Origin of the sequence: Streptosporangium sp. NPDC001681 (assembly GCF_040298085.1) — a bacterium.
Taxonomy (GTDB): Bacteria; Actinomycetota; Actinomycetes; order Streptosporangiales; family Streptosporangiaceae; genus Streptosporangium.
On sequence record NZ_JBEOZN010000029.1, the window covers coordinates 1 to 55,860 of the forward strand.

Here is a 55,860-nt window from a genome sequence, read left to right on the forward strand (position 1 = left end):
GGGCGGTCCGCCCGGGGCGGCACCGAGTGCCTGGCCCCCAGCTCGACGGCGGCGAGCGCCGCCTCGGCGCCGCGCCGCTCGCGGACGAGCTGGAGGCAGACCCGCTCGGCCCTGCTCAGCCGCCCGATCGCCGCGGGTTCGAGCGTGTCCACGTACGGGATGACGAGGTCGGCGAACTCGGCGATCCACGCCGGGTCACGCTGGGGCAGGTCGCCCAGGTAGAGGCGGAGGTCGTGGGAGAGGAAGCGGAAGTCCTTGTCCTCCTTGAGATCGAGGGAGTGGGTGGCGGCCAGCACGCGATCGCTCAGCACGGCGGCCGTGACGCGCTGGCGCACGTTCTCCAGCTCGTGCCGCCGCGACGAGATCGACCTGGTCGCGGGCGTGGCGGCGAGCAGCCAGCGGTAGACGGGCCACGGTACGACGGCGAACAGCTTGCTGCGGCAGAACAGCTCCGTCGACCAGACGATGTCCTCGTGGTGGATGTCCTCGTGGAACCGGATGCCGGTGCCGTCCAGGAAGGTCCGCCGGTACAGCTTGTTGGTGGCCAGGCAGTTGAAGAGGAGTTCGGGTTCGGCGCGGATGTCGTCCACGATCCGGCGCTCCGCGAACAGCCGGGGGTACCAGAGGGTGACGGCGCCACTCGCCTCGTCGACGCGTTCCACGGTGCCCATGACGAAGTCGGCGCCGGTCGCCTCCGCCTCCAGCAGCAGGCTCTTGCAGGCGTGCCTGGGCAGCTCGTCGTCACTGTCGAGGAACATCAGGAAGGGTGCGCGGGCGGCGTCCATGCCCGCGTTGCGGGGGGCGCCGCAGCCGCCGCTGTTGGCGGGCAGCCGCAGGTAGCGGACCCGGTCGTCCTCCTCGGCGAGCGCCTTGGCCACCGCGGGGGTGTCGTCGCCCGAGCAGTCGTCCACGACGATCACTTCGAGGTTCTTGAGCGTCTGGTCGAGTACGGAGCGCACGGCCCGGGGTAACCGGGGTGCGTCGTTGTAGGTGATGACGATCACGCTGACGTCCGGGACCGTGTAACGCTGTGTCATGATGCGCAACTCCAGGGCGGCTGGGAGGAGAGCCTTGACCCGCAACGGCCGGCAGCGGCCGGGCAAGGCGTCATGGGATTGCCGGTTTCGGTGTTCCGCCGGTGTCTGTCGGCGTCCGTCGGTGACGGGTGGTGGATGAGCGGCCGTCAGGTCAGGGAGCCGTCGGGCCGAGGAGGACGGGGGCGTCGCGGCCGGTGCCCCTCGCGGTCCGGTGGCCCGCGCGCTCCTCGTGGTACTCCGCGTCGACGTTGACCTCCCAGACGTCGTGCCTGGCGCCGTCGACGAGGTTCTCCACGGTCAGCATCGCGGTGAGCATGGAGTGGTCCTGGTTGTTGTACCGGTGCATGCCGTTGCGGCCGACCGGGTGGATCCGCGGCCACTCCACGTCGAGATACTTCCTGAGCACCTCCACGTTGTGGACGTAGCCGGCGTCGTAGACCGGGTAGGCCTTCGGCATCCGCACCACGTAGCCCCGCTGGACCTCACCGGGGGTGACCAGGCCCAGGTGCTCCAGCTCCCGGGTGCCGAACGCGACGAGGTCGTCGTCGGGCATCCGCCACAGGTCGTCGCCCTCGTTGACGAAGTACTCCAGGCCGAGGCAGGTCCGTCCGGCCCGGACCAGGTACGGCGACCAGGAACCGTAGTTCTGCACCCGGCCGAGCCGCACCTCGGGGGAGTGGATGTAGATCCAGTTGTCGGGGAAGGAGAACCGCTCGGGGACGACCAGCGCGACGGTGAGGAAGTCGCGGTACCTCAGCCCCGCGGCCGCCTCGGCGACGATGTCCGGCACGTCGGGCCCGAACGCGTGGATCAGGGTGCTGAGCGGCATCGAGGAGATGAGGTTGTCGCAGTACACCTCGCGGGTGGTGCCCTCGCCCTCGCCCGTGCGGACGGTGAGGGCCAGCCGGCCCCGGTGGCGGCGGACGCGCTCGACCCGGGTGCCGAGGCGCACCGTGGAACCCAGCTCGCGGACCCGGTCGGCGCAGGCCTCCCACATCATGCCCGGCCCCAGCTTGGGGTAGCGGAACTCCTCGATGAGGCTGGTGACCTCCTTGCTGTTCCTTCCGGGCAGCAGCGCGCCGGCGATCGCCCTGCCCAGGGAGAGGTTCCTGATCCGCTGCGCGGCCCAGTCGGCCTGGATGCTCTCCGCGGGGACGCCCCACACCTTCTCGGTGTAGGTCTTGAAGAAGATCCCGTAGAGCCGGCTGCCGAACCTGGCCGTGACCCAGCCCTCGAAGGTGGACTGGTCCGCGGGCGGCCTGATCCGGGCCCAGGCGTAGGAGCCGACACATCGTGCGGATTCCAGGACACCGAGATTGCGCAGGGCGTTGGAGGCCCTGAGCGGGTAGTCGTAGAAACGGCCCCCGTAGTGGATGCGGCTCATCCTCGGGCGGAGCAGGAAGTCCTCCTCGTCGAGGATCTCGTTCCAGAAGTCCGTCACCCGCGACACCTTCGTGAAGAAGCGGTGTCCGCCGATGTCGAAGCGCCAGCCGTCGCGTTCCTCGGTCCGGCTGATCCCGCCGACCACCCGGTCGGCTTCGAAGACCTCGCACGGGTGTCCTCGCCGGGCCAGCTCGTAGGCCGCGGTGAGCCCGGCGGGCCCCGCTCCCACGACGACTGTTGAGTCCATGCGCTTCCCCCCGCGAATGCCGTTTCCTGCGATCTCGCCCGTCTCGGTCACCCGATCGTGTCGGACGGTCAGGGGGGACTGAAGGGTCATTACGACTTACTAGGACGTGTGCATTCCCAGCCTTGACCAGGACATGGCGTAGGCGTTGCCGCACCGCGGGCCGGAGGCGGGGGGCGGCCGGGTGCGAGAGATGGTCAAGTCTCGGTCTGCTCAGTCCATCGCGGTCATATTTTGGGCGCGCCCCATCGGCCGCGAAGCCATGCTGCTGACGTGACGTCCACCTCGCGCGCATGGCCGCCGGGTCGTGCCGGCGGGCACCCGGGTCTTCCGCCGAGCCCCGCCACGCGCCCGGGACGTCCTCCACGATGAGTGGATCTTCACCTGCGTGGCGTGTCCGGTGTTCGCGCGGACGGACCGGACTGTGAGCTTTCGACTACCGGAGGACCGATCGTGGCCCCAGTGAGCATCATCGTGCCCATCTACGACGTGGAACCGTACCTTGAGGCGTGTCTGGAGTCGTTGGTCGCGCAGACCTGGAGTGACATCGAGGTCGTCATGGTGGACGACGGTTCTCCCGACTCCAGCGCGGAGATCGCCGAGGCGTTCGCCGCGCGCGACGCGCGGTTCCGGCTGATCCGGCAGGAGAACGCGGGCCTGGGCACCGCGCGCAACACCGGCATAAGACACGCCACCGGCGAGTTCCTCGCCTTTGTCGACAGCGACGACATGCTCCCGTTGACGGCGATCGAGACGATGGCGTGCAGCCTTCAGGAGAGCGGTTCCGATTTCGCCACCGGCAACGTGCTGCGTTTCAGCGGGCAGGGGGTGCGCCAGTCGGCGATGCACAAGACGATCTTCGCCAACTCCGCCCGGCGAACCCACGTGACCCGTGACGAGATCCTGCTCAAGGACCGGCTGGTCACGAACAAGCTCTGGCGCCGCTCCTTCTGGGACGAGCACGGGCTGAACTTCCCCGAGGGGGTGCTCTGGGAGGACATCGCGGTCTCCCTGCCCGCCCACTTCCTGGCCGGGGCGGTGGACGTGCTCTCCACCCCGGTCTACCTGTGGCGGGAGCGGGAGGGGGAGAGCGTCTCGATCACCCAGAACCGGGGGCACGTCAAGGGGATCGAGGACCGGTTCGCCGCCGTCAACTCCGTGCGCCGCTTCCTGACCGACACCGGCAGGGCCGAGCACCTGCCCGCGTGGGACCGGATGGTCCTCGACAGCGACCTGCCGAACTTCCTGCAGGTGCTCGACCAGGCGGGCGAGGAGTTCCAGCAGCGCTTCCTCGACCTGGCCTGTGCCTACCTCGACCAGGCGGGGCCGAAGGTCCTCTCGCGCATCCCCGCGCAGCGCCGGGCGAAGTGGGCGCTGGTACGACAGCGCCGGATGGACGACCTGGTCCAGCTGCTGGAGTGGGACAGGACGGTCAAGCCGACGGTCCGGGTCGGCGGCGGCGGCATCCGCGGGTACCACCTCAACAGTCCGGTACCCGTCGAGCGGTCCGCAATCCGGATGCGCGAGGAGCTTGACCTGCGGCAGCGGGTGGACGGCCTGGCCTGGAAGGACGACAGGCTGATCGTCGAGGGCAGGGTCTCGCTGCGCTACCTGCGTCCCCGCCGGCGGATCCAGCAGCACATCTTCGCCTGGCTGGTCCCCGAGGGGGCCGGGCGCAGGATCCGGCTCCCGGTCACGGTCAAACGTGGTCTGTCGCTGGTGGACACGGGTCCGCGCAGGCGCAAGGACTGGTGCGGGTTCCGGCTGGCCGTCGACCCGGCAGGGCTTCCCGCCGGCTCGTCCTGGCATGTCGACCTGTGCGTACTGTCCCGGGGCCTGCTGCGGAGAGGCAGGCTGGCCCAGCCGAGTCCGGCCGCGCGGCGGCTGGAGCTCACCGATGACGAGTCGGGGAGCGTGGCGTGGACGGAGTGGACGCCGGCCGAGGAGTTCAGGCTCAGGGTGGAGCGGCCCGGCGGCCGGGTCACCGGTCACCGGGTGGCCGAGGGCAGGCTGCGGGTCACCGGCCGGTGCGGCGACGACCTCGGCGCCGCACCGGTGCTGCGGCTGACCCGGCCGCAGGGCGGCCGCGACCGGCGCTACCCGATGGCCATCTCGGACGGCACCTTCGAAGCGGTGATCGACCTCGACGAGGTGCTGTCCGAGCGCTGGCCCGACCTGGACCCGGCGAGCCTGGAGATGAGCGCGCTCAACCCCGGGGCCGAATGGCACTTCGAGGTCGTCCCGGAGCAGGGCGACGCCCGGCCGCTGATCGTCGAGCGTGACGTGGAGCGCGGCCTGCACCGGCTCCGCGGCCGGGACGTGGTGCTCGACAGGTCGCGGACGGGCGGGCTGGTGCTGCGCGAGCAGCGGCCGACGTTCTACGTGGAGCGGGTGGAGTGGACCGAGCGGGGGCACCTGGCGCTGACCGGGGCCGCGATGCGCCCCATCGACGGCCAGGCGTGGCTGGTCCTCACCTCGCGCAACCGGTTCAACGAGCGGCTCTTCCCGATCGTCGGCGGCAGCGCCACGGTGACGCCCGAGGGGACCGCCACGCTCGGCGGGTGGCTACCGCTGCCGGCGGGCACGCACGGTTTCGCGATCCGTACCGACGCGGGCGACATGCGGGTGGAGTTCCGGCTGTCCGCGCCGCTGGAGCACGTCTCCGCCACCCGTACGTTCACCTTCGACACCGACCTGACCTCCGAGGCCGTCTTCACGGTGAGTGACGACCTGCGCGCCTCGGGCAGGCCGAAGCAGCAGCGACTGCTGCGCGAGGACTTCTATCCGGCCAAGCGTCAGGAGGCGCTGCGGCCCGCCGTCCTCTTCGACAGCTACGCCGGCAGGCAGTTCTCCGACAGCCCGAAGGCGATCTACGAGGAGCTGGTGCGGCGGGGCGCCGACCTGGAGTTCATGTGGGTGGTCAGGGACGGGCAGGTGGAGCTGCCCGAGGGGGTGGCGCCGATCCGGCGGTACGGGCGGGAGTTCTACGACGCGCTGGCCCGCTGCCGGTACATCGTCACCAACAGCCACCTGCCCTCCTGGTTCGAGCGCAGGCCGGACCAGACGGTGCTGCAGACCTGGCGCGGCACCCCGCTGAAGCGCGTCGGCTTCGACATCGAGAAGGTGCTGTTCGCCAGGCCCGACCATCACGAGCGGCTGGCCAGGACCGTCGCCAGGTGGAGCCATCTGATCTCGCCGAGCCCCTGGTGCACCTCGGTCCTGGACAGCGCCCTGCGGTTCGAGGGGGAGATCCTGGAGATCGGCTCTCCCCGAGCCGACCTGCTCCGCCGCGACGGAGCCGCGGAGATCCGGGAGCGGCTCGGCCTGCCCGAGGGCAGGAAGGTGATTCTGTACGCCCCGACGTGGCGCGACGACAAGTTCTACAGCAGAGGGCGCTACCGGCTCGACCTGCGTCTGGACCTGCAGCGGATGTCCGAGGAACTCGGTGACGACCATGTGCTCATGATCCGCAAGCACCCGAGCGTCACCGACAGGGTGCCCCGGATCGGCAGGGACTTCGTCCTCGATGTCTCGATATATCCGGATATCCAGGAGCTTTACCTGGTCGCGGACATGCTGATCACGGACTACTCGTCGGCGATGTTCGACTTCGCGGTGACCGGCAAGCCGATGCTGTTCTACACCTATGACCTGGAGCGCTACCGCGACGAGGTGCGCGGCTTCAACTTCGACTTCGAGGCCGAGGCCCCGGGCCCGCTGCTGCGCACGACCGAGGAGGTGGTGGAAGCCGTACGGGACGTCGACGAGGTGCGCACCAAGTACCTGAGGCTGTACGACGCCTTCACCGCCAGGTTCTGCCCGCTGGAGGACGGCGGCGCGGCGGCGCGGGCGGTGGATCGGATCTTCCGGTAGCCGCGCCCGCCTCGCGAGAACGGCGGGCCCGGAGCGAAGGCGACTGACGGTTCCGGAGAAAGGCCGGGGAACCCCTCCCCGGCCTTTCATGTCTCCAAAGCAGCCGATCACTGTGGCGCGGGTCGGTCAAGAAGTGGCATGGAGATCTTCCAGTAGTTACAGAGCGTAGATGACAGGAGGCGTGGCGTGGCCATGCTGGGACGCATGAGGGCCTATTCGTTGGACGACGTCCACGCGACCCGGAAACGAAAAGACTCCTGGTGGACCGTTTTCCTGGTTGACCCGGTGGCGTGCAGGCTCACCCTGCTCGTCGCCAACCACACGTCCATCACCCCCAACGGGCTCACTCGCTTCTCCCTGATTCTCGGGATGTGCTCGGCGATCTGCTTCGCGGCCGGACGGCTGGTGCCGGGGGCACTGCTGTTCTACCTGAGCTTCATGGTCGACTGCATGGACGGGAAGATCGCCCGGCTCAAGGGGACGGGCACCGCGTTCGGACTCTGGCTCGACTACGTGGGCGACCGGATCAGGGTGGTCTGCTGCGCCGCGGGGCTGGCGTCCGGGCAGTACGCGGTGACGGGGGACATCGCCTACATCCTGCTCGGCGCGGGGGTGGCGGTGCTCGACCTGTTCCGTTACGTGAACGCGCCGCAGATGAAGCGCGTGCGCGAGGTGGTCAAGGAGAACCGGCTCGGCCGCCTGGCGGCCGTCGAGTCCGTGGTGGCCCCGGGACACGTCAGGCCCGCGGAGGCCGTGGTGGCCGCCGGACACGCCGGGCACGTCAGGTCCGTCGAGGTCGTCATGCCCCGCGAGGCCATCACGCCCCGCGAGCCGATGCGGGTCGTCCCCTTCGAGGGCCGGCGGCCGGGGCCGCGGGGCGGCAAGCGAAAGAAGCTGCCCCGCAGGTTCGGCCGCCTGCTGGCCCGCCACCGGGTGCGGAGCCATCTGATCAGCGGCATCGAGTTCCACGCCGCGGTGTTCGTGGTCGCCCCGCTGGTCGGGAGGGTCGCCCTGGTGCCCCTCGCGGTCGCCTCCGGGACGCTGCTTCTGCTGAACGAGGTCTTCCTGATCTATCGAATGTGGCTCTTCTCCCGGGTGGTGCCCGCCGCGCCGCTGGTGGAGAAGGTGCCGCGCGTATCTGTTTGACCAAGCTTTACGGGGGTTCGTTGTCATGCAGTCCGACCGCCCGATCTTCGTGATCGGTTGTCCACGTTCAGGCACCACCATGTTGCAGCTGATGCTGCACTCGCATCCACGTATCGCGGTGCCTCCGGAGACACGGTTCGTGGTGCCCGGCTACTACCGCAGGTTCTCCTTCGGGGACCTGCGCGAGGAACGGAACCGGCGCAGGGTCGGCCGGTGGATCGTGAGCGACAAGGACACCAAGTTCAAGGAGCTCAAGCTCGACGGGGACAGGCTGATCGACGACATCGTCGCGGGGCCGCCGACGCTGGGCTCGGCGATGGGCATCACCTTCCGCTCGTACGCCGAGCAGTACGGCAAGAGCCGCTGGGGTGACAAGCGGCCCAGCTACTACCACCACGTGGACCTGTTGACCAGGCTCTTCCCCGACGCCCAGTTCGTGCACCTGATCAGGGACGGCCGCGACTGCGTGGCGTCGCTGAAGGAGATGCCCTGGTACACCAAGGACGTCTTCCACGCGGTGGTCAACTGGAGTGAGGCGATCGACTACGGCCGCCACCATGCCAAGAAGCTCCCCGCGGACAGCTACTACGAGCTGCGCTACGAGGACCTGACCGCCTATCCGGAGACCGAGCTGAGCAAGCTCTGCGAGTTCCTCGGCGAGGACTACGACCCGGCGATGTCCGAGCCGTACCACGTCGCCAGGGTGGCGATCCCGCAGCACAAGGTCTGGCACAGCAACACCCACGGCGATGTCACGACCGCCAGGGCGGGGTCGTGGAAGGCCAGGCTGGAGCCCTGGGAGATCTCGGTCTGCGAGACGGTCCTGGCCGAGCGGCTGACCGCCAACGGCTACGAGCTGAGCGGCGCGCCCAAGGCGGGCAAGGCCCACATCCAGGCGTGCGAGAAGGCCGCTTCCAAACGACGCTGGGCGCGCAGGCGCAAGGAGTTCCGCGACCGCGTCAATCGGTTCCGCGAGCCGAGCCCGGTGGCCGCGAGGCTCACCAGCCGGCAGCTCGGCGAGCTGGCGAAGGTCTGACGTGAAGCCCGACCGCCCGATCTTCATCCTGGGCTGTCCCCGTTCGGGGACGACGATGCTGCAGCTGATGCTGCACGCCCACCCACGCGTCGCCATCCCGCCGGAGACCCGGTTCATGGTCTCCACCTACCAGCGGCGGCTCCAGTTCGGCGACCTCAACGACGCGGAGCACCGGCGCGAGCTGGCCGAGTGGGTGGTCGACCGGCGCCAGACCCGCTTCCACGAGCTGAACCTGGACCGCGACGAGGTGCTCGGACAGATCGTCGACGGGCCGCCGACGCTCGGCTCCGCGCTGGGCATCGTGCTGCGCGCCTACGCGACCAGGCACGGCAAGGCGCGCTGGGGTGACAAGCGGCCCTCGTACTTCCAGTACACCGACGTGCTGCTCCGGCTCTTTCCCGACGCCCAGTTCGTGCACCTGGTCAGGGACGGCCGGGACTGCGTGGCGTCGCTGAAGGAGATGCCCTGGTACAACGGGAGCGTCTACAGCGCGGTCTCCGCCTGGGCCGAGGCGATCGACTTCGCCAGGCACGGCGCGCCGAGGCTTCCCGAGGGCAGCTACCACGAGCTGCGCTACGAGGATCTGACCGCCGAGCCGGAGGCTCACCTGCGCAGGCTGTGCGAGTTCCTCGGCGAGGACTTCCACCCGTCCATGTGCGACCCGGCCGCGGTGGCCGGCATCGCCGTACCCGTCAGAAAGACCTGGCACGCGCGCACCTACGGCGAGGTGACCACCGCGCGGACCGGTTCCTGGCGCGAGCGGCTCGACCCCGGCGAGGTCTCGCTCTGCGAGAGCGTGCTCGGCGACCGCCTGGAGACCTACGGGTACGAGCTCAGCGGGGCGCCGAGGATCGAGACCTCTCGGCTGGTCTCCTACGAGCGGACCGCGGCCAAGCGGAAGCTGGCCCGGGTCAAGCGGGTCACCTTCGACCGGCTGATGCGGCTCCGCGAGCCGAACCCGCTGGGGGCGCGGCTCACCTCCGCCCAGATCGTGCTGGCGGGAGTGCCGATGCCACGCAACGAGCCGGTGGCGGTCACCGGGTGACCTGCTCGAACAGGGCCTCCCACCGATCCAGCACGCGATCGGGCCGGAACGTCTCGACGTGAGTGCGGGCGGCGGCTCCCAACCGCCGCCGCTCCTCGGCCGAGGCCATCAGCTCGGCCAGCGCGGCGGCGAGCGCGGTCACGTCGGCCGGGGGCACCAGCACTCCGGTCTCCCCGTCCAGTACGAGTGACCTGAGCCCCCCCGACACGTCGAACGCCACCGAGGGCACCCCGTAGGACGCCGCCTCGCCGATCACCAGCGGCAGCCCCTCGTGCTCGCTGGCCAGCGCCAGCACCGACCCGCCCAGATACTCCTCGCCCATCAGGGGCGCGGGCACCGTGCCACGGAAGATCACCCGGTCGCTCACCTCGCATTCCGCGGCGTGCGAGGTGAGCCGCTGCCGCTCGGTCCCCTCACCGATCAGGTGCAGCTCCCAGCCCTCGCCCGCCTCGCGGCGGGCCTCGGCGAGGTCCGCCCGCAACTCGGGCTCGCCGGGGGCGGAACGGCCACAGGCCTGGGCGAAGGCCGAGATCAGCCGGTCGAACCGCTTCACGCCCTCCAGCCTGCCGATCCCGAGTACCCGGCGGGCGGTCAGCTCGGCGGTCCTCGACGGCCAGGCGAACAGCGGGTTCGGGATGGACCAGGTGTTGGGCAGCAGCGCGTGCTCGGCGAAGAGCCACGCGTCCCGCTCGCTGAGGAAGACCGCCTTCTCCAGGGTGCCGTAGTGGTCGCGGACCGAGTCGAGGTGCCAGGAGCCCCGGGCATGCTCGTACGACCCGTGGTACTGCCCGATCGGCAGCAGCCGCTCGGGCAGCAGGGCCCTGATCCGGGCGACCACGCTGGGCGAGGAGAGCACGGCGAACCCCGGCCCCACCTCGCGCAGCAGCCTGCCGAGCTCCCGGTGCTCACGGCGCCGGCCCAGCGGTGACAGCCTGCTCACCGGAGTGCGGTGGATCACGTGGCTGGTGTAACGCGGCCGCTCCACGTAGCGGAAGGGGCTCCTGGCGCGGTGCAGTCCGATCACGTGCACCTCGCGGCCCCGTTCGGCGAGCCCCTGAGCCACGGTGTGGGTGACCCGCTGGACGCCGCCCAGGGTGTCGGCGTCCACGCAGGCGAACACGACCGCCCCCGCGCGCCCGCCGCTCACCCTGACCACCTGGGCAGTTGGATCGGCCGCCGCACCCCCGGCAGATGCCCCAGCCCGCCAGGGGGGCGCCGCTCCCGTCCGCCGGGCGCCCGGGGAGCCTGCACGGGTACCTGGACCGAGGGGAGGTCGAAGAAGGCGTCCACCACCTTCGCCGAGGCGTGGCCCTTCTCCTCCGCGCACCACATCCTGCGGAACGCGATGTACCTGGCGGCGAAGGAGACGGTCACGCCGTCGAGGTCGCGCAGCGCCTCGATCAGCTCCTCGGTGGTGGTCAGGCAGGGGCCGGGGGCGATCGCGGGCAGGTCGTGGTAGACCCCGCGTTCCACCCTGCGGTACTCGTCCCAGTCGTCGATCAGGAACAGCATCGGCCGCCCGGTGATCGCGTAGTCGCACATCAGCGACGAGTAGTCGGTCAGCAGCGCGTCCGAGAGCAGTATCAGGTCGTTGACCTCGGGGTACGACCCGGCCTCGCGGACGAAGTGGCGCAGCTGCTCGGGCACCTCGAACCGCTCGACCGGGTGGGTGCGCAGGACCACCGTCCAGTCGCCGGCCAGGGCCTCGGCCATCGCGGACAGGTCGGCCCTGACCGACTCGCCGGACCCCTTGGCCCGGTCGCGGTAGGTGGGGGCGTACAGCAGCACCCTGGACCAGTGCGGGATCTCCAGCCGCTCCCTCGCCCGCCTGGCCGCCTCCCGGTCACCGTGCACGAGCACGTCGCAGCGGGGCGAGCCGTGGCGCAGCAGCCGCCCCCGGTAGCCGTTGGAGGGCACGAACACCCGCTCGAACTCGGCGCTGGGCGAGACCAGCGCGTCCCAGCGCTCCACCGCGGCCCGCCAGGTCGCCCTCGGCCCGTCGAAGTCGGCGCGCAGGTCGGGCGCGTCGAAGCCGACCGACTTGATGCCCTGGCCGTGCCAGGTCTGCAGGTAGCGCGTGCGCGGCGGCTTGGGATAGGCCAGCGGCATGCCGTGGCTGTCGACCCAGTAGCCCGCCCTGGCCATGGTCCAGATGTGCCGCCAGCTCATCCGCCGTACCAGCCTGGCGTCGGGAGGAAAGCCGTGCGCGGTCCCGGCCGCCGACCAGACCACCCGCAACGGCGTGCCCCGCCGCCTGAGCTCCTCGTAGATGTAGCGCGGGTTCCCGGTGTACCCGGCGCCGACGTCGGACTCGAACAGGGCCAGATCCCGGCGGGGCGGCAGTACGGAGATCAGCCCTTTGTAGACGCGAAGCTTCACCTCGGGGCCGTCCATCCTGCGCAGCAGCCTCAGGCCGACCCGCCCCACCCGGGCCAGCTGCCTGAGCGCTCCCCGGCGGCGCCAGCGCAACCGCAGGAACGCGGCGATCCCCTCCGCGCCGACGGTGACCTCGTGCCACGGGACGACGACGACGAACGGCGGGCTGGACGAATCGACCAGCAACTGGTCGGAGGTGATCCTCCCGTCGGGGTTGACGATCTCGACCACCGGCTCGTGGCGGCCGTCGCAGCCCAGACGGCCGGGGCTGAGCGCGGCGAGGTCGATCGTCGCCTCGCTCAGCAGACCGCCGTCGTCCCGCTCGCGCGGCGCCAGCCGTATCCGGTGCCTCCCGGCGCGCAGGAACGCGGTCCAGCCGGGGGTGGCGGCGAGCACCCCGAACGGGTCGTAGGTCCTGATCACCAGCCTGAGCACGGTGCTCTCGCCGGTGACGACCGCCTCGTGGCGCAACCTGGAGGCGCTGTAGGGCAGCTCGGCCATCCGGAGCGAGGTGATCTCCCGCATCTCGTCGGGGACCGTGCCCCAGTAGGTGCGTCCCTCCTCGCGCAGGGCGACCCGCGGCGGTGCCTTCGGCCCGTTCAGCGAAGCGGCGGCTACCAGGAGCTCGTCAGGCCGGTCGGCGAGGATGAAACTACAGCAGACCCTGATGAGCGGGTCGATCGTCTCGAACACCACCGGGTCGAGCTCGGACAGGTAGGGGCGGATCACCGAGACGAACTCCTCGACCCACGCGAGGTCCCGCGCGGGCAGCGGGTTGAGGTAGACCCGCAGGTCCTGGCGGAGGAACCGGCGCTGCCGCTCGTGCACCAGGCCCCCGAGGCCGTTGTCGCGCAGGATGTCGTCGCTCAGCCGGGCCGCCCTGATCCTGGAGCGGACGTTGGACATGTCGGTCAGGCTCAGCGAGATCGACAATCGCGCGTCGCTCTCCGCCGAGGCCCGGTGCCAGAGGTAGACCACCCACGGAACCACGGCGAACCGCCGCGCCGCGCAGTACAGGGCGGTGCTGAAGACGTGGTCCTCGTAGTGCATGTCCTCGGGGAACGGCAACCGCCGCAGCAACTCGGCCCGGTAGAGCTTGTTGGTGCTGAAGGAGTCGAGGAACATCTCCGGCTCCTCGGTGATCCCCTCGACGGTCCTGCGTCTGGCGAACAGGGCCGGGTAGTAGCGCGCGGTCTTCCCGCTCTTCTCGTACAGCCGGGCGATCTGCCCGGTGACGAAGTCGGCACCGGTCCGCTCGATCTCCAGCAGCATGCTCTTGCAGGCGTGCCGGGTCAGCTCGTCGTCGCTGTCCAGGAACATCACGTACGGCGCCCGCGCCGCCGCCACGCCCCTGTTCCGCGGGGTCCCGCACCCCCCGCTGTTGACCTCCCCGCGCAGGTAGCGGACCCGCGCGTCCTTCCGCTGCAGCTGCCGGGCGACTTGCTCGGTCTCGTCGGTGCTGGCGTCGTCGGCGATGATCACCTCGATGTTGCGCAGCGACTGCCGGAGCACGGACCGCACGGCCCTGGGCAGCCGCGCGGCATCGTTGTAGGTAATCACCACAACACTGCACTCCGGGACATTGATCACACCCCGAGGTATCCCCGAGAAAAAGTAACCGGTTGTCCCACTTGTCCACTGATAACACTCTTTTTGATGCTCTATGGGACAGGTAGTCCCGCTTCGACCGGGGCTGATCCGTAGGATTCGGACTGCCGAGCACTGCCCGGACCGCACCAACCGAGGTCATCGGACAGACCTCGCCCACCTCTTCGTTATGTGTTCGCGAGCACACGAGCTATGAGGTCGCGGCTCTCACCTGCGCTGCTCGCTATGGGCCTGAGCTTTTCGAACACTCGGGTGTAAGGATTCTTACATTTTAAACAGCGAACGTGCGGTGGCGGCAAAAACAGGGGTGCCGCAGTTCTCCAGCGAACTCAGCACATCCTCTGTGGACATGGAGGAATGAGGCGGTTTGCCGGTTGAACTCGCTTGCTCCCGCAGCACCTGGAGGATGACGTCTGGCGCCTGCTCCAGGTTGTGACACAGGAATGTGTCAGGGTGTTGGACCTCAACATCGAGATGGTCGCATGCCGAGCTTGGGAAATCGCGTAAGTTGAGGGTCACGACCACATCGGCATGGCCACGAACCGCAGCGGCCAGGACGTGGCGGTCCTTGACGTGGTTCCCCATCGAGTCCTCGAGAGGCTCCCATCCCTTGACCATGGCTTCGGGGAAGGCGCCTCGGACGAATGACAACGTACGGTCTACGAGCTTTTCGGAGCGCCCGTTTCTCACCAGGGCGCCTCGAACCTCCGCCAGTATCCGCTCGCTCCACAGAGGTTGGTAGATGCCGGCTTCCGCGGTTCTTAAGAGAGTGTCTCGCAGTGCGTTGGGATAGAGCACGCAGGCATCGAGCACGGCAGAGAACGGCACCGGAACAGCATAGGCTGTTCAGAACTCGCCGGCGGGCTTGTCGTACGTACCCGCATCTACGGAATCCGCGGTGAGTTCATCCAACAGCCGTCGCCGCTCTATGCGTCGCCTTTCCTTAAAAGCAAGGACATCTGTGAGCTTTACTCGCCGATGTGCTCCAGGGCGATCTGTCGCACGTTGGTGGGGAATTTCCCCATTTTCTAGGAGCTTTACCAGAGTTGGTCTGGAGATTCCCAGCAGCTCGGCTGCCTCATAGGTGGACATTGTCATGTGCTGTGGTGCGACAGTGACAGCCAGGCCCTTTGACAGGGCCTCCGCTACTTGCAGGAGAGCTTGATAGACCTGCATTGGCAGCGGAAGGGATGGTGATCCATCTGGGCCGGTGAGTAGTGCTGGACAGTCGGCTACCGATCGCCCCCGCCTGCGCAGTTCCTCGACCAGATCAACGATGGCCGCCTGAGTCTGAGGATCTTCTTCCGGGAGAAACGTCCTGGCGTCTGCCGCGGCCAACGACGTGTCGCCCATGTGAGTCCTCCGTCACCGCACGTTGCTGTACGTGAACAGTACCCCAAAACGAAACTAATGAAAACCTGCTTCGTTGATCAACGGTAGTGGTGGAACGATGGTCGATGGAGGCTACGACGCGAAAGATCTTCTCGTTCATGATGAGCACTCTCGACGGGTATTTCGAGGGGCGGAACCAGGATCTCGGCTGGCACAACGTCGACGAGCTGCGGATCATGGTGAACCCGGTCGCCCTCGGCGAGGGCACCCCGCTCTTCGGGACCGCGAAGGCCAGGATCGACCTGAAGCTGCTGAAGACACGGCCTTTCGACTCCGGCAACGTCCTGCACTTCTACCGGCCCGCCACCGCCTGACGCCGGCCAGGATCAAGGCGCAGCGAGGGCGGGTCGGGGGCTGAAGGACTACGAGGAGCCTGTGGTCGGTCACCCCGGGGACATCCTGTGCGGGGCGTCGATGGCGAGGCGGTAGCCGTCCACGCCGAGGCCGACGATGGTGCCGCTCAAGGCGGGGCGGGCCACGGCCGCGGCCATCCCCGGCGCCCGACTGGTCACCTACCCGGGCATGGGCCACGACCTGCCCAGAGCTCTCTGGCCCACGATCCTGGACGAGATTCACGCTCTGACCCTGCGAGCCGCTACCGGGCACAGCGCGGGAAGCAGGCGAGTTCGGCTTCAGTGATCGAGGTAAAAAAGGGGAGCTCCCAGCCTCACCTGTCACCTGATCAGATTGGCCGACTCGACGCCGGGCACCCCGAGCATCGCCTGGCCTGCCGCGCGGGCCTTGGCCGGGTCGTCCAAACGTGCGTAGAGCCTTTCGGGGACATCGTTGATCGTCAGGTACTGCTCGGGGTAATAGTGCTTGATCAGCCGCAGTCCGAACGCCCTGTCCTGGAGGAAGACCTCCTGCACCCCGTCCTGCTCCCGCAGTCGTGCCACGACCGCGTCACGTTGCGCGTCGGTGGCGGCGCCGTTCCGGCACGCCGCGAGGGTGCGGCTGAGCCCGCACAGGTTCACCTGGAGATCGGCTGTGCCCTTCCAGAAGTTCTCGCTGGACCGCTGCACATCCACGACGCCGGGCTTTCCGGCGAGCTGCCGCCTGACCGCCTCGAAGTCCGCCGCGCGGTGCACCTTTCCGTCGATTCGGGCAGGCCAAGTCCATGCCGGGTTCTCCCCGCCGATCGAGGTTTCGCTGGTCCGGGCCAGGATCTCCTCAGGCGTCACCACCGCGGACGACGCCACCTCGGGGATCTCGTGAACAAGCGCGGCCACCTGATCGATCGTGCCCGCCGTGCAACTCGGGTGCTCCTTCAGGCAGAGCTGGACGATGAAACCGAGCATCGGCGGCAACGCCACGTCCGGCGGCGGGGAGGGCAGTAACGACTGCTGGTAGAGATACCACCCGCCCGTACCGAGGCCCGTCAGCGCGACGGCCGCCGCCACCGTGATCGCAAGCAGCCGCCGATGCGCGGCGGCCCAGGTCCGCAGCCACGGCTCTCGTTCCCCACCGAAGGACAGTTCGTCGGTCTCTCCGTACGTCATGAAACGACTATCGCGATCACGATCAACGCTGGTCAAGCCACTGTTCTGCGGGCGTTCAGCGCTGGGAGCCTGGCGGGTTCCCGACAGCCGGGGACTTGTCAGGCCCCCGAAGAACCCCTCTGGTCTCCTGCTCAAACCTATGTGGCAAGGACTACGAGGAGCCTGTGGTCGGTCACCTCAGGGACATCCTGTGCAGGGCGTCGATGGCGAGGCGGTAGCCGTCCACGCCGAGGCCGACGATGGTGCCGCGCGCGACGGGGGAGATGTACGAGTGGTGGCGGAAGGACTCGCGGCGGTGCACGTTGGAGATGTGCACCTCGACGAGCGGTAGCTCGGTGCCCTCGATGGCATCGTGCAGGGCGATCGAGGTGTGGGTGTAGGCCCCGGGGTTGAAGACCGCGCCGATGACCTCACCGGCCTTGACCCGCGCCCCGGCCTCGTGGATCCAGTCGATCAGCTGGCCCTCGTGGTTGGACTGACGGAAGACCAGGTCCAGGCCGAGCCGAGTGGCCTCCTCGCGGCACAGTTCCTCGACGTCCGGCAGCGTCATGGTGCCGTAGACCTCGGGTCTGCGGGTGCCGAGCAGGTTCAGGTTCGGGCCGTTGAGCACGTGTACGCCGGTCACGGGGATCATTCTCGCTCATCCGCAGGGCCGGCGGTGCCGGCAGGCCGAGGGGCGATCTCCCGTTTCCACGGCATCCCTGCGGATCGGGCGCCGTGCCCGATCCGGTGCTCAGCGATTCCTGTCGTGTCGTCGAGCGACCAGCCACAGCGCGGCCATCACGGCCAGCGCGGCCACGGCCATTCCGGTGAGCGCACCCAGGATGGTGTCGAGGCTCTCGTCGATGGGGTCGAACTCTACTCCGACGACCTGAAACATCAGCACCAGGGCCCCCGCCGCCAGCGCCGTCGTCGCCAGCAGGCCGGCGATGAAAGCGTGGTACTTCGGACTGAGGAAGATGCTGCGCCCCGGGGGGCGCGGCGGCGCGGTCAGCTCCGCGGCGGGTCCCAGGCTGGCGGCCTTGGGCCGCTTGAAGTACTCGAAGCACACCCACCTGCCGCACGGCTCCCAGCCGTCGGGGGCGAGCAGGTCGAGCACGCTCTGGCGGCGGCCGGGCGAGACCAGCTCTCTGCGGTACTCCCACTGCTGGGGGTGCTCGGGGTCTCGGGCGCTGACGAACAGACCCTTCGCATCGACCCCGTCGACCTCCCAGCCCTGGGCGCCGTACTCGTTGAGCATGCTGACGTCGTGGAACAGGTCGGCGGTCCAGCGCCAGGTACGGGCGTCCGCGGCGGGCGGGGGCGAGGTGACGGCCAGCTCGCGGGCCAGCTCGGCCACCGGGCCGAACTCCTCCTCGGGGTCGCCGCTGCCGCTCTCGGCGAGGTAGCCGGCGAGGTCGTCCAGCATGGCCCTGACCCGGTCGGTGGGCATGCCCGCCTCGGCCAGAACCACGGCGAGCTCGTCGAAGTAGTCACCTGCGGTCTCGTTGACGTAGTCGTTCATCGAACTCTCCCTTCGGGTGAACTCGTGGGCTCAATGTGGCCCTTGGCCAGTACGGTGCGTACCGATTCGTTGAAGTTCAGCCAGAGCCCGCCCTGCTCGGCGAGTGTTCGCCTGCCCTGTTCGGTGAGCCGGTAGTAGCGGCGGCCAGGCCCGCGCTCGGTCACCCGGAACTCGGCGGTGACCAGCCCCGCCTCCTCCAGCCGGTTGAGCACCGGGTAGAGCGTGCCGCCCTTGATCTGACCGAGACCGGCCTCGGCGAGGTCTTTGGCGATCTCGTAGCCGTAGTTCTCGCCGGCCGTCAGGCTGGCGAGAACCAGCAGGTCGAGTACGCCCTTGAGCCAGCTCGCACGTCGGTCGCTCATCATGGTAGCGATCCTATCTAGCCTGCGTTCCCGACTAGCTCACGTCGCGGCTGCGGGGTGAACACCAGGCCGCGAAGGTCGATCAGCGCGTGCAACAGGATCGGCATGAGCAGGCTGCCGGTCCTCAGGTAGAGCAAGGTCAGGCCGAAGCCGACCAGGGTGACCGCGAGCATGCCGCGCCAGCCCTGGTAGAGGTGGCCGGCGACGAACACCGCCAGCGCGCAGCAGGCCGCGACCTCCGTGCTCAGGCCGAGCGCGCCCGTGCCGACCGCGATGAGCAGGCCTCGGTAGACGATCTCCTCGGTGATGCCGGCGGTCACCGACAGGCCCGCGGCGTACCAGCGCTCGGCCGTGGTGCGCGGCAGCAGGTGGTTGAAGGCCTGCCAGCCGGGGATGGGCTTGCCCTTGGCGGCCAGCCGCCTGAAGACGAGCACGCCGGCCGCGGCGGCGACCAGGAAGCCGACGATCGTGCCGAGGGTGTCGTCCAGTGGCTCCGTGATCACCAGGCCGATGTCCGCGGCGTCGAGGTTCGGCTCCACGGCGACGATGAGCAGCGCCACGGCGGCCAGCGTCCACAGCTCGGCGCTCCAGAGCGTGAACATCCGGCGGTAGGCCATGGGGTCCTGGTCACGAGTGCGGGCCAGCCTGTCGTAGGTGTGCTTGCCGAGCAGGGGGCTGGCGACGGCCAGGTAGCCGACGAGGACGACTGCCAGGACAAGCGTCAAGGGGGATGACAAGGGAGACCTCCAAAGGTGCTCTGCTACCTAGACCGTAGAGCAAGCTAGTTAGATATACAACCTATGTTGCAGTGAAGGGATGCAAGGGGACGGACTCGGCGAGGGCACCCCGCTCTTCGGGACCGCGGCGGGCAGGATCGACCTGAGACTGCTGTCCGGTAAGGACCGGATCACTTTCTGCCGGGGTGAGCGTCCCCGCTGTGGCGGGCTCTGGGGCGCCGCCCTCACCGCGGCGCGGTCCAGGTGGCGGTCATGTCCGCCGCGACGTCGCGCAGGACGTCAGGCTGCGCGTCCGTGCGGACCTCGCCGGTGGCGCCCAGGGAGTCGACCACGAACATCGACCGATCCCTGTCCGGGTGACACGCATCGCCGTACGACTGTTCGTGCGTGCGCGCACGCTTTACGCATATAACCATCTGACCAGGTCTTTTATCGAACAGTGAGTCTGTACGGTGGGTGATGATTGTCCGGAATCAAGGGATCACACAACGCTGGGCCTGGAGGGGGCGATCCCATGAAAATAGGTTTCGGCCTGCCGGTAAGCGACCCCGTGTGCCTGCTCAGCTGGGCCCGGCGCGCCGACGTCGGCCCCTTTTCGACCCTCGGTCTGCTCGACCGCATCGTGTACGACAACCCGGAGGCGATGGTCACTCTGGCGGCCATCGCGGGGGCCACCTCACGGATCCGCGTACAGACCGAAGTGCTGATCCCGCCCTTGCGTGCGACCGCCCTGCTCGCCAAGCAGGCCGCGACCCTGGATCGGATTTCCGGTGGTCGCTTCACCCTCGGCGTGGGGGTCGGGGCACGCGAGGACGACTACCGGGCCGTGGACGTCCAGGTCCGTGGCCGGGGGAGCCACCTGGATGAGCAGATGGCAGCTCTCCGGCGCGTCTGGGAGGGCGAGCCGTACGCCCAGGGCATCGGACCGATCGGCCCCGCCCCGGCCCGCCGGGGCGGACCCGAAGTGCTGTTCGGAGGCTTCGTTCCCGCCACCGTCGAGCGCATCGCTCGCTGGGGCGACGGATTCCTCGGTGCTCATCTCACGCCGGAACAGATGGGGCAGTTCTACCGAGCCGTCGAGGCGTCGTGGCAGGCCGCCGGGCGTGCCGGTCGTCCTCGGCTGGTGGCCCAGTCCAACGCCGCCCTCGGCCCCGAATCAGTCGTGGACGAGGCGAAACGTGCCCTCGGTGACTATTACCGCTTCATGGGGGACGGCGCGAAGGAGGTGGTCGACGAGATGCTCACCACACCGGAAGCGATCCGGCAGGCCGTCACCGCGTACGGCGAGATCGGCGCCGACGAGGTCATGCTCTACTGCTGGTCCTCCGACGTGGACCAGATCGACCGTGTCGCCGACACCGTCACCTGACGGGGTCCTTGGCGGTCCAAGCTTGGGGAAGGCAGGAAGGTTGTTTGGGGCTGGGGTGGGGGCGGGGGCGGTAGACCGGGAATATCGCGGCATGTGCACGCATGTCGGGTTCGACTGCGCCACCCCGGGGGGGACCACTCATGGCCGACGACATTCTTGCCTCAGGAGAGAACTTCGGACAGGGGATGCCGGGGGTTCCGGCGCGGGGGCGCGGACCCAACACCGGCGCGCCCTTCTCCAGGCGTGACTACCGGCACCCGGCGGCGGGCTGGGGCGCGGCGCTCAGCGTCGGGAAGGTGCTGGCCAAGACGCGGGAGCCGGTCGAGGGGACTCGGGCGATCTTCCGGATGAACCACGAGAACCACGGTTTCGACTGCCCGGGATGCGCGTGGCCGGACGACAGGAAGGGCCTGCGCCTGGACATCTGCGAGAACGGCATCAAGCACGTCACCTGGGAGATGACCTCCAAGCGCGTGGGGCGCCGGTTCTTCGACGAGCACACCGTCACCGAGCTGTCCGGCTGGAGCGACTTCGCGCTGGAGGACCAGGGCAGGCTGACCGAGCCGATGGTCTACGACCCGGACTCCGACAAGTACCGGCCGATCTCCTGGCCGGACGCGTTCGAGCTGGTCGGCTCGACGCTCAGGAAGCTGAGCAGCCCGGACCAGGCGTCGTTCTACACCTCCGGGCGGCTGAGCAACGAGGCCACGTTCCTCTACCAGCTCTGGGTCCGCGAGTTCGGCACCAACAACCTGCCGGACTGCTCGAACATGTGCCACGAGGCCAGTGGCCGGGCGCTGAAGGCCGCCCTGGGCACCGGCAAGGGCACCGTCGACCTGGACGACTGGGGCAAGGCCGATGCGATCTTCCTTCTCGCCTCCAACGCGGCCTCCAACGCGCCGCGCATGCTGACCGCGCTGGTCGAGGCGTACCAGCGCGGCGCCCAGATCGTGCACATCAACCCGCTGATCGAGGCGGCGGCCGGAAAGACGATCGTGCCGCACGACCTCCTCTCGATGGGCACCTTCCACGCCACCAGGACCGGCACGCTCAACGTGCAGCCGAGGATCGGCGGCGACCTGGCGCTGCTGCGCGGGGTCGCGAAGGCCGTGTTCGAGGCGGCGGAGACCGACCCGAAGGCCATCGACCAGGGGTTCATCGACAACCACACACACGGCTTCGAGGAGTACCGGCGGGCGTGCGCCGAGGCCGGCTGGCCGCAACTGGAGCGCCAGTCGGGCGTGGACGAGGCGAGGATCCGCGAGCTGGCCGACGTCTACCTGCGTTCCAGGCGCACCATCATCAGCTGGTGTCTGGGCATCACCCAGCAGGAACACGGCGTCGACACCGTGCGAGAGATCGCCAACCTGTTGCTGCTCCGGGGCAACGTGGGCCGGGAGGGCGCGGGTCCGTGCCCCATTCGCGGGCACAGCAACGTCCAGGGCAACCGCACTTGCGGGGTCGACTCCCATCCGAGCGAGCGGCTGCTCTCCCGGCTGGCCGAGGTGTGCGGCATCGACCCGCCGCGGGCCTGGGGCCTGGACACCGTCGGCACCATCGAGGCGATGCGCCGCGGCGACGTCAAGGTGTTCGTGAGCATGGGCGGCAACTTCGCGCTGGCCACGCCCGACACCCCGCACACCTTCCAGGCGCTGCGCAACTGCGAGCTGACCGTGCAGGTCAGCACCAAGCTCAACCGCAGCCACCTGGTGCACGGCGAGAAGGCGCTGATCCTGCCCTGCCTCGGCCGTACCGAGAAGGACTGGCAGCGCCGCAGGCTGCAGGGGGTCACGGTCGAGGACTCGATGAGCATGGTGCACCTGTCGATCGGCATGCGGAACCCGGCCTCCCGGCAACTGCTCTCCGAACCGGCGATCATCGCGGGGATGGCGCGGGCGACCCTGCCGGACAGCGCCACGCCCTGGCAGGAGTACGTCGACGACTACGACCGCATCCGCGACACCATGGCCCAGGTCCTCGACGGGTTCGAGGACTTCAACCGCCGGGTCCGGATGCCGCTGGGCTTCCGGATCCGCCAGCCGGCCCGCGAGCGGGTCTTCCTCACCGAGTCCGGGCGAGCGGAGTTCTCCACCGCCCCGGTTCCGAACGTCATACCGGAGGCGGGCCGCCTGACGCTGGGCACGGTGCGCTCCCACGACCAGTGGAACACCACCGTCTACTCCGACGACGACCGCTACCGGGGCGTCGAGAACCTGCGCACCCTGGTGCTGATGAACCGCGACGACATGCGGGACCGGGGCCTGGCCGAGGCCGACCTCGTCGACATCACCAGCATCGCCAGGGACGGCAGCAGGCGGAGCGTCTACGGCTACCGGGCCTTCGGCTACGACATTCCGCGCGGCAGCGCGATCGGTTACATGCCCGAGCTGAACGTGCTCTGCGCGCTCACTGACTTCAGCCCGCAGAGCGGGCAGCCACTGGCCAAACACCTCACCGTCGAGATCACCCCGATGGCGGGACGCGCGGCCCGCGGCGCGGAGCAGGCCGGGGTGACCGGGGTGGCCGGGCGAGGTGGAGGCGCCGTGCGTGGCTGAGTGGACGCCGTCAGGTGACGGCGGGCACCGAGTGGAGCGGACGGGACGGCCGGACGGGGCGGCCCCCTTTCAAAGCTGAACCGCCACCTGCGGCGGGTGCGGCGAGCCTAACGGCACGCCTGAGCTTGCCGTTCAAAAAGGAGCGGAGCGCTAATCGGCCTGGCGGACGCTCGCTCTGGGGGAGAACAGCAGGATCGCCCCCGCGACATAGAGGAGCCAGGCCGTGTTGACCAGGGAGGAGGTCATATACGAGTACAAGTACACATACAGTGTGAGGTATCCACATTTGTGGTTTCCCGCCATAGATAATACCAGAATGCCGTGGGCGATATGAGGCCCACCGCTATGACGGTCCGCGCCCTCGCGACCCCGCCATACCAGGGCAGCCAGGGTCAGCGTGATCAGGCCGGCCATGGCATAAAGCCACGGGAAGGTCTGAGTACTGCTCAGTGCCAGCGTCTCCCAATGGGAGCTATTGCCGCTTTTCTTCTCCCTTTCCAGGTCTATCGCAAGGACGGGCAGGAGGGCAAGGCTGACCGTCGCGACCACCGGTTCGCACAGGGAGGTTGTCCACAGGCACATGACAGCGCGTCTCGGAATCTGCATCCGTTCCCCTTCACCACTGTTTCTTCTCGCGATCCGTGCGTGGAGGAACCCGCTTGTGAGGCGCTTATGGATCACTGGGGCGGCCGGAAACAACGTCTCGCGATGCTCGGCCAGGAACGCGAACGCGCTGCCCGCGGGGGTCGGCTCTCGGCAGGTGGCCCACACATCCGGACCGACCGGCTCTCCAGCCCATCCACCTTGCATAACACCCGCTCTGACCCCGCCATCGTTCGAGGCGAAGCCAGATTCCAATGTCTTCAGTGGCCTCCTAGCCTTCTACAAGCCCCCTCCAAGAGGGCCGTGGAAATCTCGTCCTGATTGATCGGGCAAAAATAGGGAGAAACCATGATAACGCGTTCCACGTCCGGTTCTTTTCTCGCAGCAGTGGGCCTTCTCGGGTCGCTGATCTTCACCAGCGCGACTCCCGCGAACGCCGCGGTCGATGCCCGCATCAGCCTTTCCCTGTTTGTCCAGGATGTGGATGAGGAAGGGACCTGGAGCAACGGCGACGAGGTCTTTATCAACGTTATGCACAATGGGGGCACTCAGCGTTACGCTCCGATTTCGGGCACGATCGACGTCAACGAATCCGACGAGGGCAAGCAGGTCAACATCCCGTCGTCGAACCTTCTTAAATTCCCGGTGGGTCAGAAGGTGACGATCCAGGTATGGGAGGAGGACACCGCCGGGAATGACCTCCTCGCCGAGGCCAGAGACGTCGTCGTCGGGTGCAACAGCCCGTTCATGGGACTGACCAAAACCGAGGACGTGAAGTACTATAACTACTGGTTCAAGGGTAGCTTCTACTGCTAGTGTCCTGTACCGGAAATTCGCCCGAATATTCGGTATTATCTGGGATGCTGTTGACCAGCTGCTTTGAGCTGGGATAGGTCCTCTACTGTGCCAACGAATTTCCGACGCGGGACATTGGTGCCGCATTTCTGAATGCGGGGCGGAGGTCCCCGTCGGCCTGGGGCGATGATGGTCCCAGGGGGTTTTCATGCCGAGGTTACGGTATGCGCGTCCGCCACTGGACGCAGACGAGGAACGCAAGATCCGCAGGTCGGCCGGAGCGTGGCACCCCCCGGCTGATCGGATCAGACGGGCGCAGAAGATCGCATTGAGCCGGCAGGGCCTGCGGACCAGCGCGATCACCGCCAGGCCGGGCTGTCACATGGGGCAAGAGTCCTCACGATGCCGCCTTACGATCGGGCCGTGCAGCCCAGACCGGGCGGATCTTGGCGACTTGGCTGTCCGGTCTGGTGTCGATGATCCTCCCGGTGTGGAGTGAGCATCCGCGACACCATGGCCCAGGTCCTCGACGGGTTCGAGGACTTCAACCGCCGGGTCCGGATGCCGCTGGGCTTCCGGATCCGCCAGCCGGCCCGCGAGCGGGTCTTCCTCACCGAGTCCGGGCGCGCCGAGTTCTCCGCCGCCCCGGTTCCGACCAAGCCAGATAGCTGAATATCCATGTAGGAAGAGGACGTCGCTAGCCTTGGGCGTATGCCGCGCCTGGTGTTCTCCGACTCGGATCTGGGCCGTGTCCGATTCGCCATCCTGCCCTTTCAGGAAACGCTGAAGGCGGCGCGTGGTCTCGGACTGCCGAAACCGCCGCCCGGCCTGGCCGCGTGGCGTCATGCCAGTCGTGCGGCGTTGCCTGCGGTGGCTCGGCCGGTGGTGACACTGTGCTCGGCGCACACCCGGCATCTGCCGGACTTTCTGACGCCGCAGCCTTCTGCTGACTCGATGTCGTTCGAGGACGAACTCCACGCGGCGCTTGACGACCCATCAGTACCGGTGCAACAGGACACTGCCGCGTTCGCCGGCATGCTGGAGACCATTCCGGTGGTCGTCGACACGCTACTGCACCATCCCGACCGCGGTCGGCGAACGTTAAGGCACGCTTTCACGGCGTTCCACCAAGCGGTGCTGGCCACCGATTGGCCACGGCTGCACGTCCAGTTGGCGGCGGATGTGGCCTATCGTGCACGGCTCGCGGCACGGCACGGTGTGGACGCCATGCTCGCCACTTTGTGCCCTCCGCATGTGCGTTGGAAGTATCCGTATCTGGGATTCGACGGGCCGGGCGCGCCCGATTTCGCTCTCGGCGGCCGCGGGCTGGTTTTGGTACCGAGCATGTTCCTGACCGATGGTGTGCACCGGCAGCTCAACGACCGGCAGCAGCCGATGCTCTTCTATCCGGCGCGCACGGCCGGGGCGTTCTGGCGTGACAACGGTGGGCGCAACTGGCCGGATGGGCGTTTGGCCGGGGCGATCGGTGAGCGCCGGGCGGCGGTGTTGCGGGCTCTTGCCGATCGCTCCGGCTGCGGCACCACGGACCTTGCCGCGGTGTTGGGCGTCACGCCGGCAACCGCCTCGACACATGTGGCGAATCTGCGACGTGCCGGGCTGGTCGTCACCACCCGGGTGGCACGAACGGCTCGGCACGAGCTGACTCCGCTGGGCCGGCACCTGCTGGACACGCACATCGGGTAATCGGTCACTCGACGGCGATCGCCTCAATTTCCAGCAGCCATTCTTCGGAATAGATGTCGGTGATGATGATGGTAAGAGCAGGACGGTGGTCTCCGAGAATCTCTTGGCGGATGCGGCCGTTGGCTTCCCGGTACATGCGGTCGGAGAGGTACGTCGTGACCTTGGCGAGGTTTCGTACGCCCATGCCGGCCTCGGCCAGTACGGCGAGGACGTTGTGCCACGTCAAACGGCACTGGGAGTCGAAGTCTTCGGGAACCGCGCCCTGCCTGGCCCAGGGGACCTGGCCGCTGACGAACACGGTGCGGCGGGCATCGGCCACCAAGGTGCCATGCGTGTAGTTGCCCGTCGCGTCCGGGAGCGTCGCGGGATTGATGGGCTGTGTCAGGGAGATTTCCATGGCGGCGACGATAGGTACGCGGCCACCCGGGTCGCAAATACTTCGAGGATTCATCAAATCGTTCGGGGGGGGGGGGGCTCCCAGGTGACTTGTAAGCATCCACGCCCAAAAGACGATCACACCTCGCGACCATTCCGCACCGGAATGCGCGGGGCGTGAATTCTTGCCTCCCGGTGCCGGTGATTCTCCCGGTGTGGGGTGAGCATCCGCGCCGGCGGATGACTTTTAGGGCTGTCCGGTTTTCACAGCCCCAGGCGGAGGGTGTGGGTCAAATCCAGCCAGGAAAGTATAAATTCATGAGAAGTGTCGCGGCGAAAAAATGAAGTCGCTGCTTAGCGACGCTCCACTGGTAGTCGAGCAGGATCTGAATGACGAAATAAAAAATTCGCACACATTTAAGATCGTAACGGGATCCAGCGGGACTAAATTCGTTGGCCTGGGTGATAGAAGGTATTGGGGCGGGGGAACGGCTCTTGGGGCGGCCGACCGGAGTGCGGCCGTTTTCGTTGTCGCCGAAGGGCTACAAGAATGCTTGATGGAGGTCCTTTGGGTGCTCTGGCCCGAGTGCCCTGAACATCCTTTTGGACTTCACCTGCGGGCCGATGCCGAAGGTCGTGCAGTGTGGTTATGCAAGAGCGAAGGCTCGCACATCGTTGCTCCGGTAGGCCAGTTGAAAACTGTAAAACAAGGAGGTGAATCCAATGGTGATAATTAAGCAAAGCTCTTCGCTGAGGTGATCTCGGCGACTTTCATTTCAGGTAGCCGTGTTCGAAATGGGTGAGAACGAGCGCGGCTTTGACGATGTCGCCGATTCTGCTGGGGCCGGCGGTCATGCACTGGAGGGTGCGCCAGCGTTGTGTGAGCAGCTACGGATGTTGCCCACTGCTGTGGGTGAGGCAGGACTGTCGGTGGCGGGTGCGAAGATGAGCGCATGGTTACGGCAGTGGGTGGTCAGGGGCCGGGCGTTCAGAGTTGGCTGGACGGTTTTGATACGCGTGTCCGTGGCCAGGTGGAGGAGCTCTCCGAGCTGGTTCAGGGGGCCGACCCCGGGCTGGAACAGTCGATCAAATGGGGGCGGCTGACCTTCACCGTCGCAGGAAACTGGCATCACTGGCTGTGCGGCATCGCGGTGACAAAGAAGGGTGTGAAGCTGGTCTTCCACAAGGGGGCGTTGCTGGAGGACCCGCAGCAGATCCTGCTCGGTTCCGGACGCTATCTCCGGGAGGTGCCGTCCGAGGCTGCGATGCGGCATGCCGGGGCGGTCGTCGGCATCGTGCGCAGTTCGATCGCGCATCAGACCGACATGCTGGACTGACCGTATGGACGTGTCGGGGGGAAGACGTCCACGTGTCATCGCGCACAACTCCAGTTCGGTGGACGGGCGGATCACGCTATCGCCGGGTGTGCTACTGATGATCGACGAGCGCTGGCCGGTCTTCACCGGTTCGGGATACGCCGACGTCAAGCGACGCCATCATCCGCAGGCCATCCTCGAAGGCAGCGGATCGTTCGTCAGCGATGACCATGTCGTTGAGGAGCTGCCGCCACCGACGGAGCCGACGGATGCACTGCAGCGGCACTACCTGCCGGACCACATCACGGCCCTGACCACGGGCGGTTGGCTAGTCGTGCCGGACAGCCGCGGTCGGGTCCGCTGGACCTACAAGCAGTTTCCAGGGCCGAGCTGGGCGGGGTGGCACCTCCTTGTGCTGGTGGCGGCGGCCACGCCTACGGCTTACCTGTCGTTCCTGCGGCGCGAGGGCATCCCCTATCTGTTGGTCGGCGATCAACGCGTCGATCTGTCGGTAGCGCTGGAGGAGCTTCGGGACCGGCTCGGGGTCCGGACCGTGGTCTCCAACGGTGGGGGGCGTTTGAACGGTGCGCTGCTGCGTGCTGGGCTGCTGGACGAGATCGAGATCGAAGTGGTTCCGATCGCCGTCGGCGGAACGACGACTCCAGCCCTGTTCACCGCCGCTGATCTGACACCGGATACTTCTGCGACGTCGTTACGCCTGCTGGCGGTCGAGCGACGGTCTCGCGACCGGGTGCTCTTGCGTTACGAGGTGATCAATGGCGACTCTGATCTGTGAGTTCAGCCCTCCCACTCACGCCCGGGTCGCTTCTACCGCATTGCGGTGGCATTCCACATAGCGGCTGCCGACGTCCGGGCCGACGTCGAATCGAGCGACCGCGACCGTGCGGGCCAGACCGGGCGGATCTTGGCTACTTCGCTGTCCGGTCCTGGTGATTCTCCCGATGCGGGGTGAGCATCCGTGCCGGCGGATGATTTTCAGAGCTGTCCGGTTTTCACGGCCCCCAGAAAGGCCGCGAACACGGCGCGGTCGAACACAAGAGCTGGGCCGTTGGGATTCTTGCTGTCACGCACGGCGACGTCCTTGCCTAGGAAGGCGACCTGTACGCACTGGCCGCTTGAGCCGCTAAGGCTGCTGGTGTGCCACTCGGCATGGGAAAGATCGGGCTCCTTGCCCACCCTGTGTTTCCTCTCGTCACGTGTCCGCGAGTATGCGAGTGATGAGATCACGGCTCTCGTCCGGGCTGCTCGCCATGGTCCGGAGCTTCTCGAACACTCGGTTGTACCGCGTCACGTCACTCTCGCTCTCCAGGAACAAGTCTCTTACGCTCGCCTCAATGTAGACAACATCATGCACATCCTCGGCGAACTGGAGGATGACGAACGAGCCCTGCATTCCTGGGTGCACACCGGCCGCGAAAGGGATCACCTGCAACGTCACATGAGCCTGCTCGCTCTCGTCAAGCAGGCGCCGCAACTGCTCGCGCATTATCTCGGGACTGCCGACACGGCGGCGCAGCGCCGCCTCATCGATGATCGCCTCGATGGTCAGTGGCGAATCTCGTTCGGCCTGGCGAGCCATGCGGGCCGCCACCCGAGTTTCGATCTCCTCTGTCGGCAGTTCGAGTGCGCCTCCGGGAATCGCCGCGCGAGCATACGCCGCGGTCTGCAGCAGTCCGGGAACAATCGATGACGGTGTCGTCTTCGCATGAGCAGTACCTTCACCTGGTGCGGTTGGCGTGGGGTCTCCGCCAGCTGGAGGTGGGGGTCAGGATCGAACTTCCGGCCTTCCAGGAGCCGTACGTGGCGGTGCGGCGCGAGTCGGGGCCGCTTCGGGTGCTCGCCCTGCTCCGGGGCAGGAAATGGATCTTCGCCTGGGGTCGGGGCCGTCATCAGTGGATCGCGGCCTTCGACGAGGACGCGGTGCGGCGCATCCACGAGATGGTGGCGCGGTGACGGCCGGGCTGCTGGGGACGATCACGCTGCCGGGGACGGAGTGCTCGGTGCCGGTGGCGCGTCACTGCGTCGGCGCGGTGCTGGCGGCGGCGGGGTGTGTGCCGGTGGACGATGTGCTGCTGGTGGTGACCGAGCTGGTCGGGAATGCGGTCAGGCACACCGCCTCGGGCAGCTGTGACGGCACCCTGACCCTGCACGTCCTGGACGCCGGGCGGCGGCTGATCCGCATCGAGGTGGTCGACTCCGGTGCGGCGACGTTCCCCGAGCCGCGCGAGCCGGATCCGGAGAGCTTCGGCGGGCGCGGCCTCTGGCTGGTCGACCGGTGTTCGGTCAGATGGGGAGTGTGCGAGCTCGACGGCGGCCGCCGCGCGGTATGGGCGCTGATGCCCGCGCCGGAAGGCCGGTAGCGCGCTCCGAAAAAGAACGGCGGGCGGGTGAGAAAAGCAGGGAAGGGTGGGGTGGCCGCCGGGCAAGAAGGGGTGTCCTGTCCTTCCGGCAAGGGAGTCCCTTGCATGATCGCTGTTTCTGAGGTGGCCTCGGTGGTCGACCGGGAGCGGTTCGCCGCCGTCTTCGACGCCCACTACGAGGAGATCCGCCGCTACATCGGGCGGCGGCTCGACCTCGATGTCGCCGAGGACCTGGCCGCCGAGACCTTCCTGATCGCCTTCCACCGGCGTGGCCGGTTCGACGCGGCCAGGGGCGGGGTCCGGCCCTGGCTGTACGGCATCGCCACCAACCTGATCGGCCGCCATCGCCGGGCGGAGATCCGCCGCTATCGGGCGCTGGCCAGGACCGGGCCGCCTCCCGACGACGACGGCCATGATCAGCGAGTCGCCGAGCGGGTCACGGCGGGGGTGACGGTCGGCCGGTTGTCAGGGGCGCTGGCCCGGCTGTCCAAGGGTGAGCGGGACGTGGTGCTGCTCATCGCGTACGGCGGGCTGACCTACGAGGAGGTCGCCGAGGCGCTCGGGGTCGCCTACGGCACGGTGGCCTCCCGGCTCAGCCGGGCCAGGACCAGGCTGCGCGACACGCTGGGAGTGGAGGTCTGATGAAGGAGTTCAAGCTCATCGACGAGGTGATGCCGGATGCGCCGCTCGCCGATCCCGCGAGGACGGCGGAGATCAGAGCCAGGGTGCTGAACGGCGGCCGGCGGCCCCGGCGGAGGTCCACGGCACGCTTCGGAGTGCGGCTCGGGTGGGTGATCACGGCGGTGGCCACGGCGGCGGTCGTCGTGACGGTGACGGTGTTGCCACGGCTGGGGGCGACCACCGTCTCTCCGGCCGTGGGTCCGAGGGCGGATCTGGAGATCGCGGCGGACCTGATGGCAGGGCGGACCGAACCCGAGAGTGGCCGTTACTGGCGGACGGTGACGGAGGTCACCCGTCGCCTGAAGATCGACAAGAGCTACTTCGTGGATGAACGTGACCGCCGGACCAGGTGGCTGAGCGGCACTGACCTGCCCAAGGTCGCAGAGCGTCGGCTCATCGGCATAAAACCGGTGACAGCGGCTGATCTGGCCAAATGGAAGCGCGCGGGTTCGCGGGAGCTCTGCGAGGGCGGTACGGACTGTGCGGGCGGCTTCCTGCGGCCGGGTCAGACGGAGTATGTGCCGTCTTCGGGGCAGAAGGCGAAATACCTCCGCGGCGGCCTGCTCGGGGCCGACCTGAACATGCTGGAGTTCATGAGGCTGCCGGACGATCCGGTGGCGCTCAGGTCGGAGCTGCTCGGCTCATGGTCCGCCTTCCCGGCCATAACGATAGGGGCGGGAGAGAAGCCGGTCACGGGAGAGGAACCGGTCATGACCAGGGATGAATGGCTCTGGGCGGTGGGCACCGGCATCCTGGACGAGGCGCCGATCTCCCCGGCTGTGCGGGCCGCGCTCTATCGCATGCTGGCGGATGTTCCCGGTGCCCGCGTCCTCGGTGACGGGCGGACGGTGACGGTGGCCAGGGCGTTCCAGAACGGTTTCGTCGACAGTCACGTGGTGATCGACCGGGCCACGGGAGAACTGTCGGCCATCCGGAGCGTGCTGCTGAAGCCGGATCCGCAGCAGAAGGGCTCGCTGACCGACTTCAGGGGGCTGCCGCAGAAGTCGGTCGTATTCGAGGTCGTGTTCCTGGCGATGGGCTGGACCGACGAGGCCCCCGTGCTCCCCGAAGGCTGCGAGCGGCGGAGGTGTGTCCGTTAGCGTTCTCACCGGAGGTCGTTCGACGGGAGGGTGAGGGCGACGTGCGCTTCCCGTCGAACGATCAAACCGGATACTCAGCGGCGGCGCAGGGCGCGGCTGACCAGCCAGGCGATCAGGGTGACGGCCGCCAGGGCGGCGACCAGTGGGGCGATGCGTTTGAGCAGCGGCAGGCCCGCCACCTCCAGGAGGTTCATGGCCTCCTCGTCGGGGCTGAGCGAGGTGCGTGAGGTGCCCGCCGGGTGGCTCTGGCGGGACCCGGACTTCTCGTCGACGACGAGGCCGGGCGGTGTCGGCACCGCGCTGAGATGCCGCCCGGACGCGCCCGCTCCTGCCCCGCTCAGCTCCTCCCAGCCTGCCGGGGTCGCGGGACCGGGGCCCGAGGCCGCCGAGACCACCGGAACCTCGTCGTCCGGGCCGGGCTGGGAGGGAGCACTCCAGCCGCCCACGCCCGGCGTCTCGGAAGGTGTCTCGGCGGCGGTTTCCACGCCGGGGCTCTCGCCCAGCAGCAGGGAGAGGTTGGCCGCGAACCTGTCGATCAGCTTCTCGCCGACCTCGGACATCACCCCCCGGCCGAACTGGGCCGGGCGGCCGGTCACGTTGAAGGAGGTGTCGACGGTGACCCTGGTGTGCCGCCCCTCGGGGTGCAGGCGCGCGACGACCGTGGCACCGGCGGTGCCCGAGCCCCTGGCTTCCTTGCCGGCGGCCTTGATGGTCATGGAGTGGGTATCCTCGTCCACCTTCTCGAAGGAGGCCCGGCCCCGGTAGGTCACCGTGATCGGCCCGACCTTGACCTTCATCCTGCCGGTGAAGGAGTCCTCTTCGACCTGTTCCACGGTGGCACCGGGCAGGCAGGGGCCGATCCGCTCGACGTCGAGTAGCACCGGCCACGCCTGCTCGACCGGCACGGGAACCGTGAACTCGTGCTCGAACCGCATCGCCATCGATCCGCTCCTTGTCGGTCGGTCGCTGTTGCGACATTACGACTACACGGGGGCGTATTACCAGTATGCCGCCACGGGGCCGGTTGACCGCCACACGTCGGTACGTGTCGGTCGGCGTCCGTTCCCCCTGCCCCTCCGGACGGGGATGATGCCTCCGCCCTCCCGCGAGGCGCTCTCGGGCTCCCGGGTGAGGGGGGCTCATCTGCCGCCCTCCCCGCCGTTCGTGGCGAGGACACTCGCAGGCCCGCCGGGGGGTGAGAACCCGCCGGGTTCTCACCCCGTCACGGCGGGACTCAGCCGCTCGCGGCCCTGACCGCTCTGCGGGTCAGCACCCGGGCCAGATGGCGGCGGTAGTCGGGTCTGGCGTGCAGGTCCGCGGGGGGCGAGGTGCCGTCGTCGGCCTCGGCGCACGCCTCCCCGACGGGGTCGGCGCCGGTGGAGCCCACGGGCGCGAGGTCCACCCCGCGCAGCGCCGTCTCCACCGCACTCGCCCGCACCGGGGTGGGGCCCATGTTGGTCAGCGCGATCCTGGCCTCCTCGACGGCCCCGCCACTCCGCCGTACGGCCGCCGCGACGCCGACGATCGCCCACGCCTGCGCCGTCCGGTGGAACTTCTCGTAGTGGAAACCCCACCCGGGGCCGAGTACCGGCACCCGGGCGCCGATCAGCACCTCATCGGGTTCGAGCGCGGGCTCCAGGTAGTCGACGAAGAAGTCCGCGGCGGGGATCTCCCGCTCGCCGTCGACGGAGCGGGCGACGAAGACGCAGTCGAGCGCCAGGGCCACGGCCGGCAGGTCTCCCGCCGGATCGGCGTGGGCCATGGAACCGCCGAACGTGCCACGGTGCCGTACCGCGGGGTCGGCCACCGTGGCCGTGGCCAGCGCGAGCAGCGGGACGCGCTCCCTGATCACCCCGGAGCGCAGCACCTCGTCGTGGGTGGTGAGCGCGCCGATGAACACGTGGTCGCCACGGTCGGAGATGCCGCGCAGGCCGGGCAGGCGCCCGAGGTCCACCAGCGCCGACGGGTAGGCCAGCCGCAGCCGCAGCAGCGGTAGCAGCGACTGGCCGCCGGCCAGCACCTTGACGTCGTCGCCGGAGGCCGCGGCCTCACCGAGCACCTGGCACGCCTCCTCCACCGAGGAGGGCCTGACGTAGTCGAACGACGCGGGGATCATCGGTCTCCTCCCTCGGCGGCCGCCTCGGTGACGATCCGCCAGATCCGCTCCGGGGTGCAGGGCATCCGCACGTCGTTCACCCCGTACGGGCGCAGCGCGTCGACGATCGCGTTGACCACGGCGGGGGTGGAGGCGATGGTCCCGGCCTCGCCGACGCCCTTGACGCCCAGCGGGTTGGTCGTCGCCGGGGTCTCGGTGCGGTCGGTGACGAAATCGGGCAGGTCGGCCGCCGAAGGGATGAGGTAGTCGGCCATCGTGGTGGTGAGCAGGTTGCCCTCGGTGTCGTAGACCGCCTCCTCGAACAGTGCCTGGGCGATGCCCTGGGCGATGCCGCCGTGCACCTGGCCCTCGACGATCAGCGGGTTCACCACCGAGCCCACGTCGTCGACCGCCACGTAGGTCCGGATCTTCGAGGCACCGGTCTCGGTGTCCACCTCGATCGCGCACAGGTGGGTGCCGTGCGGGAAGGAGAAGTTGTCCGGGTCGAAGGTCGCGTCGGCGTCCAGCGCGGGTTCGAAGCCGTCGGGCAGGTCGTGCGCGGCGAAGGTGGCCAGCGCCAGTTCCTGGATGGTCCTGCCCGCCTCGGTGCCCCGGACCTTGAACGTGCCGTCGGCGAACTCGATGTCGTCGGGGGAGGCCTCAAGCAGGTGCGCGGTGAGCTGTTTGGCACGGTCCTTCACCTTCTCGCAGGCGGCCAGCACGGCGACGCCGCCCACCACCAGGGAGCGGGAGCCGTAGGTGTCCATGCCCCTGTGCGAGACGGACGTGTCTCCGTGCAGCACGGAGACGTCCTCGAACGGCACGCCCAGCGCGTCGGCGACGATCTGGCTCCAGGCCGTCTCGTGTCCCTGGCCGTGCGGCGAGGAGCCGGTGACGACCTCGACCTTGCCGGTGGGCAGCATCCTGACCGAGGCGTGCTCCCAGCCGCCCGCGCCGTAGCTGAGGCTGCCGAGCACCCGCGAGGGCGCCAGCCCGCACATCTCGGTGAACGTCGAGACGCCGATGCCGAGCTGGACCGGGTCGCGCCGGTCGCGCCGGTCCGCCTGCTCGGCCCTGAGCTTGTCGTAGCCGAGCAGGGCCAGGGCCCGCTCGGTCGCCGCCTCGTAGTTGCCCGAGTCGTAGGTCAGCCCGCAGATCGTGGTGTACGGGAACTCCGCGTGGGTGATCCAGTTGCGGCGCCGCAGCTCGACGGGGTCCATGCCCAGCTCGTGGGCGAGCTCGTCCATGGCGCGTTCGATCGCGAACGTCGCCTCGGGGCGGCCCGCGCCCCGGTAGGCGTCGGTCGGCATCTTGGTGGTGAAGACGCCGGTGCACTTGAAGTCGTAGGCGTCCATCTTGTAGATGCCGTTGTACATGAACGCGCCGAGCAGTGGCACGCCCGGCGTGACCAGCATCAGGTAGGCGCCCATGTCGGCGAGCAGGTCCACCTTGACGCCCCGCACCCGCCCGTCCCGGTCGGCGGCGACGGAGATCCGCTGGAGCTGGTCGCGGCCGTGGTGCACCGTCAGGTTGCCCTCGGAGCGGGACTCGGTCCACTTCACCGGCCTGCCCAGCCTGCGGGTCAGCAGCAGCGCGAGCACCTCCTCGGCGGTGACCTGGAGCTTGGAACCGAAGCCGCCGCCCACGTCGGGGGCGACCACCCGCAGCTTGTGCTCGGGGATGCCAGTCGTCAGCGCGAGCATGACGCGCAGGATGTGCGGGATCTGGGTGGACGAGTAGAGCGTGAAGGTGTCGCCGTCGGTGGTGGCCACGACCGCGCGAGGCTCAATGGCGGTCGGGATGAGCCGCTGCTGCACGTAGGTGCGCTCGATCACCACGGGGGCGTCGCGGAACGCCTCCTCGATGTCGCCCCCGGCGAACTTCCAGGTGAACGCCTGGTTCCCGGCCTCGTGGACCTTGGGGCTCCCCTCGGCGAGCGCCTCGGTCATGTCGAGCACCGCTTCCAGCGGCTCGTAGTCGATCTCGATCGCCTCCAGGGCGTCGGCCGCCCGGTAGCGGTCGGTGGCGACCACGCAGGCCACCGCCTCGCCGACGTAGCGGACCTCGTCCACCGCCATGGGCGGGTGGTCGGGGATGACGATGTCCTCGCTGACCGGCCAGGCGCAGGGCAGGCTGCCCTGCTCGCCGGCGAAGTCGCGCCCGCTGTAGACGGCGACCACGCCCGGCTGGCCGCTCGCGGCCGAGGTGTCGACGCGGGTGATCCTGGCGTGGGCCATCGGGCTGCGCAGGAAGGCCACGTACATCATGCCGGGGAGCTGGATGTTGTCGGTCCAGGTGGTCCTGCCGGTGACCAGCCGGGCGTCCTCCTTGCGCCTGCGCGCCCTGCCGACCTCGTGGGCGGCGGACGGGTCGTTCAGCCGGTCGCTCTCGATGAGCTGCTCGGTCATGGCGCCGCCACCTCCTGCCCGGACGTGCTCCGCCGGGACATCTCCGCCGCGCCGCGCCGCACCGCCCTGACGATGTTGCAGTACCCCGTGCAGCGGCACAGGTTGCCCTCCAACCCCTCGCGGACCGTCTCCTCCGACGGGTCGGGGTCGTCCCTGAGCAGGTCGATCGCCGCCATGATCATGCCGGGGGTGCAGTACCCGCACTGCAGGGCGTGCTCTTCGTGAAAGGCCTGCTGCATGGGATGCCACTCGCCTCCCTGGGCCAGGCCCTCGACCGTGACGACGTCGCTCCCGTCGGCCTGCACGGCGAGCACGGAACAACTCTTCGCGCTCCTGCCGTCGAGCATCACGGTGCAGGCGCCGCAGTTGCCGGTGTCGCAGCCGATGGGCGTGCCGGTCTTGCCCAGCCGATCTCGTAGCAGATGGACGAGGAGAAGACGCGGCTCGACCTCCTCCTCGTATGCGATTCCATCGACGTTGACGGTGATTCGGGGCATACGTCCTCCAAAAGCAACCACAGGGGTATAGGAGAAGTGAGAACCGATAAATGAGAACTTACGCCCCAGTTCTCCCCGGTCAACCCTTTGGTCTCAGGCCAACGGAAGTTCCTCGGGTTCGCGGTCGCCGAGAATACGGCGGTCCGTTTCGTCGATTCTGAGGTCGTTGATGCTCGCCTCGCGGCGCCGCATCAGCCCGTCGTCGGCGAACTCCCACAGCTCGTTTCCGTAGCTGCGCCACCACTGGCCGCCCGCGTCGTGCCACTCGTACTGGAACCGCACGGCGATGCGGTTGCCACCGAACGTCCACAGCTCCTTGCGGAGCCGGTAGTCCTGCTCCCTGGCCCACTTGCGGCTCAGGAACTCCCTGATCTCCGCGCGCCCGGTGAGGAACTCGTCCCGGTTGCGCCAGCGGGAGTCGGGCGTGTAGGCGAGCGAGACCCGCTCGGGGTCGCGCGTGTTCCACGCGTCCTCGGCGGCCTGGACCTTGGCCCTGGCCGTCTCCTCGGTGAACATCACACTTCCTCCATGGGTTCCGCGGCCTCCTCGACCGCGTCGATCAGCGGGTCGTCGGGTCCGGCGAGGTACGTCAACCGATCATCGTCCAGGTCGGACGGCGCGGGCGTGACGAACACGCCGCCCGGTCCACGATGATTCCGATGACCCCGTCAAGGGTTTCCCCGCGCCCCGTTCGCGGCGCGGGCGGCGTGCGCCGGCGGGTTGTGGCGGGAGTACTCCCCGAGCCGCCAGCGGAGCGGGCTGGCTCCCCGGACCCGGACGATCCGGTCCACCTCGAACCCGACCAGCCGCTGTGCCCCCGGGACGTCGCCCGGCTCCCAGTCGACGCGGGCCCGCCCGGTCAGATGCAGCGCGTCGCCGTTCTCCCAGTCGAGGAAGAGCAGGCCGCAGTGTTCGTCCAGTTCCAGGTTGCCGAGCGTCATGTACATCAGGTTGCCGGCGTAGTCCGGCCAGACCAGCCGTCGCTCGTCCACCACCCGGACGAACCCCGGGTTGCCGCCCCGGTGCGACAGATCCGCGCCCAGGCCGGGGGCCGAGGTGGTGACGAAGAACGTGTCGGCGCCCTCGATCCACGCCCGGTCGCCGTCGCCGAACACCGTCGCCGAGGAGGAGCCGGTGGCCGGCCCGGTGACCTCCGCGACGATGTCCCGCGTCTGGATGTACTTGGGACAGTTGGCGTACGCCTGCTCGGTGTGGACGACCAGTCGCCCGCCGTCCCGCCGGACCGTGCCGTTGACCCGCATCCTGCGCCTGGTCAGGGGCTCGATCGCGAGCATCCCGATCTCGCCCTCGTCCAGTCCGGCCAGCGGATCGTGCTCACCCGGCAACGTGTCGATCACCACGGTCCGTTCGTCCGCGGCCCTGGCGAACCCCTCGGGTCCGGTCAGGACCGTCGCCCACGGGAGCCCGTCCCGCCCCGCGGCTCCGATCAGCAGCATCCGCTGCCGCCCCAGGAACTCGGCCGCCACCGCCGGGATCTCCGGCCGGGTCCTGGCCGAGCCCAGTGCCACCGCGTGGACCCCGGTCCTGCGCTGTACCGCGATTTCTCCCCCGTGCTCCATGGTCGTCTAGAAGAAGCCGCAGGTGGGGGCGCCGGTGGTCGGCGCGGGGCGCTCGTCGGCGCCGCTGGGCGCGAAGATCTCCAGCCGGATGCCGTCCGGGTCCTCGAAGAACACGCCCCCCGAGGACGCCCCCTCGCCGTGCGGGACCACGCCGTCGTGGTGGAGCGTGGCCCCGAGTCCCCGGATCACGGTCTCGGCTCGGTGGACCGCCTCGATGTCCGGCACCTGGAAGGACAGGTGGTGCAGGCCCGGCAGCCCGGTGGCGAAGCTGCCCTCGCTCTGCTGCCAGAGGGTGAGCACCAGCTTCCCGTCGAGACCGAGGAAGGCGTAGCGCCGGTCCGGCTGGTCCGACTCGCCGAAGATCTCGAAGCCGAAGACCTTCAGGTAGAAGTCCTTGGACCTGTCGAGGTCGGAGACGTTGAGGCCGACGTGGTCGGTCTGGAAGGTCATTTGATCTCTCCTCCACGTTTTCTAACGGCTCGATCCGTTAGCTCTACTGCCCGCAATCTAACGCAAAATCGACATTTGTCACGTTAGAAAAATATGGCGTAAATCACTCTTGGTGGGCTGGGGTAGGCCCGGATGAGGAGAGCCCGCCGAATGGACGCGCGACAGGTGGGAGCGGGTAACCACTGGAGGCGACGTCACCTTGGTGCGCGGTCAGGAAAGCGCGACGTTGCCAGGCGTACGAGCAGACGTCACCGGATGCGGCGACATGAGAGGTGGGCGGCCTGGCGCCGGGGTGGGTCAGCCGTTCCGGCGCTGGCGGTAATGGCGGGCGGCTCGGGCCCGGTTGCCGCAGCCGAGCGAGCACCACTCCTGTCGGGCGTGCTCCTTGATGAAATAGAGCACGCAGCGGGGGGCGGGGCAGACGCGGATCTGCTCGCGCCGGGGGCTGGCCAGCAGCTCGATCGCCGACGTCGCGAGGGTGGCCCGGATCCGTTCGGACTCCGTGACCTCGACGCCCGGAACCGTCCGCGCCCGGGGCGCCTCGCCGGCGGGCCACTCCAGCCGCGGGGCCGAAGGCATGGCCAGTGCCGTGGCGTTGACCAGGTCGAGCGACTCGGCGAAGTCCGGGAGCCGGTGCGCGTCCGCGTCGCTCGCGGCGCCCGGCGCCACGGCCCTGGCGAAGAGCGCCCGTACGGCCTGCCGCAGCTCGACCACTTCGCTCCGCAGTTCCTCAGAGGCGGTGAAATCCGGGGCGATCCCCAGCTCGGCGGCGTGCGCCCGGCCCCACGCGGTCATGCCCTGCACGTCGGAGAGCAGGTCCGTCAGACCGGTCCGCGTCGCGCGAACGGTGCTGACGAACTCCAGGGCTGACATGCTCCGAGCCTAATGCCCGATATGACCTGTTGTTGTGACGTCCGGGCGGCCCCGATCCCCCTAGCTCCGGGTGACCTTGGCCAGGATGGCGACCAGGCCCGCCAAGCCCAGGCCGCTCACCAGGACCGTGAGCATGACCAGCGGCTGGACGGCCGGTCTGCTGATGAAGACGACCCCGATCGCGATGAACAGCATGCCGCTGAGCAGGGCCATCCAGTCGGTGCGGTGTACGCGCCGGGACACGGGCCGCTGTTCGGGCCGGTCGTGCTCAGGCAGCACGGCGCACCTCCGCATCCCCGATGCCGACCTTGACGTTCAGCACGATGGTCGCCACGTCGCCCTTGGGGGTCACCTCGGGCTCCAGGATTCTGTCATGTCGGATGTCGGCACCCCCCTCCACCGTGTGGTCGATCTTGACGTCGCCGAACCTGGTATGACCCTGCACCTCGACCCTGGCCGTCGCCGGCAGGATCACGCTGACCTCGCCGACCGAGACCGAGACGTCCACGACGGTCCGCGAACCCGGCGGCAGGGCCAGCTCGCTCAGGTCCAGCACCCCCTCGCCCATCCCCACCGAGTAGCTGCGGGCCATCTCGGACAGGGTGGTGGGCTGCCAGTGATAGTTGCCGAACTTCTTCGGCATGCCGCCCAGCATGGGCCCCGCGACCAGGGCGATCGACAGGATGGTGCCGGTCGCGACCAGCCCGGCTCCCCGGCCGAACCAGGCGGCGGCCAGCAGGCCGGCGCCGATGACGACAAGCGCCGCGCCGCCCGCGACCGTCATGTTGACCGGTCCTGAAGCGGACTGGATCGCCACGATGATCCCTCCAACGATCATGGCCAGGAAGATGGTGACGCCCCCGACGAACGATCTGGGCCGCCGCGGCCTGGGCGGCGCTGTCACCGTCGCGCCGTACCCGGACGGCATGTAAGGGGCGTAGGGGGAGTACGGTTGCTGCCGCTTCCGGGGGTCCAGCGGCTGGTAGGGGCCGTACGGCGAGAAAGGCGCACCGGAGGAGTCGAACGACGGCCTGGCGGGGCGGTACGGCTCCGGTGGGATGTCTCCGCGGGGCGGGGCGGGACGGGGAGGTGCACCCGGGGCAGGCCCGGCGAAGGTCTCGGCGACGGGGGCGGGGGCGGGGGATGTGTCCGGGGCGGGCTCGGTGCGGGTCTCCGAGACGGGGGCCGGGGACGGCCGCTCCGCCATGGACCACGGTCCCCCCGTCTCGACCCTCGTCTCAGCCCCCGAGGCGGGCGCGTACCGCTCCGTGACCGTCTCGCCGCCCGGGCGGGCGGCGTACGCCACGGGGCCCGAGGCCGGCGGCGCGGCGGTGCGGGCGGCCGGATCCTGCTCCCCGACGGGACGCCGGCCGTCGGCGCCACCCGGCCCGTGGGCGAACGGGTTCGGCCACTGATCGGCCGGGTACGGCGCCCGGCGCCCGCGTAGCCGGTCGGGCAGTGATCTGGCGGTGGCCAGCAGGTCCACTCCGCGGGAGTGGGCGGTGAGCAGGGCGATGGCGAACACCGTGCCGACCACGACCGTGGCGGTGCCGACGCCGTCCGAGGAGATGTTGACGATGAGCCCGAGGGCGAACAGGCCGGCCAGCAGGGTCAGGACCGTCTCGCTGTCGAAGTCGCGCCGGCTCCACTGCTCCACGTAGCCGGGGCCGCCGTTGGCCTCACGCATCAGCAGGAACGCCGCGATGTAGAGCATGATGCCGATCCCCGAGCCGAGCACCAGCACCGCGAAACCCACTCGCAACAGCACTGGATCGACCCCGGCGTACCGCCCCAGGCCCGCGCAGACGCCGGTCAGCATGCGGCCCTCGTCGCTGCGCCGCAGACCGCGATCCTCGGTGGGGAAGCCGGGCCGCGAGCCGGACGTGGCGCTCGCCGGATCGGTATCGTTCATGTACTTATCGTGGCCTTTCCTCGGCCCGTGCCGCATCCGGGACACCCCTGAGTCGTCCCGGAGGGGAAACGCCTCTCTCAGGGTCGCTTCAGGGGAACGCCTGATGCGCCGACATGGTGGTTCGTGTGACGATGCTGACGATATGGCTGACCGAACGACAATTCATGACACGGCGCCCGTGACCTCCGAAGACGCGCCTCTCCCTCGGCTGATGAGGCCGGTGGAGGGGCGGCTGGTGGCCGGGGTGGCCCAGGGGGCCGCCGCCCAGCTCCGGCTCGACCCGGTCGTGCTGCGGCTGGCCTTTGTGCTGCTCACCGTCCTGGACGGATTCGGAGCCGTGGCGTACGCCGCCCTGTGGATGTTCACCCCGCGCGAGCCGTACGAGGGCAAAGAGCCCGCCAGGGACTGGAGTCAGCTCACCGCGTATACCGCGATCGGGCTGGCGCTGCTGGCCCTGGGCTGGCTCACCGGAACCTCGGGGGGCGGGATCGGGGCCTGGCCGATCGCGGTGGGCGGCATCGGCTCGCTGATCCTGTGGCAGCAGGCGGATCCGGACCGGCGGCAGCGCTGGATGACCACCACCGTCGGACAGGTCCGCCAGAACCGGGTCCGCACCGTCGCCGGGCTGGTGCTCGTCATGGTCGGTGCGATCGGCTTCCTGGTGGCCAACGACGAGCTGGTCGAGGCCCGGTCCGGCATCATGTTCACGCTGGTGGTCGTGGGCGGTGTCGCGCTGATCGCGGCCCCCTGGCTGGCGGCCCTGTGGAAGGAACTGCAGCGCGAGCGCCGCGAGCGCATCCGGCAGGAGGAGCGCGCCGAGGTGGCCGCCCACGTCCACGACTCGGTGCTGCACACGCTGACCCTCATCCAGCGCAACGCCTCCGATTCGCGCGAGGTGATGAGGCTCGCCCGCTCCCAGGAGCGGGAGCTGCGCAACTGGCTCTACCAGCCCCAGCAGGACGCCGACGCGTCGGTGGCCGCGGCCGTGCGGCGGGTGGCGGCCGAGGAGGAGGACGCGCACGGGGTGCCGATCGAGGTCGTCTGCGTGGGCGACTGCCCGCTGACCCCCGAGCTGTCCGCGATGGTGCAGGCCGCGAGGCAGGCCATGGTCAACGCCGCGAAATACTCGGGGTCCGAGGTCATCTCCGTCTACGCCGAGGCTGAGCCGGAGGAGGTCACCATCTTCGTCAGGGATCGGGGGGTCGGGTTCGACATGGAGGACGTGCCCGAGGATCGTATGGGTATCCGCCAGTCGATCGTCGGCAGGATGGAGCGCCACGGGGGCAGCGCCCGGGTGCGGACCGAGCCCGGCGAGGGTACGGAAGTGATGTTGACCATGAAGCTGGAGAAGGTGTGAGCAGCGAGCGAGCCACGACAGAGCGAGCCCTCGGCCGGGCCGCGCGGTGTGACGGCGGACGGACGCGACCGGCGGGAGGGGCCCGATGAGCACGGTGAAGGTCCTGATCGTCGACGACCACCGGTTGTTCCGCTCCGGCGTCCGGGCCGAGCTGGGCGACTCCATCGAGGTGATCGGGGAGGCCGAGGACGTGGAGTCCGCGGTCAGGGCGATCGCCGAACTGGGGCCCGACGTGGTCCTCCTCGACGTGCACATGCCCGGTGGCGGTGGCCAGGAGGTGCTGCGCCGGGTCCTCGGCGCGGGCTCCACGGTCCGCTTCCTCGCCCTGTCGGTCTCCGACGCCGCCGAGGACGTCATCGGCGTGATCCGGGGCGGTGCCCGGGGCTATGTGACCAAGAACATCAGCGGGCGCGAGCTCACCGACGCCATCCGCAGGGTGGCCGACGGGGACGCGGTCTTCTCCCCGAGGCTGGCCGGGTTCGTGCTGGACGCGTTCGCCTCCAGTGAGGCCCCGCCGATCGACCCCGAGCTCGACTCGCTGACCCAGCGCGAGCGCGAGGTGCTGCGGTTGATCGCCAGGGGGTACGCCTACAAGGAGATCGCCAAGGAGCTGTTCATCTCGGTGAAGACCGTGGAGACCCATGTCTCGTCGGTGCTGCGCAAGCTCCAGCTCTCCAACCGTCACGAGCTCTCCCGCTGGGCCACGGCGCGGCGCCTGGTCTGACCGGCCGGCCGGTGAACCGGCCACTCCTGTACGAGCAGTGACTTATATGCGACTCTGCGAAGTATGGGACGCGACGTACCTGCGATGGTGTTCAGTCGCGAGGACCGGCGGCGCTACCGGGACAAGGTCCGCCGGTGCCTTGACGTCCTCGCGCAGATGCTCCACGAGTCCAGGTTCGAGTTCGACCGGCCCAGGGCCGGGCTGGAGATCGAGCTCAACCTCGTGGACGACCGTGGCGAGGTCGCCATGAAGAACGCCGAGGTGCTGGCGGCCATCGCCCAGCCCGACTGGGCCACCGAGCTCGGCCAGTTCAACGTGGAGATCAACGTCCTGCCCGAGTCCCTGGAACAGGAGGGCGCGGTCCGGCTGGAGAAGGTGATCAGGGACCGCCTCAACCACGCCGAGGCGCGGGCCCGTACCGTCGGCGGGCACATGATGATGGTCGGCATCCTGCCCACGCTGCGGGAGAGCGACGTCCACGAGGGCACCCTGTCGGCCAACCCCCGCTACAAACTGCTCAACGAGCAGATCTTCGCGGCCAGGGGCGAGGACATGCACCTGTCGATCGAGGGGGAGGATCTCCTCGAGACCTACGCCGACAGCATCACCCCCGAGGCCGCCTGCACGAGCCTCCAGCTCCATCTCCAGGTCAGCCCGGAGACGTTCGCCGCCAACTGGAACGCCGCCCAGGCCATCGCGGGCCCGCAGGTGGCCATGGCGGCCAACTCGCCGTTCCTGTTCGGCCGCAGGCTCTGGCAGGAGACCAGGATCCCGCTGTTCGAGCAGGCCACCGACACCCGCCCGGTGGAGCTGAAGGTCCAGGGGGTGCGGCCCAGGGTGTGGTTCGGCGAGCGGTGGATCACCTCGGTCTTCGATCTCTTCGAGGAGAACGCCCGCTACTTCCCCGCGCTGCTGCCCCTGTGCGACGAGGCCGACCCGCGCGAGGAACTGATGCGCGGGATCACCCCCCAGCTCGGCGAGCTGACCCTGCACAACGGCACCGTCTACCGGTGGAACCGGCCGGTCTACGCGGTGGTGGACGGCATCCCGCACCTGCGGGTGGAGAACCGGGTGCTGCCCGCGGGCCCCTCGGTGGCCGACATCGTCGCCAACGCGGTGTTCTACTACGGGCTCATGGGCGTCCTGCCCTACGCCGAACGCCCGGTGTGGACGCGCATGTCGTTCGCCGCGGCCAGGGACAACCTGCACGCCGCCGCCCGGCACGGCCTGGACGCCAGGCTCTTCTGGCCGGGACTCGGTGAGGTGCCGGCCTCGGAGCTGATCCTGCGCCGCCTGCTACCGCTCGCCCACGAGGGGCTCGACCTGTGGGGCGTGGCCCCCGCCGTCAGGGACCGGCTGCTGGGGATCGTCGAGCGGCGCTGCCTGACGGGCAGGAACGGGGCGAGCTGGCAGATCGACGCGGTGAACGCGCTCGGCGACCTCGAAAGACACGAGGCACTGCGCCGGATGACCCTGCGGTACATGGCGAACATGCACACCAACGAGCCGGTCCACGGCTGGCCGACCCTCTGAGCGCACCGCCCCCGAGGGCGTGGCGAGCCTCGGTGAGAAGGCCGGCGGAATGTTCTCCCCGATCCGTCGAGATGAGTACGCGTGAATCCGCCGAGAGGTTGATGTCCCGACGCCGCGATCCACCTAGTCTGAGGGCCGAGCCATCAGGGGGTGATGACGTGCGGGCAATGGTCGAGGAGATCGGCTGGGCCGCGCGAGGTGCCTGCCGCACCAGCGATCCCGAGCTGTTCTTTCCGCTGACCCAGTCGGCCGAGCAGGAGGCGCGGGCGAAGGCGGTCTGCGAGCGGTGCCCGGTCCTCAAGGAGTGCCGGGCGTACGCGGTCCGGGCGGCCGAGCCCGAGGGGATCTGGGGCGGCCTGACCGTGAAGGAACGCCGCGGCCTGCGCTTCCCGGCCGGCTGGCGCCAGGCCGCCACGGATCCGGCCCCGGTCGCGTAGCCTCGAACCGGATTCGAGCGGGATCTCCACGGGCTCGGGCGGAAGGACACCGTCCCAGGGGTCGCGGTCCCCGGCACGCGGGGTGTGGAACCGAGGTCCGAGGGGGCTGAAGGGGTGGAGCGGAAGCCGACGCGGGACACCGGTGCCGGGCTTCCACCGGGGACGGTGACAGGGGCGGTGGCGGTGCTGGCAGGGGCCAACGTGCTCAATAACCGCCTGGCGCCGAGGCTGGCACCGCTGACCTCGGCCGTGGCCACCGGTGCGCTGCTCGTGCTGGCCCGCCGTGCCGGGATCTCCTGGTCCGAGCTGGGGTTCCACCGGCGCTCGCGGGGCCTGCGGATCGGTGGCGCGCTCGCCGCCGCCGTGGCGGGGGCCTACGCCGCAGGCGTGGCGGTCCCGGCCACCCGCCGCCTCTTCCGCGACGAGCGCGCCCTGTCGCTCTCCCGCGCCCGCGCGCTGGAGGAGGCACTGATCCAGGTGCCGGTCGGCACCGTACTGCTGGAGGAGGTCGGCTTCCGCGGGGTGGTACACGCCCTCGTCGCCCGCTCCCACGGCCACGGCGCGGCGACCGCCGTCTCCTCGATCCTTTTCGGCCTCTGGCACGTTCTCCCCGCCGTGGACATGACGGCCGCCAACCCCGCCCTGAGCCGTCTGGCCTCCGGGGAGGCCGCCGGCGGCGGCTCCGGCGCGCCCGGATGGCAGGTGACGCGCGTCGTGGCCGGTTCCGTGGTCGCGACGGGCCTCGCCGGGGTGCTCTTCACCGAGCTGCGCAGGCGGGGCGGCCTGGCCGCGCCCGCGATGTTCCACGTCGCGACCAACTCCCTGGGCTACCTGTTCGCCCGCCTGGCCCCGCCGGACCCCGCGTCCCGGGAGGCTCCCGCCCCGAACCGCTGACCCGCTCCTACTTTCTTCGCCTGCCCGGTCGCCACGCCGGTTTACGGGAGCGCGAGCCGGGCGACGGCTCGTGGGTGCCGAAGCGGCCACGGGCGGCGAGTTCGATCGTGACGACCACGGCCACCGCCTCCGCGGCCAGCAGCGCGACCAGCACGACGAGCTGTACCACTCCGGCCTGGAGCGGATTGGCCCCGCCCAGGAGCATCCCCACGAAGGCGCCGGGCAGTGTGACCAGGCCCACGGTTCTCGTCTGGTCCAGCGCGGGCACCAGGGCCTGCGCCGCGGGCGGCCGGCAGATCTCCAGTGCCGCGTCCCGGTCCGAGAAGCCCAGGGAGAGCGCCGCCTCCACCTCGCCCCGCCGGTGGGCGAGCTCGTCCAGGGCCCGCCGTCCCGCGAGCGCCGTGGCCGTCAGGCACCCGCCGAGCAGGATGCCCGCGATCGGGATCAGCGTGATGCCCCGCGGCGGGACGATGCCGCCGCCGAACAGCAGCGCCAGCACCGGCAGGGTCCCGGCCGCGATGGGCACCGCGGCCCACCCGGCGGCGCGGCCCGAGGTGATCCTGCGTCCCGCGGTCAGGCTCGCCACCCCGTACATGATCAGCACGAAGACCGCCACCACGGGCGCCCGTTCGACCGCCCACACGATGACGAGCGAGACCGCGACGAGTTGGACGGCGGCGCGCAGGGAGGCCATGAGTATCCCGGGTGCGTGCCCGAGGTGGCCGAACCAGGCGACGGCGGCGGCCCCGACGGCCAGCAGGACGATGACGGCGGCGGTGGCGAACGACAGGTCGATGGTGTTCAAGGGACGCGGTGTCCTTGTGGCCTCATGCGAGGTCAGGCGGTGGGGACCCGCTGGAAGGACTCGACGTAGCGGCCCTCGCCGAAGCCCGCCTCGACGGCTCGCTGGGAGAAGCGGTCCCGCAGGAAGTTCTCGAAGTCCTCCAGGTGGCCGATCTGGCTGACGTGGGCGCGCAGCGCGGCCAGCTTGCGGTCGAAGGTGTCGGTGATGTCCACGTGGTGGTCGGCTACCGGGCCGCCGTTCAACCAGACCTCGCGGACGGTCCACGCCTCAAGGCCCTCGTCGAGCAGGAGCGAGGGGAAGGTGTAGGGGTTGCGCGCGTCGGGGTAGACGGCGTCGAGGGCGCAGCCGCCGACCGCGCGGTGGTCGGGGTGGCTGGGGGCGATGAACCGGTGATTGCGCTCGGGGCTGTGGGTGATCACCAGGTCGGGCTTGACCTGGCGGATGACCCGGGTGATGTCACGCCGCAACTCCAGGCTCTGCACCACCGTCCCGTCGTGGTAGCCGAGGTAGCGCACATCGGTCACGCCGACGGCCTTGGCGGCGTTGGACTGCTCGGCGCGGCGGAGTTCGGCCATGCCGCCGTTGTCCAGCTCGCGGTCGAAGCCACCCGCGTCGCCGTCGGTGACCACGCAGTACGTCACCTCGACGCCCCGGTCGGTGAATCGCGCGATCGAGCCCGCGGCGGCGAAGTCGACGTCGTCGGGGTGTGCGGTGACCGCGAGTACGCGGCTGATCTCGCCTTCGGACAGCATGGGAACCCTTCCGTCTTCTCCGCGTACGTTCGATCGTCACAACCGCAGCGGGGTCCGCCCACATTCCTTTACGACCGTTGGACCCGGTTGTCGGCCGGTCGTTCTAACCTAGGGGACGTGTCGATCCCAGCCTCCTCTCTGACCCACCCGTTGCTCGACGGGCTCAACCCTCAGCAGCGCGAGGCCGTCGTGCACCACGGCAGCCCCCTGCTCATCGTCGCGGGCGCGGGTTCCGGCAAGACCCGGGTGCTGACCCACCGCATCGCCTATCTGCTGGGCGAGCGGGGTGTGCAGCCGCAGGAGATCCTGGCGATCACCTTCACCAACAAGGCCGCACGGGAGATGAAGGACCGGGTCGACAAGCTCATCGGCCCGCGTTCGGCGGCGATGTGGGTGATGACCTTCCACAGCGCGTGCGTGCGGATCCTGCGCCGTGAGGCCAAGCGCCTGGGCTTTCCCTCGGGCTTCTCCATCTACGACCAGGCCGACTCGCAACGCCTGATGGCGATGGTCTGCCGCGAGATGGACCTCGATCCCAAGCGTTACCCGCCGAGGTCCTTCTCCGCCCAGGTCAGCAACTTCAAGAACGAGCTGATCGACTACGAGACGGCGGCCGCCCAGGCCTCCACCCACCTGGAGCGCAAGCTCGCCGAGGCGTACCGCAACTACCAGCAGAAGCTCACCGAGGCCGGAGCGATGGACTTCGACGACCTCATCATGCTGACGGTGACGCTGTTCCAGATCTTCCCCGACGTGGCCGAGCACTACCGGCTCCGCTGGCGCCACATCATGGTCGACGAGTACCAGGACACCAACCACGCGCAGTACACCCTGATCCGCGAGCTCGCGGGCCGTCCCGAGCTGCGCACCGCCGACGGAGACCTGGTCAGGGAGGGGGGTGTCGCCCCGGCCGAGCTGTGCGTGGTGGGTGACGCCGACCAGTCGATCTATGCCTTCCGCGGCGCGACGATCCGCAACATCCTGGAGTTCGAGCGCGACTACCCGGAGGCCAGGACGATCCTGCTGGAGCAGAACTACCGCTCCACCCAGACGATCCTGTCCGCCGCCAACGCGGTGATCTCGCGCAACGAGAGCCGCAAACCCAAGAACCTCTGGTCCGACCAGGGGGCCGGGGCGAAGATCATCGGCTATGTCGCCGACAACGAGCACGACGAGGCGATGTTCGTCGCCCAGGAGGTCGACAGGCTCACCGACCACGAGGACGTGGTACCCGGCCAGGTCGCCGTGTTCTACCGGACCAACGCCGCCTCCCGGGTGTTCGAGGAGATCTTCATCAGGACCGGCCTGCCGTACAAGGTGGTGGGCGGGGTGCGCTTCTACGAGCGCAAGGAGGTCCGCGACCTGCTGGCCTACCTGCGCTTCCTGTCCAACCCGAACGACGTGGTGTCGCTGCGCCGCATCCTCAACGTGCCCAAGCGCGGCATCGGCGAGCGGGCCGAGGCGATGGTCGAGGCGTTCGCGAGCAGGGAGCGGATCCCCTACTGGGAGGCGCTCCGCCGGGCGGACGACGCGCCGGGCATGGCCACCCGCTCGCTCAAGGCCATCGCCGAGTTCGTCGATCTGATGGACGAGCTGATGGTGAAGGCCGACGACCTGTCGCCCTCACAGCTGGCCCAGGAGGTGCTGGGGAGCACCGGATACCGTCTGGAGCTCACCGCCTCCAACGACCCGCAGGACGAGAGCCGCCTGGAGAACCTGGACGAGATGATCTCGGTCGCCTCCGAGTTCGAGGAGGCCAACCCCGAGGGCACGCTGGTGGAGTTCCTGGAGCAGATCTCCCTGGTCGCCGATGCCGACCAGATCCCGGCGGCCGACGGGGGCCAGGGCGTGGTGACGCTGATGACGCTGCACACCGCCAAGGGACTTGAGTTCCCCGTGGTGTTCCTCACCGGAATGGAGGACGGGGTCTTCCCGCACATGCGCTCGCTCGGCGAGCCGAAGGAGCTGGAGGAGGAGCGCCGCCTGGCCTACGTTGGCATCACCCGTGCCGAGCAGCGCCTCTATGTCTCCCGGGCCGCCGTCCGCAGTTCCTGGGGTTCGCCCGCGTTCAACCCGGCCTCCCGGTTCGTCGCGGAGATCCCGGCCGATCTGGTCGAGTGGCGCGGCAACCCGGAGAAGAGCGCCTGGAGTGCCGCCACCCGCCGCGACTCCCGCCCCGCCCCGGTCAGGAAGTCCGAGGGCAGGCAGATCCCCAACCTGGCCCCCGGCGACCGGGTCACCCACGACAAGTTCGGCCTGGGCACCGTGGTGTCCGTGGACGGCGTCGCCGAGAAGACCAAGGCCAAGATCGACTTCGGTGGCGGAGTGGGGGAGAAGGTCCTGCTGCTGGCGTACGCGAAACAACTGGAGAAACTCTGAGATCTCCGGAGCGTCCGGTGGCCCCTTGCCGCCGGTTCCGGACTCGGGGGAAGGGGAAGGGCACGGCGGCCGCCGCTCGCCGTGCCCTTCCCGCGCTCCGGTCCCCGGATCAGTTCGTGAGGAGTTCCCTGATGGGGTCCTCGGGCTGGTCGGCGCCGACGGTGAGCTCGTCGAAGTCGGCCACCTGGTCGGCGGGCGGTGCCTTGACGGTGACCTTGGTGCCCCAGCCGGTGTAGCGGGTGTCGTTGACGTAGGTCAGCTCGGTGCTGTTGAGGCCCTGGGTGGACTCGGTGTACGACGACACGACCCGGCGGACCAGCTGGTCGGAGCCGATGTAGATCTTCCAGGTCACCGGGAGGGTGGCGGACCTGCCGGTGGGCTTCGTGCCCAGCATCGCGCGTACCGAGGGGGAGACCTTGAAGAGCTCGCCCAGCGTGATCGTGCCCGAGTGGACGGTGGTCCGGGTGCCGTCCCAGGTCCCGCCGGGGCGCCTGGCGCCGGTGTGGGCCAGGGTCGCCTTCAGCGTTCCCGGTTCGACGGTGCTGATGATCTGCTGAATGGCGCTGACCAGGGAGAGGGAGTCGCCGCGGACGCGCAGCCACTTCTTGCCCTCGGGCATGGAGTCGGCGAAGAAGCCGCCCGAGGTGTAGGAGACGCCCTTCAGCGAGATCGTCCGCGATGGGGTGAACAGGCCCTTGAACTCGCCGTCCTGGGTGGGCAGGTTGAACTTGGTGGTCAGATCCGAGGCGACCAGGCCCGACTTGCCGAACTCCAGCACGCCGTTGCGCCTGGTGAAGATCGTCCGCTGCTTCTTGCCCGCACCGACGATCTTCGTGTTCTCGGTGAGCTTCACGCCCCTGTGGGTTCTGAACTGGCGCTTCAGCGCCGAGACCGGGTCGGACTTCGCGGTCTGGGCGGTCTTCGTGGTCTGAGCGGTCTGGGCGCTCGCCGGGGCGACGGTCACCAGCGTGGGAACCATCAGGGCCGCCACGGTGGCGCCGGTCAGGGCGGCGATCGTTCGCCTCATTGGGGTCCTCCCGTATGTGTCCTCGCGTCGTTGCGGAGGGGGAAGAAGATTCTTCCCTATATGCCGAAATATTGGATCAAGAATCACCGAAGGTGCTGGGTGCCGGTAGAGGCCCGCAGCACGCCGCGCCCGGCGAGCCAAGCTCGCCGGGCGCGGGAGACGATCAACGGGAGATGATCAGCTGGCACCCAGCAGGGGGATGGGAGCTTCAGTGTCCACACCCTTGCCCAGCTCGTTCGGCTTGGCGATCTGGTCGGCGGGCGGCGCCTTGACCGTGACCTTGGAACCCCAGCCGGTGTAGCGGGTCTCGACGGTCACGTTCATGCCGTTCGCACCCAGGGCGCTCCCGGAATAGGTGGTGCTCAGGCTTCTCGCGAGCTGGTCGGATCCGAGGGTCAGCTTCCACTGCACCACGGTCTTGGCCTGCTTGGCGTTCGGGGGAACGAAGAGGCCGGCCCGGAACCACGGCGAGACCTTGTAGAGCTCACCGAAGGTGATCTTTCCCGCGTAGGCGGTCGGGCGCTTGACCGTGGCGTGTGCGAGCAGGGCCTTGAGCGTCGCGGGTTCCGCCGGGTTGACGAGCTGGACCACCCGGCCGTTGTTGCCCAGGACGCCTGGCATCTTCAGCCAATTCTTGCCCTCGGGCAGGAACTGGCCGAAGATGCCGCCGGAGACATAGGAGGTGTTCTTAATGCGAATCACCCGCTCCGGCTTGGCCAAGCCGGCCAGCATCTTGGCGTCCTCCTCGCTCAGATCCTCCGAGATCGCCGCGATGTCACTCGCCTTGATGCGCAGCTTGGTGGTCTGGTCGGACGCGCTGATTCCGGAGGCGCCGAACTGCAACACCCCCTTGCGCTGGGCCATGACCTCTTTAGCGTACGAACTGCTCACCTTCGTGGTGTCCACATAGCTAACGCCACGGCCGTTTTTGAACTGGCTCTTCAGCGCGCTGATCGGATCGGCGGCCTGCGCGTGTGCGGTCGATGCGAGCGCCGGAACGCTCAGCACGGCCGTTGCGGCGCACGCCAGGCCGGCGATGTATCGCTTCAAAAGAAAATCCTCCTGACTGCTCCCTCGGCCCCGTCGGGGAGGGATCGACACACTCTCGCGGAGCAAGATCACGAAAGGGTAGCGCGCCTGGAGGATTACCTTGAATTAAACGTGCATATTTCGTGCAGGGATGCTTTCGCGGACTGCGGGGAGGGACTGCCGTCCGCCATATCGCGGCAGATTTTGTGTCTCCGCTCAATCACGGACCGTCATATTTGTTTTTCATGGCATGCCGAAGGAGTCCGCCACATTCGCGCACTCCAAATGTGTTCACCCGGGTGTCGCCTCCGGGGCCCGTACCGGAAAGGCGGTGAGAGCCCCGCGACGTGTCGAGGCTTTCACCCCCTGCGGGGAGTCCGCCCGATGCGTACTCGAACGGCAGAGCGGCAGGTCAGCCGATCGGCAGGACCGCCGGCTCGGGGAAGTCGGCGCCGACCCGGCCGGCGTCGGCGGTGTCCTCGGGAGGCGGCGGAACGAGGGTGACGGACGAGCCCCAGCCGGTGTAGCGGGTGTCCACCACCGTGGTCGTGTACTTGCCGGGACTGCCGCCGAGCGGCTGCCGCCAGGTGGTGCTCAGCCTGCGGACCAGGTTCGAGCGGTCCAGCCAGAGCCTGAAGCCGACCGGGATCCTGGCGCTCCTGCCCTTGGGCGGCCCGGCCAGCCTGTCGCGGAGCGAGGGGGAGGCCTTGTAGAGCGTGCGCAGCGTCACGGCGCCCTGCAGGAACGTGCCCGAGCGCAGCTTCCTGCGCACGGCGGTGTGGGACAGCAGGGTGCCCAGGGTGGCGGGTTCGAAGATGTCAACGATCTGCGGCAGGGCGGCGGTCTGCTTGATGTTCGCCGGGCCGATCAGCCCGAGCCAGGCCTTCCCCTCGGGCAGCCATGTCTCGTAGCCGGGGCCGGAGAGGTACGCCTCGTTCGGGAAACAGATCACCCGGGTCGAGCCGAGCCGCCGGCCGAGCTGCCGCTCCAGCTCCTTCACGGCCCCTCTGCCCAGCTCGGTCCGTCCCACCGTGTCCGTGCCGTACACCCCGGTCTCGTCGAACTCCACCCGGCCTTTGCGCCAGATGGTGACCACCGCCTTGCCGCCCCGATAGACGCGCCCGACGTCGGAGATCCGCAGCCCCGTGTGCTCGCCGAACTGCTGCCTCAGCCTCGTCACCGGAGACGGCGGCGGTGCCACCCCCGCGACCCCGGCCCCCGCCGTTCCCGCCTCCGCCGCCGACATGGGCAGCACCGAACCGGCCAGTACGACCGCGAGCAGAGTGACCCACCGTCTCATCGGCTTCCTCCCCAGGAGTCAAGGTCCGCCAAGCTAGCCAACCCCCGGCCCGCGGGCTATGGCGCGCACCAACAACTCGCGTCCATGGATTGCGCGAGTTTGAGCCGTACGGCACGCGAAGGCTCCGCGAGACCGCGACGGCGGATTCGAGGGGCCGAGAATCGCGGTGGCGGGAAGGCTCCGGCGAGATGAGGCCGGTTACGCTGCGAGGAGAGCGCGGAGGAGGAGGTCTGGATGGACGCCGTGCCGAGGATCCGCGTCGTCATCGCCAAGCCGGGGCTGGACGGCCACGACAGGGGGGTGAAGATCGTGGCCAGGGCGCTGCGGGACGCCGGGATGGAGGTCGTCTACACGGGCCTGCACCAGACCCCGGAGCAGGTGGTGCGCACCGCGATCCAGGAGGACGCCGCGGCGATCGGGCTGTCCATCCTGTCCGGCGCGCACATGACGCTCTTCGCCAGGGTGCTGGAGCTGCTGAGGGAGAACGACGCGAGCGACATCGTGGTGTTCGGCGGCGGGATCATTCCCGAGGCCGACATGCCCGCGCTCCAGGAGATGGGCGTCGCGCGGATCTTCACCCCGGGCGCCACCACCCAGGAGATCGTCGACTGGGTACGGAGCGCGATCCCCTCGCCCGTCTGACGAGATCCGGCGAGTTCCGACGAGGTTCGGGGCGCCCGCGCCCCCTCTCGCCGGCGGGTCTTTCCGCAGACGGCCATGCCACACCGGTCTGGCGACAGGTGCCGGACGACGTCCGCTCATGGCGACGCGAACAACATTCGGGATGCGCGATCTGGGACCCGGTTACCTGGCCATGCCATGAGGCGGGCTACGCTTCATTGGCGCAAAACCGCCGCGCTCCCCCTTCGATCGTGGAGCCGGCCCACTCAGATCTATACACCAGCCGGACAAGCAAGGACGGACCCTCGTGGACCTGTTCGAACATCAGGCGAAGGAGCTCTTCGCGGAGTACGGCATCCCGGTGCCGCGCGGTATCGTCGCGCACACCGTGGAGGAGGCACGGGCGGCAGCCGAGCAGCTGACCGGCCGTGTTGTCGTCAAGGCCCAGGTCAAGACCGGTGGCCGCGGCAAGGCCGGTGGCGTGAAGGTGGCTGACGACGCCGCCGACGCCGCAAGCAAGGCCACCGACATCCTCGGCATGGACATCAAGGGCCACACGGTCCACAAGGTCCTGGTCGAGGAGGCCAGCGCGATCGCGGAGGAGTACTACTTCTCCTTCCTGCTCGACCGCGCGAACCGCACGTTCCTCGCCATCTGCTCCGCCGCGGGCGGCATGGAGATCGAAGAGGTCGCGCACACCAACCCCGAGAAGGTGGCGCAGGTTCCGATCTCCCCCCTGGACGGCGTCGACCGGGCCAGGGCCCGTGAGATCGCCCAGGCCGGCGGCCTGCCGGAGGCGTCGCTCGACGGCGCCGCCGACCTCATCGAGAAGCTCTGGTGCGCCTTCGTCGACGAGGACGCCTCGCTCGTCGAGGTCAACCCGATGATCCTGTCCGCGGACGGCCAGGTCAAGGCCCTCGACGGCAAGGTCACCCTCGACGACAACGCGTCCTTCCGCCAGGCGGACCACGAGGCCCTTGAGGACAAGGCCGCCGAGGACCCGCTGGAGGCCGCGGCCAAGGCCAAGGACCTCAACTACGTCAAGCTCGACGGTTCCGTCGGCATC

Annotated in this window: 55 protein-coding genes (1 of these 55 only partly in view); 24 read left to right on the top strand and 31 right to left on the bottom strand. The window is 69.0% G+C overall.

What is annotated here, in order from left to right; all coding sequences use genetic code 11:
* Together ABT130_RS15765 and ABT130_RS15770 are read right to left on the bottom strand one after the other, a co-directional pair.
* Positions 1-1,037, bottom strand: a 1,037-nt coding sequence (locus ABT130_RS15765; protein ID WP_350956056.1) for a glycosyltransferase family 2 protein, incomplete at its 3' end; no start/stop codon positions are given.
* A 151-nt stretch (positions 1,038-1,188) separates the two neighbouring features.
* A complete protein-coding gene (locus ABT130_RS15770; RefSeq protein WP_350911511.1) occupies positions 1,189-2,667 on the bottom strand; it encodes an NAD(P)/FAD-dependent oxidoreductase in 1,479 nt (492 codons plus the stop codon).
* A gap of 459 nt (positions 2,668-3,126) precedes the next feature.
* Between ABT130_RS15770 and ABT130_RS15775 the strand changes: the two genes are divergently transcribed.
* From ABT130_RS15775 to ABT130_RS15790, 4 genes are all read left to right on the top strand, one after another.
* Positions 3,127-6,537, top strand: a complete 3,411-nt coding sequence (locus ABT130_RS15775; protein ID WP_350956058.1) for a bifunctional glycosyltransferase/CDP-glycerol:glycerophosphate glycerophosphotransferase — start codon at positions 3,127-3,129, stop codon at positions 6,535-6,537.
* A 204-nt stretch (positions 6,538-6,741) separates the two neighbouring features.
* The gene (locus ABT130_RS15780) at positions 6,742-7,683 is read left to right on the top strand and encodes a CDP-alcohol phosphatidyltransferase family protein (RefSeq protein ID WP_350956060.1); all 942 of its coding nucleotides are present in this window, start codon (positions 6,742-6,744) and stop codon (positions 7,681-7,683) included.
* Between the two features lie 25 nt (positions 7,684-7,708).
* Positions 7,709-8,719 carry a sulfotransferase family protein gene (locus ABT130_RS15785; protein WP_350911517.1) on the top strand — a complete coding sequence of 337 codons (1,011 nt, stop codon included), beginning with the start codon at positions 7,709-7,711 and terminating at the stop codon, positions 8,717-8,719.
* Position 8,720: 1 nt separating this feature from the next.
* Entirely contained in the window at positions 8,721-9,764 is a 1,044-nt protein-coding gene (locus ABT130_RS15790; RefSeq protein ID WP_350911519.1) for a sulfotransferase family protein, read from the top strand.
* Here ABT130_RS15790 and ABT130_RS15795 read toward each other — a convergent pair.
* The 4 genes from ABT130_RS15795 to ABT130_RS15810 all read right to left on the bottom strand — a co-directional run bounded on the left by ABT130_RS15795 (position 9,754) and on the right by ABT130_RS15810 (position 15,101).
* Positions 9,754-10,911 (bottom strand): glycosyltransferase, encoded by a 1,158-nt coding sequence (locus ABT130_RS15795; RefSeq protein ID WP_350956062.1) that lies wholly within the window; start codon positions 10,909-10,911, stop codon positions 9,754-9,756. The genes ABT130_RS15790 and ABT130_RS15795 overlap by 11 nt on opposite strands.
* Entirely contained in the window at positions 10,908-13,730 is a 2,823-nt protein-coding gene (locus ABT130_RS15800; RefSeq protein WP_350956064.1) for a bifunctional glycosyltransferase/CDP-glycerol:glycerophosphate glycerophosphotransferase, read from the bottom strand. The genes ABT130_RS15795 and ABT130_RS15800 overlap by 4 nt, the downstream gene beginning before the upstream one ends.
* Before the next feature lie 282 nt (positions 13,731-14,012).
* On the bottom strand, positions 14,013-14,576 hold the full coding sequence (locus ABT130_RS15805; protein WP_350956066.1) for a VapC50 family PIN domain-containing toxin: 564 nt from the start codon (positions 14,574-14,576) through the stop codon (positions 14,013-14,015).
* An 18-nt stretch (positions 14,577-14,594) separates the two neighbouring features.
* Positions 14,595-15,101 carry a helix-turn-helix domain-containing protein gene (locus ABT130_RS15810; protein ID WP_350956068.1) on the bottom strand — a complete coding sequence of 169 codons (507 nt, stop codon included), beginning with the start codon at positions 15,099-15,101 and terminating at the stop codon, positions 14,595-14,597.
* 137 nt (positions 15,102-15,238) lie between these two features.
* Between ABT130_RS15810 and ABT130_RS15815 the strand changes: the two genes are divergently transcribed.
* A complete protein-coding gene (locus tag ABT130_RS15815) occupies positions 15,239-15,454 on the top strand; it encodes a dihydrofolate reductase family protein (protein WP_350956070.1) in 216 nt (71 codons plus the stop codon).
* A gap of 69 nt (positions 15,455-15,523) precedes the next feature.
* Here ABT130_RS15815 and ABT130_RS15820 read toward each other — a convergent pair whose 3' ends face one another.
* The 6 genes from ABT130_RS15820 to ABT130_RS15845 all read right to left on the bottom strand — a co-directional run bounded on the left by ABT130_RS15820 (position 15,524) and on the right by ABT130_RS15845 (position 19,242).
* Positions 15,524-15,652: a hypothetical protein gene (locus tag ABT130_RS15820; protein ID WP_350956072.1), complete on the bottom strand. Its 129-nt coding sequence runs from the start codon at positions 15,650-15,652 to the stop codon at positions 15,524-15,526.
* Between the two features lie 162 nt (positions 15,653-15,814).
* Complete coding sequence (locus tag ABT130_RS15825) at positions 15,815-16,639, bottom strand: hypothetical protein (protein WP_350956074.1); 825 nt, start codon at positions 16,637-16,639, stop codon at positions 15,815-15,817.
* Between the two features lie 172 nt (positions 16,640-16,811).
* Positions 16,812-17,273, bottom strand: a complete 462-nt coding sequence (aroQ, locus tag ABT130_RS15830; protein ID WP_350956076.1) for a type II 3-dehydroquinate dehydratase — start codon at positions 17,271-17,273, stop codon at positions 16,812-16,814.
* A gap of 99 nt (positions 17,274-17,372) precedes the next feature.
* Positions 17,373-18,143: a hypothetical protein gene (locus ABT130_RS15835; RefSeq protein WP_350956078.1), complete on the bottom strand. Its 771-nt coding sequence runs from the start codon at positions 18,141-18,143 to the stop codon at positions 17,373-17,375.
* The gene (locus ABT130_RS15840; protein ID WP_350956080.1) at positions 18,140-18,508 is read right to left on the bottom strand and encodes a PadR family transcriptional regulator; all 369 of its coding nucleotides are present in this window, start codon (positions 18,506-18,508) and stop codon (positions 18,140-18,142) included. The genes ABT130_RS15835 and ABT130_RS15840 overlap by 4 nt, the downstream gene beginning before the upstream one ends.
* 14 nt (positions 18,509-18,522) lie before the next feature.
* Positions 18,523-19,242 (bottom strand): CPBP family intramembrane glutamic endopeptidase, encoded by a 720-nt coding sequence (locus ABT130_RS15845; RefSeq protein ID WP_350956082.1) that lies wholly within the window; start codon positions 19,240-19,242, stop codon positions 18,523-18,525.
* Between the two features lie 514 nt (positions 19,243-19,756).
* Here ABT130_RS15845 and ABT130_RS15850 point away from each other — a divergent pair.
* Both ABT130_RS15850 and ABT130_RS15855 read left to right on the top strand, forming a co-directional pair.
* Positions 19,757-20,611 carry an LLM class flavin-dependent oxidoreductase gene (locus tag ABT130_RS15850; protein WP_350956084.1) on the top strand — a complete coding sequence of 285 codons (855 nt, stop codon included), beginning with the start codon at positions 19,757-19,759 and terminating at the stop codon, positions 20,609-20,611.
* Between the two features lie 140 nt (positions 20,612-20,751).
* Positions 20,752-23,166: an FdhF/YdeP family oxidoreductase gene (locus ABT130_RS15855; RefSeq protein WP_350956086.1), complete on the top strand. Its 2,415-nt coding sequence runs from the start codon at positions 20,752-20,754 to the stop codon at positions 23,164-23,166.
* Between the two features lie 150 nt (positions 23,167-23,316).
* On the opposite strand, the gene ABT130_RS15860 is transcribed toward ABT130_RS15855, so the two are convergent.
* The gene (locus ABT130_RS15860) at positions 23,317-23,772 is read right to left on the bottom strand and encodes a hypothetical protein (RefSeq protein ID WP_350956088.1); all 456 of its coding nucleotides are present in this window, start codon (positions 23,770-23,772) and stop codon (positions 23,317-23,319) included.
* Between the two features lie 345 nt (positions 23,773-24,117).
* Here ABT130_RS15860 and ABT130_RS15865 point away from each other — a divergent pair, with 345 nt between their 5' ends.
* The 3 genes from ABT130_RS15865 to ABT130_RS15875 all read left to right on the top strand — a co-directional run bounded on the left by ABT130_RS15865 (position 24,118) and on the right by ABT130_RS15875 (position 26,268).
* Entirely contained in the window at positions 24,118-24,585 is a 468-nt protein-coding gene (locus tag ABT130_RS15865) for a hypothetical protein (protein WP_350956090.1), read from the top strand.
* A gap of 474 nt (positions 24,586-25,059) precedes the next feature.
* Complete coding sequence (locus ABT130_RS15870; protein ID WP_350956092.1) at positions 25,060-25,236, top strand: hypothetical protein; 177 nt, start codon at positions 25,060-25,062, stop codon at positions 25,234-25,236.
* Between the two features lie 39 nt (positions 25,237-25,275).
* Positions 25,276-26,268 carry a DUF5937 family protein gene (locus ABT130_RS15875; protein ID WP_350956094.1) on the top strand — a complete coding sequence of 331 codons (993 nt, stop codon included), beginning with the start codon at positions 25,276-25,278 and terminating at the stop codon, positions 26,266-26,268.
* A 4-nt stretch (positions 26,269-26,272) separates the two neighbouring features.
* Here the strand turns inward: ABT130_RS15875 and ABT130_RS15880 are convergent, their stop codons facing one another.
* A complete protein-coding gene (locus tag ABT130_RS15880) occupies positions 26,273-26,665 on the bottom strand; it encodes a RidA family protein (RefSeq protein ID WP_350956096.1) in 393 nt (130 codons plus the stop codon).
* 931 nt (positions 26,666-27,596) lie between these two features.
* Here ABT130_RS15880 and ABT130_RS15885 point away from each other — a divergent pair.
* Entirely contained in the window at positions 27,597-27,980 is a 384-nt protein-coding gene (locus ABT130_RS15885) for a DUF1801 domain-containing protein (RefSeq protein WP_350956098.1), read from the top strand.
* Between the two features lie 4 nt (positions 27,981-27,984).
* Positions 27,985-28,755, top strand: a complete 771-nt coding sequence (locus ABT130_RS15890) for a RibD family protein (protein ID WP_350956100.1) — start codon at positions 27,985-27,987, stop codon at positions 28,753-28,755.
* Between the two features lie 200 nt (positions 28,756-28,955).
* On the opposite strand, the gene ABT130_RS15895 is transcribed toward ABT130_RS15890, so the two are convergent.
* Complete coding sequence (locus ABT130_RS15895; protein ID WP_350956102.1) at positions 28,956-29,156, bottom strand: DUF397 domain-containing protein; 201 nt, start codon at positions 29,154-29,156, stop codon at positions 28,956-28,958.
* Between the two features lie 16 nt (positions 29,157-29,172).
* Positions 29,173-29,664: a DUF5753 domain-containing protein gene (locus tag ABT130_RS15900; protein ID WP_350956159.1), complete on the bottom strand. Its 492-nt coding sequence runs from the start codon at positions 29,662-29,664 to the stop codon at positions 29,173-29,175.
* A 2-nt stretch (positions 29,665-29,666) separates the two neighbouring features.
* Between ABT130_RS15900 and ABT130_RS15905 the strand changes: the two genes are divergently transcribed.
* From ABT130_RS15905 to ABT130_RS15920, 4 genes are all read left to right on the top strand, one after another.
* On the top strand, positions 29,667-29,933 hold the full coding sequence (locus ABT130_RS15905; protein ID WP_350956104.1) for a hypothetical protein: 267 nt from the start codon (positions 29,667-29,669) through the stop codon (positions 29,931-29,933).
* A complete protein-coding gene (locus tag ABT130_RS15910; RefSeq protein WP_350956106.1) occupies positions 29,930-30,340 on the top strand; it encodes an ATP-binding protein in 411 nt (136 codons plus the stop codon). The genes ABT130_RS15905 and ABT130_RS15910 overlap by 4 nt, the downstream gene beginning before the upstream one ends.
* 105 nt (positions 30,341-30,445) lie before the next feature.
* Positions 30,446-30,982, top strand: coding sequence for an RNA polymerase sigma factor (locus ABT130_RS15915; protein WP_350956108.1), 537 nt, complete (start codon positions 30,446-30,448; stop codon positions 30,980-30,982).
* Positions 30,982-32,121, top strand: a complete 1,140-nt coding sequence (locus ABT130_RS15920) for a hypothetical protein (RefSeq protein ID WP_350956110.1) — start codon at positions 30,982-30,984, stop codon at positions 32,119-32,121. The genes ABT130_RS15915 and ABT130_RS15920 overlap by 1 nt, the downstream gene beginning before the upstream one ends.
* Positions 32,122-32,195: 74 nt before the next feature.
* Here the strand turns inward: ABT130_RS15920 and ABT130_RS15925 are convergent, their stop codons facing one another.
* From ABT130_RS15925 to ABT130_RS15970, 10 genes are all read right to left on the bottom strand, one after another.
* Positions 32,196-33,062, bottom strand: coding sequence for an SRPBCC family protein (locus ABT130_RS15925; protein ID WP_350956111.1), 867 nt, complete (start codon positions 33,060-33,062; stop codon positions 32,196-32,198).
* Positions 33,063-33,355: 293 nt separating this feature from the next.
* Positions 33,356-34,237, bottom strand: a complete 882-nt coding sequence (locus ABT130_RS15930) for an FAD binding domain-containing protein (protein ID WP_350956113.1) — start codon at positions 34,235-34,237, stop codon at positions 33,356-33,358.
* Positions 34,234-36,624, bottom strand: coding sequence for a xanthine dehydrogenase family protein molybdopterin-binding subunit (locus ABT130_RS15935; RefSeq protein WP_350956115.1), 2,391 nt, complete (start codon positions 36,622-36,624; stop codon positions 34,234-34,236). The genes ABT130_RS15930 and ABT130_RS15935 overlap by 4 nt, the downstream gene beginning before the upstream one ends.
* Entirely contained in the window at positions 36,621-37,121 is a 501-nt protein-coding gene (locus ABT130_RS15940) for a (2Fe-2S)-binding protein (protein WP_350911557.1), read from the bottom strand. Before ABT130_RS15940 ends, ABT130_RS15935 begins: the two co-directional genes overlap by 4 nt.
* Positions 37,122-37,214: 93 nt before the next feature.
* Positions 37,215-37,637 (bottom strand): nuclear transport factor 2 family protein, encoded by a 423-nt coding sequence (locus tag ABT130_RS15945; protein WP_350911559.1) that lies wholly within the window; start codon positions 37,635-37,637, stop codon positions 37,215-37,217.
* A gap of 152 nt (positions 37,638-37,789) precedes the next feature.
* Positions 37,790-38,701 (bottom strand): pyridoxamine 5'-phosphate oxidase family protein, encoded by a 912-nt coding sequence (locus ABT130_RS15950; RefSeq protein ID WP_350956117.1) that lies wholly within the window; start codon positions 38,699-38,701, stop codon positions 37,790-37,792.
* A 6-nt stretch (positions 38,702-38,707) separates the two neighbouring features.
* Positions 38,708-39,151 (bottom strand): VOC family protein, encoded by a 444-nt coding sequence (locus tag ABT130_RS15955; RefSeq protein ID WP_350956119.1) that lies wholly within the window; start codon positions 39,149-39,151, stop codon positions 38,708-38,710.
* A gap of 297 nt (positions 39,152-39,448) precedes the next feature.
* Positions 39,449-40,024 (bottom strand): CGNR zinc finger domain-containing protein, encoded by a 576-nt coding sequence (locus tag ABT130_RS15960; protein WP_350956120.1) that lies wholly within the window; start codon positions 40,022-40,024, stop codon positions 39,449-39,451.
* Positions 40,025-40,084: 60 nt separating this feature from the next.
* Positions 40,085-40,303 carry a hypothetical protein gene (locus tag ABT130_RS15965; protein ID WP_350911566.1) on the bottom strand — a complete coding sequence of 73 codons (219 nt, stop codon included), beginning with the start codon at positions 40,301-40,303 and terminating at the stop codon, positions 40,085-40,087.
* The gene (locus ABT130_RS15970; RefSeq protein ID WP_350956122.1) at positions 40,293-41,936 is read right to left on the bottom strand and encodes a PspC domain-containing protein; all 1,644 of its coding nucleotides are present in this window, start codon (positions 41,934-41,936) and stop codon (positions 40,293-40,295) included. Before ABT130_RS15970 ends, ABT130_RS15965 begins: the two co-directional genes overlap by 11 nt.
* Before the next feature lie 142 nt (positions 41,937-42,078).
* On the opposite strand from ABT130_RS15970, the gene ABT130_RS15975 reads away from it, so the two are divergent.
* The 5 genes from ABT130_RS15975 to ABT130_RS15995 all read left to right on the top strand — a co-directional run bounded on the left by ABT130_RS15975 (position 42,079) and on the right by ABT130_RS15995 (position 46,881).
* Positions 42,079-43,293, top strand: coding sequence for an ATP-binding protein (locus ABT130_RS15975; RefSeq protein ID WP_350911570.1), 1,215 nt, complete (start codon positions 42,079-42,081; stop codon positions 43,291-43,293).
* Between the two features lie 85 nt (positions 43,294-43,378).
* Positions 43,379-44,017 (top strand): response regulator, encoded by a 639-nt coding sequence (locus ABT130_RS15980; RefSeq protein ID WP_030912624.1) that lies wholly within the window; start codon positions 43,379-43,381, stop codon positions 44,015-44,017.
* A gap of 63 nt (positions 44,018-44,080) precedes the next feature.
* On the top strand, positions 44,081-45,550 hold the full coding sequence (locus ABT130_RS15985; protein ID WP_350956124.1) for a glutamate-cysteine ligase family protein: 1,470 nt from the start codon (positions 44,081-44,083) through the stop codon (positions 45,548-45,550).
* A gap of 167 nt (positions 45,551-45,717) precedes the next feature.
* Positions 45,718-45,987 (top strand): WhiB family transcriptional regulator, encoded by a 270-nt coding sequence (locus ABT130_RS15990; RefSeq protein WP_350911965.1) that lies wholly within the window; start codon positions 45,718-45,720, stop codon positions 45,985-45,987.
* A 114-nt stretch (positions 45,988-46,101) separates the two neighbouring features.
* Positions 46,102-46,881 (top strand): CPBP family intramembrane glutamic endopeptidase, encoded by a 780-nt coding sequence (locus ABT130_RS15995; protein WP_350956126.1) that lies wholly within the window; start codon positions 46,102-46,104, stop codon positions 46,879-46,881.
* A 7-nt stretch (positions 46,882-46,888) separates the two neighbouring features.
* Here ABT130_RS15995 and ABT130_RS16000 read toward each other — a convergent pair whose 3' ends face one another.
* Together ABT130_RS16000 and ABT130_RS16005 are read right to left on the bottom strand one after the other, a co-directional pair.
* Entirely contained in the window at positions 46,889-47,686 is a 798-nt protein-coding gene (locus ABT130_RS16000; RefSeq protein WP_350956128.1) for an ABC transporter permease, read from the bottom strand.
* A 32-nt stretch (positions 47,687-47,718) separates the two neighbouring features.
* Complete coding sequence (locus tag ABT130_RS16005; RefSeq protein WP_350956130.1) at positions 47,719-48,438, bottom strand: PIG-L deacetylase family protein; 720 nt, start codon at positions 48,436-48,438, stop codon at positions 47,719-47,721.
* Positions 48,439-48,561: 123 nt separating this feature from the next.
* Between ABT130_RS16005 and pcrA the strand changes: the two genes are divergently transcribed.
* Positions 48,562-50,817, top strand: coding sequence for a DNA helicase PcrA (gene pcrA, locus ABT130_RS16010; protein ID WP_350956161.1), 2,256 nt, complete (start codon positions 48,562-48,564; stop codon positions 50,815-50,817).
* A gap of 109 nt (positions 50,818-50,926) precedes the next feature.
* Here the strand turns inward: pcrA and ABT130_RS16015 are convergent, their stop codons facing one another.
* The 3 genes from ABT130_RS16015 to ABT130_RS16025 all read right to left on the bottom strand — a co-directional run bounded on the left by ABT130_RS16015 (position 50,927) and on the right by ABT130_RS16025 (position 54,173).
* A complete protein-coding gene (locus tag ABT130_RS16015) occupies positions 50,927-51,844 on the bottom strand; it encodes a hypothetical protein (protein WP_350956132.1) in 918 nt (305 codons plus the stop codon).
* 177 nt (positions 51,845-52,021) lie between these two features.
* Positions 52,022-52,894, bottom strand: a complete 873-nt coding sequence (locus ABT130_RS16020; RefSeq protein WP_350956134.1) for a hypothetical protein — start codon at positions 52,892-52,894, stop codon at positions 52,022-52,024.
* A gap of 391 nt (positions 52,895-53,285) precedes the next feature.
* Positions 53,286-54,173, bottom strand: a complete 888-nt coding sequence (locus tag ABT130_RS16025) for a hypothetical protein (RefSeq protein ID WP_350956136.1) — start codon at positions 54,171-54,173, stop codon at positions 53,286-53,288.
* Between the two features lie 234 nt (positions 54,174-54,407).
* On the opposite strand from ABT130_RS16025, the gene icmB reads away from it, so the two are divergent.
* Positions 54,408-54,815 carry a coenzyme B12-dependent isobutyryl CoA mutase small subunit gene (icmB, locus tag ABT130_RS16030; protein WP_350956138.1) on the top strand — a complete coding sequence of 136 codons (408 nt, stop codon included), beginning with the start codon at positions 54,408-54,410 and terminating at the stop codon, positions 54,813-54,815.
* Positions 54,816-55,101: 286 nt separating this feature from the next.
* Positions 55,102-55,860 carry the 5' portion of an ADP-forming succinate--CoA ligase subunit beta gene (gene sucC, locus ABT130_RS16035; RefSeq protein ID WP_350911589.1) on the top strand. 423 nt of this gene lie beyond the right edge of the window, so 759 of the gene's 1,182 nt are visible here — the first part of the coding sequence; the start codon lies at positions 55,102-55,104; the stop codon falls past the right edge of the window.

Excerpts from the sequence above, each read along its gene's own strand:
- ABT130_RS15770 (WP_350911511.1), bottom strand. The coding sequence starts at position 2,667 with ATGGACTCAACAGTCGTCGTGGGAGCGGGGCCCGCCGGGCTCACCGCG.
- ABT130_RS15780 (WP_350956060.1), top strand. The coding sequence starts at position 6,742 with ATGAGGGCCTATTCGTTGGACGACGTCCACGCGACCCGGAAACGAAAA.
- ABT130_RS15785 (WP_350911517.1), top strand. The coding sequence starts at position 7,709 with ATGCAGTCCGACCGCCCGATCTTCGTGATCGGTTGTCCACGTTCAGGC.
- ABT130_RS15810 (WP_350956068.1), bottom strand. The coding sequence starts at position 15,101 with ATGGGCGACACGTCGTTGGCCGCGGCAGACGCCAGGACGTTTCTCCCG.
- ABT130_RS15815 (WP_350956070.1), top strand. The coding sequence starts at position 15,239 with ATGATGAGCACTCTCGACGGGTATTTCGAGGGGCGGAACCAGGATCTC.
- ABT130_RS15825 (WP_350956074.1), bottom strand. The coding sequence starts at position 16,639 with ATGACGTACGGAGAGACCGACGAACTGTCCTTCGGTGGGGAACGAGAG.
- aroQ (WP_350956076.1), bottom strand. The coding sequence starts at position 17,273 with ATGATCCCCGTGACCGGCGTACACGTGCTCAACGGCCCGAACCTGAAC.
- ABT130_RS15835 (WP_350956078.1), bottom strand. The coding sequence starts at position 18,143 with ATGAACGACTACGTCAACGAGACCGCAGGTGACTACTTCGACGAGCTC.
- ABT130_RS15840 (WP_350956080.1), bottom strand. The coding sequence starts at position 18,508 with ATGATGAGCGACCGACGTGCGAGCTGGCTCAAGGGCGTACTCGACCTG.
- ABT130_RS15850 (WP_350956084.1), top strand. The coding sequence starts at position 19,757 with ATGAAAATAGGTTTCGGCCTGCCGGTAAGCGACCCCGTGTGCCTGCTC.
- ABT130_RS15855 (WP_350956086.1), top strand. The coding sequence starts at position 20,752 with ATGGCCGACGACATTCTTGCCTCAGGAGAGAACTTCGGACAGGGGATG.
- ABT130_RS15860 (WP_350956088.1), bottom strand. The coding sequence starts at position 23,772 with ATGCAGATTCCGAGACGCGCTGTCATGTGCCTGTGGACAACCTCCCTG.
- ABT130_RS15865 (WP_350956090.1), top strand. The coding sequence starts at position 24,118 with ATGATAACGCGTTCCACGTCCGGTTCTTTTCTCGCAGCAGTGGGCCTT.
- ABT130_RS15875 (WP_350956094.1), top strand. The coding sequence starts at position 25,276 with ATGCCGCGCCTGGTGTTCTCCGACTCGGATCTGGGCCGTGTCCGATTC.
- ABT130_RS15880 (WP_350956096.1), bottom strand. The coding sequence starts at position 26,665 with ATGGAAATCTCCCTGACACAGCCCATCAATCCCGCGACGCTCCCGGAC.
- ABT130_RS15885 (WP_350956098.1), top strand. The coding sequence starts at position 27,597 with ATGGTTACGGCAGTGGGTGGTCAGGGGCCGGGCGTTCAGAGTTGGCTG.
- ABT130_RS15890 (WP_350956100.1), top strand. The coding sequence starts at position 27,985 with ATGGACGTGTCGGGGGGAAGACGTCCACGTGTCATCGCGCACAACTCC.
- ABT130_RS15905 (WP_350956104.1), top strand. The coding sequence starts at position 29,667 with ATGACGGTGTCGTCTTCGCATGAGCAGTACCTTCACCTGGTGCGGTTG.
- ABT130_RS15915 (WP_350956108.1), top strand. The coding sequence starts at position 30,446 with ATGATCGCTGTTTCTGAGGTGGCCTCGGTGGTCGACCGGGAGCGGTTC.
- ABT130_RS15920 (WP_350956110.1), top strand. The coding sequence starts at position 30,982 with ATGAAGGAGTTCAAGCTCATCGACGAGGTGATGCCGGATGCGCCGCTC.
- ABT130_RS15925 (WP_350956111.1), bottom strand. The coding sequence starts at position 33,062 with ATGGCGATGCGGTTCGAGCACGAGTTCACGGTTCCCGTGCCGGTCGAG.
- ABT130_RS15930 (WP_350956113.1), bottom strand. The coding sequence starts at position 34,237 with ATGATCCCCGCGTCGTTCGACTACGTCAGGCCCTCCTCGGTGGAGGAG.
- ABT130_RS15935 (WP_350956115.1), bottom strand. The coding sequence starts at position 36,624 with ATGACCGAGCAGCTCATCGAGAGCGACCGGCTGAACGACCCGTCCGCC.
- ABT130_RS15940 (WP_350911557.1), bottom strand. The coding sequence starts at position 37,121 with ATGCCCCGAATCACCGTCAACGTCGATGGAATCGCATACGAGGAGGAG.
- ABT130_RS15945 (WP_350911559.1), bottom strand. The coding sequence starts at position 37,637 with ATGTTCACCGAGGAGACGGCCAGGGCCAAGGTCCAGGCCGCCGAGGAC.
- ABT130_RS15950 (WP_350956117.1), bottom strand. The coding sequence starts at position 38,701 with ATGGAGCACGGGGGAGAAATCGCGGTACAGCGCAGGACCGGGGTCCAC.
- ABT130_RS15955 (WP_350956119.1), bottom strand. The coding sequence starts at position 39,151 with ATGACCTTCCAGACCGACCACGTCGGCCTCAACGTCTCCGACCTCGAC.
- ABT130_RS15960 (WP_350956120.1), bottom strand. The coding sequence starts at position 40,024 with ATGTCAGCCCTGGAGTTCGTCAGCACCGTTCGCGCGACGCGGACCGGT.
- ABT130_RS15970 (WP_350956122.1), bottom strand. The coding sequence starts at position 41,936 with ATGAACGATACCGATCCGGCGAGCGCCACGTCCGGCTCGCGGCCCGGC.
- ABT130_RS15975 (WP_350911570.1), top strand. The coding sequence starts at position 42,079 with ATGGCTGACCGAACGACAATTCATGACACGGCGCCCGTGACCTCCGAA.
- ABT130_RS15980 (WP_030912624.1), top strand. The coding sequence starts at position 43,379 with ATGAGCACGGTGAAGGTCCTGATCGTCGACGACCACCGGTTGTTCCGC.
- ABT130_RS15985 (WP_350956124.1), top strand. The coding sequence starts at position 44,081 with ATGGGACGCGACGTACCTGCGATGGTGTTCAGTCGCGAGGACCGGCGG.
- ABT130_RS15990 (WP_350911965.1), top strand. The coding sequence starts at position 45,718 with ATGGTCGAGGAGATCGGCTGGGCCGCGCGAGGTGCCTGCCGCACCAGC.
- ABT130_RS16005 (WP_350956130.1), bottom strand. The coding sequence starts at position 48,438 with ATGCTGTCCGAAGGCGAGATCAGCCGCGTACTCGCGGTCACCGCACAC.
- ABT130_RS16015 (WP_350956132.1), bottom strand. The coding sequence starts at position 51,844 with ATGAGGCGAACGATCGCCGCCCTGACCGGCGCCACCGTGGCGGCCCTG.
- ABT130_RS16025 (WP_350956136.1), bottom strand. The coding sequence starts at position 54,173 with ATGAGACGGTGGGTCACTCTGCTCGCGGTCGTACTGGCCGGTTCGGTG.
- icmB (WP_350956138.1), top strand. The coding sequence starts at position 54,408 with ATGGACGCCGTGCCGAGGATCCGCGTCGTCATCGCCAAGCCGGGGCTG.